Origin of the sequence: Halalkalibacter akibai JCM 9157 (genome assembly GCF_000513135.1) — a bacterium.
Taxonomy (GTDB): domain Bacteria; phylum Bacillota; class Bacilli; order Bacillales; family Bacillaceae_D; genus Halalkalibacter; species Halalkalibacter akibai.
On sequence record NZ_BAUV01000003.1, the window covers coordinates 1 to 57,671 of the forward strand.

53 protein-coding genes and 3 pseudogenes (1 of these 56 running past the window's edge) are annotated in these 57,671 nt (G+C 38.6%); 37 read left to right on the top strand and 19 right to left on the bottom strand.

Features of this window, described 5'->3' with window-relative positions; genetic code table 11:
* Positions 1-261: 261 nt before the first annotated feature.
* From JCM9157_RS02650 to JCM9157_RS02680, 8 genes are all read right to left on the bottom strand, one after another.
* The gene (locus JCM9157_RS02650; protein WP_052012906.1) at positions 262-1,191 is read right to left on the bottom strand and encodes a carbohydrate ABC transporter permease; all 930 of its coding nucleotides are present in this window, start codon (positions 1,189-1,191) and stop codon (positions 262-264) included.
* Positions 1,192-1,203: 12 nt separating this feature from the next.
* Entirely contained in the window at positions 1,204-2,157 is a 954-nt protein-coding gene (locus tag JCM9157_RS02655) for an ABC transporter permease (protein WP_052012924.1), read from the bottom strand.
* Between the two features lie 116 nt (positions 2,158-2,273).
* A complete protein-coding gene (locus tag JCM9157_RS25945; protein ID WP_369384682.1) occupies positions 2,274-3,311 on the bottom strand; it encodes a type 2 periplasmic-binding domain-containing protein in 1,038 nt (345 codons plus the stop codon).
* 152 nt (positions 3,312-3,463) lie between these two features.
* Complete coding sequence (locus tag JCM9157_RS25950; RefSeq protein ID WP_369384683.1) at positions 3,464-3,952, bottom strand: extracellular solute-binding protein; 489 nt, start codon at positions 3,950-3,952, stop codon at positions 3,464-3,466.
* Between the two features lie 471 nt (positions 3,953-4,423).
* Positions 4,424-6,022, bottom strand: a complete 1,599-nt coding sequence (locus tag JCM9157_RS02665; RefSeq protein ID WP_235714777.1) for a sensor histidine kinase — start codon at positions 6,020-6,022, stop codon at positions 4,424-4,426.
* Positions 6,023-6,179: 157 nt separating this feature from the next.
* On the bottom strand, positions 6,180-7,760 hold the full coding sequence (locus JCM9157_RS02670) for a response regulator transcription factor (RefSeq protein ID WP_035661867.1): 1,581 nt from the start codon (positions 7,758-7,760) through the stop codon (positions 6,180-6,182).
* 200 nt (positions 7,761-7,960) lie between these two features.
* Positions 7,961-8,599 (bottom strand): YesL family protein, encoded by a 639-nt coding sequence (locus JCM9157_RS02675; RefSeq protein WP_035661869.1) that lies wholly within the window; start codon positions 8,597-8,599, stop codon positions 7,961-7,963.
* 45 nt (positions 8,600-8,644) lie between these two features.
* Positions 8,645-9,205, bottom strand: a complete 561-nt coding sequence (locus tag JCM9157_RS02680; RefSeq protein ID WP_035661871.1) for a hypothetical protein — start codon at positions 9,203-9,205, stop codon at positions 8,645-8,647.
* Positions 9,206-9,619: 414 nt separating this feature from the next.
* Here JCM9157_RS02680 and JCM9157_RS26185 point away from each other — a divergent pair.
* A pseudogene (locus JCM9157_RS26185) lies at positions 9,620-10,764 on the top strand (family 8 glycosyl hydrolase).
* 172 nt (positions 10,765-10,936) lie between these two features.
* Here JCM9157_RS26185 and JCM9157_RS02690 read toward each other — a convergent pair.
* Positions 10,937-11,188, bottom strand: a complete 252-nt coding sequence (locus JCM9157_RS02690; protein ID WP_035661873.1) for a hypothetical protein — start codon at positions 11,186-11,188, stop codon at positions 10,937-10,939.
* A 463-nt stretch (positions 11,189-11,651) separates the two neighbouring features.
* On the opposite strand from JCM9157_RS02690, the gene JCM9157_RS02695 reads away from it, so the two are divergent.
* The 7 genes and pseudogenes from JCM9157_RS02695 to JCM9157_RS02725 all read left to right on the top strand — a co-directional run bounded on the left by JCM9157_RS02695 (position 11,652) and on the right by JCM9157_RS02725 (position 17,136).
* Entirely contained in the window at positions 11,652-12,365 is a 714-nt protein-coding gene (locus tag JCM9157_RS02695) for a uracil-DNA glycosylase (protein ID WP_035661874.1), read from the top strand.
* Between the two features lie 314 nt (positions 12,366-12,679).
* Positions 12,680-13,945 carry an ammonium transporter gene (locus JCM9157_RS02700; RefSeq protein ID WP_035661875.1) on the top strand — a complete coding sequence of 422 codons (1,266 nt, stop codon included), beginning with the start codon at positions 12,680-12,682 and terminating at the stop codon, positions 13,943-13,945.
* 2 nt (positions 13,946-13,947) lie between these two features.
* Positions 13,948-14,961, top strand: a complete 1,014-nt coding sequence (locus JCM9157_RS02705; RefSeq protein ID WP_035661877.1) for a DUF294 nucleotidyltransferase-like domain-containing protein — start codon at positions 13,948-13,950, stop codon at positions 14,959-14,961.
* Positions 14,958-15,701 (top strand): exonuclease domain-containing protein, encoded by a 744-nt coding sequence (locus JCM9157_RS02710; RefSeq protein ID WP_035661879.1) that lies wholly within the window; start codon positions 14,958-14,960, stop codon positions 15,699-15,701. The genes JCM9157_RS02705 and JCM9157_RS02710 overlap by 4 nt, the downstream gene beginning before the upstream one ends.
* A 26-nt stretch (positions 15,702-15,727) precedes the next feature.
* Positions 15,728-15,976: pseudogene (locus JCM9157_RS02715) on the top strand (MerR family transcriptional regulator); the annotation flags it as partial.
* Between the two features lie 483 nt (positions 15,977-16,459).
* On the top strand, positions 16,460-16,732 hold the full coding sequence (locus JCM9157_RS02720) for a DUF5327 family protein (protein WP_035661882.1): 273 nt from the start codon (positions 16,460-16,462) through the stop codon (positions 16,730-16,732).
* Positions 16,733-16,761: 29 nt separating this feature from the next.
* Entirely contained in the window at positions 16,762-17,136 is a 375-nt protein-coding gene (locus JCM9157_RS02725; RefSeq protein WP_035661884.1) for a DUF423 domain-containing protein, read from the top strand.
* Between the two features lie 54 nt (positions 17,137-17,190).
* Here the strand turns inward: JCM9157_RS02725 and gerQ are convergent, their stop codons facing one another.
* The 4 genes from gerQ to JCM9157_RS02745 all read right to left on the bottom strand — a co-directional run bounded on the left by gerQ (position 17,191) and on the right by JCM9157_RS02745 (position 20,025).
* Entirely contained in the window at positions 17,191-17,736 is a 546-nt protein-coding gene (gene gerQ / locus JCM9157_RS23205; RefSeq protein ID WP_052012908.1) for a spore coat protein GerQ, read from the bottom strand.
* Positions 17,737-17,760: 24 nt separating this feature from the next.
* A complete protein-coding gene (locus JCM9157_RS02735; RefSeq protein ID WP_035661887.1) occupies positions 17,761-18,192 on the bottom strand; it encodes a cell wall hydrolase in 432 nt (143 codons plus the stop codon).
* Positions 18,193-18,453: 261 nt separating this feature from the next.
* A complete protein-coding gene (gene hemQ, locus JCM9157_RS02740; RefSeq protein WP_035661888.1) occupies positions 18,454-19,203 on the bottom strand; it encodes a hydrogen peroxide-dependent heme synthase in 750 nt (249 codons plus the stop codon).
* An 81-nt stretch (positions 19,204-19,284) separates the two neighbouring features.
* Positions 19,285-20,025: an enoyl-CoA hydratase/isomerase family protein gene (locus JCM9157_RS02745; protein WP_035661890.1), complete on the bottom strand. Its 741-nt coding sequence runs from the start codon at positions 20,023-20,025 to the stop codon at positions 19,285-19,287.
* A 456-nt stretch (positions 20,026-20,481) separates the two neighbouring features.
* Between JCM9157_RS02745 and pta the strand changes: the two genes are divergently transcribed.
* Positions 20,482-21,471, top strand: coding sequence for a phosphate acetyltransferase (pta, locus tag JCM9157_RS02750; RefSeq protein WP_035661893.1), 990 nt, complete (start codon positions 20,482-20,484; stop codon positions 21,469-21,471).
* Between the two features lie 62 nt (positions 21,472-21,533).
* Here pta and lipL read toward each other — a convergent pair whose 3' ends face one another.
* Positions 21,534-22,373 (bottom strand): octanoyl-[GcvH]:protein N-octanoyltransferase, encoded by an 840-nt coding sequence (gene lipL, locus JCM9157_RS02755; protein ID WP_035661896.1) that lies wholly within the window; start codon positions 22,371-22,373, stop codon positions 21,534-21,536.
* 130 nt (positions 22,374-22,503) lie between these two features.
* Between lipL and JCM9157_RS02760 the strand changes: the two genes are divergently transcribed.
* The 7 genes from JCM9157_RS02760 (at position 22,504) to JCM9157_RS02790 (ending at position 29,050) form a co-directional block, all read left to right on the top strand.
* The gene (locus tag JCM9157_RS02760; RefSeq protein WP_035661898.1) at positions 22,504-23,427 is read left to right on the top strand and encodes an ABC transporter permease subunit; all 924 of its coding nucleotides are present in this window, start codon (positions 22,504-22,506) and stop codon (positions 23,425-23,427) included.
* On the top strand, positions 23,428-24,321 hold the full coding sequence (locus tag JCM9157_RS02765) for an ABC transporter permease (RefSeq protein ID WP_035661901.1): 894 nt from the start codon (positions 23,428-23,430) through the stop codon (positions 24,319-24,321).
* Positions 24,322-24,453: 132 nt separating this feature from the next.
* Entirely contained in the window at positions 24,454-24,678 is a 225-nt protein-coding gene (locus JCM9157_RS02770; RefSeq protein WP_035661904.1) for a YuzB family protein, read from the top strand.
* 655 nt (positions 24,679-25,333) lie between these two features.
* On the top strand, positions 25,334-26,632 hold the full coding sequence (locus JCM9157_RS02775; protein WP_035661906.1) for an HD domain-containing protein: 1,299 nt from the start codon (positions 25,334-25,336) through the stop codon (positions 26,630-26,632).
* 14 nt (positions 26,633-26,646) lie between these two features.
* Positions 26,647-27,150: a YwgA family protein gene (locus JCM9157_RS02780; protein WP_035661909.1), complete on the top strand. Its 504-nt coding sequence runs from the start codon at positions 26,647-26,649 to the stop codon at positions 27,148-27,150.
* Positions 27,151-27,432: 282 nt separating this feature from the next.
* Entirely contained in the window at positions 27,433-27,957 is a 525-nt protein-coding gene (locus JCM9157_RS02785) for a YwhD family protein (RefSeq protein ID WP_035661912.1), read from the top strand.
* Positions 27,958-28,252: 295 nt separating this feature from the next.
* On the top strand, positions 28,253-29,050 hold the full coding sequence (locus tag JCM9157_RS02790; protein ID WP_052012909.1) for a GNAT family N-acetyltransferase: 798 nt from the start codon (positions 28,253-28,255) through the stop codon (positions 29,048-29,050).
* A 16-nt stretch (positions 29,051-29,066) separates the two neighbouring features.
* Here JCM9157_RS02790 and JCM9157_RS02795 read toward each other — a convergent pair whose 3' ends face one another.
* A complete protein-coding gene (locus tag JCM9157_RS02795; RefSeq protein ID WP_035661915.1) occupies positions 29,067-31,133 on the bottom strand; it encodes a transglycosylase domain-containing protein in 2,067 nt (688 codons plus the stop codon).
* Between the two features lie 204 nt (positions 31,134-31,337).
* On the opposite strand from JCM9157_RS02795, the gene speE reads away from it, so the two are divergent.
* On the top strand, positions 31,338-32,165 hold the full coding sequence (gene speE / locus JCM9157_RS02800) for a polyamine aminopropyltransferase (RefSeq protein ID WP_035661917.1): 828 nt from the start codon (positions 31,338-31,340) through the stop codon (positions 32,163-32,165).
* 281 nt (positions 32,166-32,446) lie between these two features.
* On the opposite strand, the gene JCM9157_RS24525 is transcribed toward speE, so the two are convergent.
* Positions 32,447-32,614 carry a hypothetical protein gene (locus JCM9157_RS24525; protein ID WP_156321467.1) on the bottom strand — a complete coding sequence of 56 codons (168 nt, stop codon included), beginning with the start codon at positions 32,612-32,614 and terminating at the stop codon, positions 32,447-32,449.
* A 124-nt stretch (positions 32,615-32,738) separates the two neighbouring features.
* On the opposite strand from JCM9157_RS24525, the gene JCM9157_RS02805 reads away from it, so the two are divergent.
* From JCM9157_RS02805 to JCM9157_RS02825, 5 genes are all read left to right on the top strand, one after another.
* Entirely contained in the window at positions 32,739-33,182 is a 444-nt protein-coding gene (locus JCM9157_RS02805) for a YwiB family protein (protein WP_035661920.1), read from the top strand.
* Positions 33,179-34,849, top strand: coding sequence for an arginine--tRNA ligase (argS, locus tag JCM9157_RS02810; RefSeq protein ID WP_035661923.1), 1,671 nt, complete (start codon positions 33,179-33,181; stop codon positions 34,847-34,849). The genes JCM9157_RS02805 and argS overlap by 4 nt, the downstream gene beginning before the upstream one ends.
* Positions 34,850-34,964: 115 nt before the next feature.
* Complete coding sequence (locus tag JCM9157_RS02815) at positions 34,965-35,450, top strand: DUF456 domain-containing protein (protein ID WP_035661926.1); 486 nt, start codon at positions 34,965-34,967, stop codon at positions 35,448-35,450.
* Positions 35,451-35,495: 45 nt separating this feature from the next.
* Positions 35,496-35,666, top strand: a complete 171-nt coding sequence (locus JCM9157_RS02820; protein WP_035661929.1) for a XapX domain-containing protein — start codon at positions 35,496-35,498, stop codon at positions 35,664-35,666.
* 21 nt (positions 35,667-35,687) lie between these two features.
* Positions 35,688-36,461, top strand: a complete 774-nt coding sequence (locus tag JCM9157_RS02825) for an alpha/beta fold hydrolase (RefSeq protein ID WP_035661932.1) — start codon at positions 35,688-35,690, stop codon at positions 36,459-36,461.
* A 58-nt stretch (positions 36,462-36,519) separates the two neighbouring features.
* On the opposite strand, the gene cls is transcribed toward JCM9157_RS02825, so the two are convergent.
* The gene (gene cls / locus JCM9157_RS02830) at positions 36,520-37,716 is read right to left on the bottom strand and encodes a cardiolipin synthase (protein ID WP_035661934.1); all 1,197 of its coding nucleotides are present in this window, start codon (positions 37,714-37,716) and stop codon (positions 36,520-36,522) included.
* 264 nt (positions 37,717-37,980) lie between these two features.
* Here cls and JCM9157_RS02835 point away from each other — a divergent pair, with 264 nt between their 5' ends.
* The 10 genes and pseudogenes from JCM9157_RS02835 (at position 37,981) to pyrG (ending at position 52,625) form a co-directional block, all read left to right on the top strand.
* Positions 37,981-40,083, top strand: a complete 2,103-nt coding sequence (locus JCM9157_RS02835) for a (Fe-S)-binding protein (RefSeq protein ID WP_035661936.1) — start codon at positions 37,981-37,983, stop codon at positions 40,081-40,083.
* A gap of 125 nt (positions 40,084-40,208) precedes the next feature.
* Positions 40,209-41,384, top strand: a complete 1,176-nt coding sequence (locus JCM9157_RS02840; RefSeq protein ID WP_035661938.1) for an acetyl-CoA C-acetyltransferase — start codon at positions 40,209-40,211, stop codon at positions 41,382-41,384.
* Between the two features lie 15 nt (positions 41,385-41,399).
* Positions 41,400-42,251 carry a 3-hydroxybutyryl-CoA dehydrogenase gene (locus JCM9157_RS02845; RefSeq protein WP_035661940.1) on the top strand — a complete coding sequence of 284 codons (852 nt, stop codon included), beginning with the start codon at positions 41,400-41,402 and terminating at the stop codon, positions 42,249-42,251.
* 60 nt (positions 42,252-42,311) lie between these two features.
* Positions 42,312-43,453 (top strand): annotated as a pseudogene (locus JCM9157_RS02850) (acyl-CoA dehydrogenase).
* Positions 43,454-43,465: 12 nt separating this feature from the next.
* Positions 43,466-44,608 carry an acyl-CoA dehydrogenase gene (locus tag JCM9157_RS02855; protein WP_035661942.1) on the top strand — a complete coding sequence of 381 codons (1,143 nt, stop codon included), beginning with the start codon at positions 43,466-43,468 and terminating at the stop codon, positions 44,606-44,608.
* A 144-nt stretch (positions 44,609-44,752) separates the two neighbouring features.
* Positions 44,753-45,355, top strand: a complete 603-nt coding sequence (locus tag JCM9157_RS02860) for a TetR/AcrR family transcriptional regulator (protein WP_035662211.1) — start codon at positions 44,753-44,755, stop codon at positions 45,353-45,355.
* Between the two features lie 13 nt (positions 45,356-45,368).
* Positions 45,369-48,629 (top strand): fused isobutyryl-CoA mutase/GTPase IcmF, encoded by a 3,261-nt coding sequence (gene icmF, locus JCM9157_RS02865; RefSeq protein ID WP_035661944.1) that lies wholly within the window; start codon positions 45,369-45,371, stop codon positions 48,627-48,629.
* A gap of 506 nt (positions 48,630-49,135) precedes the next feature.
* Positions 49,136-50,152: an HD-GYP domain-containing protein gene (locus JCM9157_RS02870; RefSeq protein ID WP_052012910.1), complete on the top strand. Its 1,017-nt coding sequence runs from the start codon at positions 49,136-49,138 to the stop codon at positions 50,150-50,152.
* Positions 50,153-50,292: 140 nt separating this feature from the next.
* Positions 50,293-50,811 carry a DNA-directed RNA polymerase subunit delta gene (gene rpoE / locus JCM9157_RS02875; protein WP_035661945.1) on the top strand — a complete coding sequence of 173 codons (519 nt, stop codon included), beginning with the start codon at positions 50,293-50,295 and terminating at the stop codon, positions 50,809-50,811.
* 212 nt (positions 50,812-51,023) lie between these two features.
* The gene (gene pyrG, locus JCM9157_RS02880) at positions 51,024-52,625 is read left to right on the top strand and encodes a CTP synthase (RefSeq protein ID WP_035661947.1); all 1,602 of its coding nucleotides are present in this window, start codon (positions 51,024-51,026) and stop codon (positions 52,623-52,625) included.
* Positions 52,626-52,680: 55 nt separating this feature from the next.
* Here the strand turns inward: pyrG and JCM9157_RS02885 are convergent, their stop codons facing one another.
* The gene (locus JCM9157_RS02885; protein WP_035661948.1) at positions 52,681-53,208 is read right to left on the bottom strand and encodes a DUF2529 family protein; all 528 of its coding nucleotides are present in this window, start codon (positions 53,206-53,208) and stop codon (positions 52,681-52,683) included.
* A 248-nt stretch (positions 53,209-53,456) separates the two neighbouring features.
* On the opposite strand from JCM9157_RS02885, the gene JCM9157_RS02890 reads away from it, so the two are divergent.
* The 4 genes from JCM9157_RS02890 to murA all read left to right on the top strand — a co-directional run bounded on the left by JCM9157_RS02890 (position 53,457) and on the right by murA (position 57,145).
* Positions 53,457-53,819, top strand: coding sequence for a response regulator (locus JCM9157_RS02890; RefSeq protein ID WP_035661950.1), 363 nt, complete (start codon positions 53,457-53,459; stop codon positions 53,817-53,819).
* A 248-nt stretch (positions 53,820-54,067) separates the two neighbouring features.
* The gene (locus tag JCM9157_RS02895) at positions 54,068-54,931 is read left to right on the top strand and encodes a class II fructose-bisphosphate aldolase (RefSeq protein WP_035661952.1); all 864 of its coding nucleotides are present in this window, start codon (positions 54,068-54,070) and stop codon (positions 54,929-54,931) included.
* A gap of 132 nt (positions 54,932-55,063) precedes the next feature.
* Entirely contained in the window at positions 55,064-55,705 is a 642-nt protein-coding gene (gene fsa / locus JCM9157_RS02900) for a fructose-6-phosphate aldolase (RefSeq protein WP_035661953.1), read from the top strand.
* A 156-nt stretch (positions 55,706-55,861) separates the two neighbouring features.
* Positions 55,862-57,145 carry a UDP-N-acetylglucosamine 1-carboxyvinyltransferase gene (gene murA / locus JCM9157_RS02905; protein WP_035661955.1) on the top strand — a complete coding sequence of 428 codons (1,284 nt, stop codon included), beginning with the start codon at positions 55,862-55,864 and terminating at the stop codon, positions 57,143-57,145.
* On the opposite strand, the gene JCM9157_RS02910 is transcribed toward murA, so the two are convergent.
* Positions 57,125-57,481 carry a hypothetical protein gene (locus JCM9157_RS02910; protein ID WP_035661958.1) on the bottom strand — a complete coding sequence of 119 codons (357 nt, stop codon included), beginning with the start codon at positions 57,479-57,481 and terminating at the stop codon, positions 57,125-57,127. The two genes, murA and JCM9157_RS02910, sit on opposite strands and share 21 nt — an antisense overlap.
* Before the next feature lie 108 nt (positions 57,482-57,589).
* On the opposite strand from JCM9157_RS02910, the gene glpX reads away from it, so the two are divergent.
* Positions 57,590-57,671: the 5' portion of a class II fructose-bisphosphatase gene (glpX, locus tag JCM9157_RS02915; RefSeq protein ID WP_035661961.1), read on the top strand. Its footprint extends 884 nt past the window's final position; 82 of the gene's 966 nt are visible here — the first part of the coding sequence; the start codon lies at positions 57,590-57,592; its stop codon lies beyond the right edge, outside the window.

Consider the following 57,671-nt stretch of genomic DNA (forward strand, 5'->3'; position numbering starts at 1 on the left):
TGCCTGAGGGGTCTCGGCCTTACCTCTTAAGCAATGAGCGTAACCGTTGCAATCTTTTAAAGCTTGCTATGAGTGGGTTTCTCATAGCAGGCGCGCAACGTGTGGAGCCATTGCCGCTCCATTTCACTAAGAGGATCACCTATTATGTAACAACAATTTTTGCAAGAACAGCCTACAATGAAAATTTTAGAGTGCACTGAAAGAAGTTAAAATGAACTTTTTCAATGCACTCTATGGGTTTTTTGAAAATTTGTTTAAGTCTTAACCTTTTACTCCACCTAGTGTTAACCCTTTAACAAAGTATTTTTGTAAGAATGGATATACACAAATGATTGGAACAGATACGATAATTGTCATTGCTGCACGAACTGATTGTGGTGTAACTGTTTCAACAACACCACTCTGAGCGTTTGAAAAAGCACTCTGAGCGTTACCACCTGTCATAGAGTTAGAGTTTTGTAAAATTTTCATTAACTCGTATTGAAGCGTACTTAACTCTGGTTTATGAGAGTTATATAGGAAAACGTCAAACCATTGGTTCCACTGACCTACTGCAACGAATAGAGAAACAGTTGCAATTACCGGTAAACACAATGGCAATGCAATTCTAAAGAACTGAGTGAATTCTCCTGCTCCGTCAATACGAGCAGATTCAAAAATAGTATCAGGCAATCCTTCGATAAAGGAACGAACAACGATTAAGTTGAAAACTCCAATTAAACCAGGAATGATATAGATCCAGAACGTACCAATTAAAGAAAGCTCTCTCATTAAAAGGTAAGTTGGAATTAATCCACCGTTTAAATACATCGTTAATACGAACGCAATCGTTACGAATTTCTTAAGAACAAAGTCTTTACGACTAATCGTGTAAGCGACCATTGCCGTACAGAATACAGATATAGCCGTTCCAAGAACAGTTCTTAATACAGAGATGACTCCAGCTTGCATCAATTGTGATTCACCAAAAATATGAGTGTAGTTATACCAAGTGAAAGCTCTTGGTAAAAGGTAAATTCCTCCTCGAACCGTATCTGATGCTTCATTTAACGATACCGCTAATGTGTTTAGCATCGGGTATAACATTACGATACAAAGGAAGATCATAAATGTAACATTTAATGTATCGAAAATCAGATCATCTAAGCCTCGTCGCTTACCTGCCATTTTGGCTAATAGCTTGTTATTCATGATGCCCCTCCTCTAGAATAATCTTGCTTCACCCATTTTCTTAGCAATGGAGTTTGCAGAGAAAAGGAAAATAAAGCTTACTACTGTTTTAAAGATCCCAGCTGCTGTAGCTAAGGAGAAGTTCCCCATATTGATACCATAACGGAGTACAAATATATCTAAGTTTTCCGCATAATCCATATTCATGGAGTTCATTAATAAATATTGTGCTTCAAATCCAGACTCTAAAATATATCCTAAGTTCATAATTAATAAAATGATAATAACTGGCTTCATCCCTGGAAGGGTAATATACCAAATACGTTGTAAGCGCGAAGCCCCGTCAATTTCTGCAGCTTCAAATTGCTCTGTGTCAATCATCGTAATTGCAGCTAAGTAGATAATTGTGTTCCACCCTACGTTTTTCCAGACATCAGCAGCCCCGATAATTCCCCAGAAATACTCTCCAACACCTAACCACATGATGTTTTCTCTTATAATACCTAGGTTGTTTAAGATGATGTTCACAATCCCTGTTTCCACTGATAGAACTGCGGACACGAGACCTGCAGCAACTACCCATGATAGGAAGTGAGGCATATAACTTATTGTTTGTACAACTCGTTTAAAAGCAATGTTACGAAGCTCATTTAAAAGGATTGCTAGTCCAATAGCCGTAACAAAGCCAAGAACTAAGTTAATTAAACTCATAGCTAATGTGTTTCGTAATACCTCGAAAAACCTAGGATCTGTGAATAAGAATACGAAGTGTTTCATTCCTGCCCATTCTTGTTCAAGAAGCGGTCTTGCCGGACGAAAATCTTGGAAAGCGATTGCCCATCCTGCTAATGGCACATATCGAAAAATGATTAGCCAAATGAGAAAAGGAAGGCTCATTAATAGCAATGCTCTTTGTTCTATACATTTGTGTATGAATAATTTTATTCCAATAGGTTTCTTTGCAGGCTCCTTTGGAATTGGGTTGATTGGTGATGTTTGTAAAGACACTTGTTCTCCCTCCCTGTTGTCAAACCTAATAAATCTAAAAAGGGGAGCGAAGACAACTCCAGATATTCGGTTGTCTTCGCTCCTTTTTTAACAAATTACCATTCGCCATTTACACGTTTTTTAACTACGTCTGTAAAGAATTGCTCATATCCTTCTACATCAAGCGCTCTATATGCAGTAGTGAAATCTTCCCACTCTTTTTCAAAGTTAGCAGGATCAGCTAATACAATTCGAGCATAATGTCTTTTAATTATTTCCTCAGAACGCTCTGAGAAGATATGTTGTGGTGAACCTTGCTCAACGTTTGCACTCCATGTAGGATACCAAGGACGCTCTTCGGGAGCAGAGAATAACTCAGCAAATGTGCTAATACCATAAGCGTCTAAATACTCGCGATCACCGTCTCTGTATGTCGCTAGAGCTACTTCTGGCTGTCTACGTGGTTCTACCGCATTCCCATCAGAGAACGAACCATTAATACGAGGCCAGCTCCACTCAAAAGTTGTCATACCAAAGTCTTCTCTAAATTGTTGGTTTTCAACAAGTGCAATTTGCTCATCTGTTTGATAGTAACGTCCATCTTCATTAACTGTATAGTGCTCGCCTTCATTACCCCAGAAAACTAATTTTTGGTTTTCTTCTTTGATCAAGTTATCCCAGTATTGAATGATTCGCTCAGGATTTTTTGCAGATACGGTAATACCAACTCCGCGGTTTCCAGTGAATGTTGGCGGCTCAAGATATTGATCTGTAATAGATTCATCAAAAACAACTGGTAGGGCCATATATTCTTTGTCAGGGTCACCTGCATCTCGTAGTGCATTTGTTGCATTACCAAACTGCCAACCGTAATCGAAGAATCCTAGAACACGTCCAGAAGTTAACTTCGCTAAATATTCATCGTAGTTCATAACAAACATTTCTTGGTCTAAGTTACCTTCAGCATTAAGTGTATTTAATGTTTCTAACCAACGTTTAGCATAGTCAGAATCTGCATAAACTTTAGCTTCGTGAGTATCCATATCAACCATAACGGCACCATCGTTTGGATAACCCGCTAAATGATTTGGAATGTTAGAAAAAGCAAAGAATCTCCAGTCATAAGTTAAACCAGTAAACGGAATTGTTTTCATACCGTCAATTTCAGGATTTTCTGCTGCGTAACGAGTAATTACATCTAAATATTCATCTAATGTTTTAATTTCAGGGAAACCATATTCTTTAAGAACTCCGCGTTGAATCCAGAAAGCACCTTGGTCAATATTTGGATTCGGTTGAAACTCATTTACTGTAGCTCCGAAAGGATGATATAGATGTTGCCATCATCACTTGTAAACATAGGAAGATACTCTTCATAAGCTTTAAGAATGTTTTGTCCATGCTCTTCAAGTAAATCATTTAGAGGAATGAATGCTCCTGCATCTAGTAATGTGTCAATACCAGCATCTGGAACGATAACATCTGGATAGTTACCACCCGCAACCATAACACCGATCTTTTGGTTAAGGTCTCCAACTAAATGTTCAAGTCTGAAATTAACTCCTGTTTCTTCTTCAAACTTTTTACCAAGTGTTGTTTCATTTGTGTTTAAATCTTTTCCTGCTGCACCTGCGTTAAACAAGTGATACGTAACTGGTTCTTTTGATGTTTCTGTTGAATCAGAGTCAGCATCAGGCTTAGACTCAGAGTTAGTCTCACTGTTGTTCGAACATGCTGCAAAAACTAATAGTAATGATAAAACAAGGACTATGAATAAATAACTTTTCTTAAACATTTGACATCCCCTTCCGGATATTTATCTAGCGCTTTCTAAATATGAAAGCACTTTCATTATAGCGTTTACAATGGTTTGCGGTGACCATCTAAACTATAGTTCTAACTTTGAGAAGTATAGTTTTTTCATAATTTTAAATATTTGACTCTGTAAAACTCGTTTATTCTATTAACACGATAGCTACATTTTGTTGATAACCTCAATACTCTAATTTGTGAAGTTGTTTTTAATGGGTAGGAAGGTGGGAGGAGCTAAGTCTCGGCTAAACCCGTGAGTTTTTGTCCTTACCATTAATTCCCGCAGAGGCAGAATGACTTTCGCACCATTTCATATGAGGAATAGCCCTATTCCAAGGCAACGATTTTACTGAAACCAACAGATTGTGCGAACATAACCAATGTAAAAAGTGAAAAAGGTGTTCTAAAAAGGAATGATCCTTTTCAGAACACCTCACGTAAATTCACTAGTTTTTTACCTATCGGCTGGTAGTCTAATTTCTACCTTTGTACCTGTATCTGAATTACTAGTAATTGAAAAATCAAAGTCATTTTTATAATAAAGTTTTAACCTGTAATAAACATTTTTTATTCCAACACTGTCACCCATGGACTCTCCATTTTCTAAACTTTGCATTAGTTTAGTTAGTTGTTCCTTTTCCATTCCAAGTCCATTATCTGTAATGGTAAAATACAGGTTTTTGTTTCTATTTTTAATGCTAATATGAATTTTTCCATTCTCTTTAATAGACTCAACACCATGAATACTAGCATTTTCGACAAAAGGTAGGAAGACCATATTAGGGATAATACAGTCATAAGCCTCATCATCTATTTGAAACTCAAAATCAATTTTATCACCAAACCTATACTTTTGAATTTCAAGGAAACACGTAATCAAAATAAGTTCTTCTCTAACGGTTTGAAAATCTTTACCCCATGTGAGAGAATTCCTAAAGATCTTGGCCATGTTTTGAATAATTTTAGCGGTTTCTTTTTCTCCTTTTATAACACTTCTCATTCTTATGGTTTCAAGAGCATTAAATAAGAAATGAGGATTAATTTGGCTTTGTAATGCGCTAAGTTGAGCTTGTTTTTCCCTTATTTCTAGATCTTTTTTCTCAATATTGGCAATATAAACCTCGTTGATTAGCTTATTAATTGTGCGAGACATATTGTTAAACTCATTCGTTAACTCTCCAATTTCATCTTTATCTCCTGCAAACTCAATCAGTTCAAAGTTCTGTTTCTTCATCTTCTTTATATATCTAAGAACACGTAATAATCTCGCGTGAATAGATTTTGAAATCAAAATAATTAGTAAAGTTGGGAGAATAAAAGTGATGGTTGCTAAAATAACAATAAATTGTCTAGAGTTATAAAGTTCTTCTAGAAGCACGTCCTCTTTAACTGTTCCAACAATTTGCATTCCTTCCGAATAGCTTTGAGGGAGAACTTGATTCTCAACGATAATTGTCCCATCAGGAATTTCCAACTGTTCGAAAGTCAAATTATTGCTTCGCCAATCAATGGAGTTATTGGAGGTGTATTCAATGCTACCATTTCCATTTAATAAGTAAACATCACCTTGAAAAGCAATATTATTGAAAATATGCCTTAACGTTAAGGGATTTAGATCTATTCTGACAATTTTTTGGTATTCACTTCTGTTTTTGTAATAATCAAGTTCCCTAATAATACTAAAAAGCTCACTATTCAAATTTGGATTTGTCCTTATTAAAATCGGATGCTTTACCTCTGTTAATCTTGCATACCAATCATGCTCCATAGTAAATTCATTTATCGGTCTAACTCCTCCAGCAAAAATAATTGAAGGATTATCGGTGTAAAAGGAAACCGATTGTATCGAATAATAGAGTGGGCTATATCTGTTGTATTCAAGTAAATAAAAATCATAAGCCTCTACATAATCAATTGCTGAATCATATTCTGTATCAAAGAAATCGTAAATTCTTGTATCTGTATAGAAGCTTGAAGATATACCTACTGCCTGGTCAACTACATTAACAAATTCATTGGATATTTGGTCTAAAAGTAGCTGCACATCATGCATTTTTTTGTTTTTTTATGTTGTTTGATGTGACTTGGTAAAACACAATATTTGTAAAAATGATAGGTATAAACACACAAAATATATATAAGATGAGCAACTTATTTCTAAGCTTTATATTATTCAATTTGAAAGGAAGCATAATCTATTCCTACTTTTATCATTTTTTTAGTAATTGATTTCGATATTCTGTTGGAGTCATTTTACTTACCTTCTCAAACTGTGTTACGAAATAATCAGTGCTACCAAAACCAACCTTTTCCGCTATTTCATAAACTCGAAGATCCGTCTTTCGAAGAAGGTTTTTCGCTTCATCTATACGGAGCGTTAGTAAATACTCTTTAAAGTATACCCCAAATGTCTTTTTAAATAATTGACCTAAGTAAACAGGGTTCATATAAAATTTACTGGCAATGCTTTTAAGACTAATATTTTCATGATAGTTTTTCTCAACGTATGCCTTTAATTTATAAATGTCACCCTTCATGTTTTCCTTTCGGAGTTCTTGGATGACAACTGCACCTTCGAGGAGGTAATTAGTGAATAGTCTTTTTAATTCATCCAATGTTAAATTATATTTCTCCCAATTTGTCATTGCAGGAAGAGATATAATTCTTTTTTCTTCGCCATCCATGTCATTTATCGTTTGAATCACTTTATGAACACAGCGATTAATAGACGTTTTGATTGCGCTAGGATCAAAACTATGGGTTTCGAATTCCGAGAAGATCTTATTGATAACATGATGAATCTCGGAAGGATTGTTTTCTTCTAATTGTTCCATAAGTGAGATATACAATTTGTTATTTAGCTCAGTATAGCTTGTTTTCAAATCCTTCACTTCATCATAGATAATGACGTTTGTATTTTTCAAAACATATTTGTAGTTTCTAATACTATTAGCTGTATCATATGATTCTTTAACGTCTGATAAATCAGAGACTTTAGTGCCGATGTAGATCATAACAGGTGTGTTAAGAGTGAGTTCGATTTCAGTTCTTATTTTTTCTGCTAATTGATCTATCGTTCCTTTAAACTTTAGAAGGTGGTTGCTTGTAATTAGAAAACCAGTTGATTCATCGGGTTGTTCATAAATTGCTAAATAACTAGGATCTTTACATAGTTTTTCTACTGCTTCACTAAGAATATCTTTTATTAAACTATTTTTCCCCTGTATAGCATCTTGTTCTGTTTGGGTTAAATTATTTAATTCTACATTTACATAATAATAATTTCCACCCTTGTAGAAATCTCCCAACAATGACGCCAATAAATCAACCTTTTTCTTATCCACTTCTGCCCAAGTATGGGTAAATATTTGATTAAGAAGCAACTTCTCTTTCTCTGTATGATTTGCTTTTTCAGCTTCTAATTTATCTCTAAGCTTTAACAATGTAGCTTGTAGATCTTCTTGATCAATAGGTTTTAAGACAAAATCAATAACTCCCCATCTAACAGCCTTTTGTGCATAGGAGAAGTCATTATAGCCACTAACAATAATAAACTTGGAATTGACCTTTAACTTTTCTTTTGTTTGTTCTATTAACTCTAGTCCATTGAGAACAGGCATTCTAATATCTGTAATAACTAAGTCTGGTTTTATATCTTTAATAATTTTTAGGGCATCTTCGCCATTTGCCGCTTCGGCTACAACTTCAAACCCGCATTCTTCCCAATCAATTAAACTTTTTAAACCTTGTCTTACGAAAACCTCATCATCGACCAAAACAGTTCTAAACATTTATTCAACTCCCTTGTAAATCGTGTTGAGTTCTAATTTTAAAAATTGATGTAATCTCGACACCTTTCTACAATAATTATTTTTATTATAAGCCATCACACTTCAATTTGAAAACGCTATCACTTATAACAAAAAAGCCAGTATACACTTTATGATCTGGTTGCATACTGGCTATGATTATTTAATTATAATCTCATTTTTTACTGGGCTGTAGCAAGTCTTTCCTTTTTCATTTCAATTCTGTTAAACGAAAGGTGAGCACTCCACATAATAATGAATCCGATTAAACTCACACCAAAAAACGGAATAAGTCCAGGTACTAAGTAGAATAGATAGGCTAATAATCCAAAACTAATCAATAGGGTAACAAATGCTAGCGGATTTACAATGCCGATAATAAGAGCTACTTTTAAATATTGAAACAACTTCATATCGTAATGTATATATGCAGGTATCACATAGCATAAAGTAATAAAATAGAAGAGGATAGATGCATACCATCCTAGTGCTAAAATCGTGTGCATGAAACCATTAACTGTACCTAAATACAAATAATTAAAATAAATTAAATAAGCACCAGCTAAGAAGGCTATTCCTAATATGTTTATCTTAATAAACTCTTTTTTATAGGTCATTACAAACGGAACAAAAATATCAGCGTCACCATTTCCCATCAGCCATTTCCTCATGATGGTAAACATTGCTACAGTTGCAGGTAAAAAACCAAATATACCTAAACCTAAAATGGTAAAAACGATCCACAGTAAGTTAATATAAGCTAATTTCCAAATCCAGTTACAGATACGATAAAAACCGCTAGACATCCAACTAGGTTCCATCAGTTTCTCCCCCTAACTATTGGTTGTTTCTAAGGTGAACTAAATCTATTCTATCTCATATAACGCCTTAAGGATATGAGTAGCTTTTTCCTTATGAGGACTGCCCTTTGTGACTACTCCTATTAAGGGTGACTGAAGGGTTAAACCCAAATCTCTTAATAGTCTTGAATCGTTAGTTAATGATACGCCAAAGAGGCTTGTTTTTCCTGTTTCTTCATCTTCAAAATACAAGTCAGGATTAGCCTTAAGCTCTGGTGATGAAACTAAGATAGAATCTAATTCAAGAAGGCCAAAAGGATCCATTAATATCAATTTAAGTGACTCATCGACAATGAAGACATCTACTTGTTTTGCTAAAATTTCAATGGTCAACTTGTCATGAGAGGGAGGATAAAGTTGAACGTTAATTTCTAAATCCTCAACTTCGAAGCCACCTTCGACCAGAATGTCTCTTAAATAAGAATCAAATTTCCAATTTATATTCGACGGAATGTTCGAGAGAAACATCACATCTAAAGTGCTTTTGTTCATTTCTTCGTTCTTACCACAAGAGCTAACTGTAAGAAGCAGAAGAAACATAACTGCCACTATACCAAGCTTTCTCATGTCGTTTCCTCTTTTCACTATTTTAGTGATGTTATATTTAAGCGCTTTCACACTTCTTGAAATAAAAAAAACAAAATAGATTGACTCGTATATAATACGATAGTTACATGTATTTTGATAGGGAATAAACTATAGAATATGTTTAAATTAGTTAATATCTTTGTTTTAACAAGCTTGCATTCTAGTAGTAAGATGGAGTGCATTGGAACGAAAAAATGAAGAAAGACATTCTTACTATTTCAAGCAGAATCATTAAAGGAAGGTTCTGTTTTCCCCTTTATAACTATATTTTTTAAAGTAAGTTCTTTATTTCCCCTAATCCTACTAAATGGTTGATTTGATATAATTTTAACAGAAACGTTAGCTTCATTGTTGTAAGCGCTTTATTTGATGACATTAGGAGGGATGATGTAAATGAATAGTGGAGCTTTTTATACAGGAACATATCGTAATTTATTTAAAGAATATGGCTATTCGGAAACAGTGATTGATGCAAGAATACAAGAGACGTGGAATACGATGTTTTTCGGTGATGAAGATGAGCGTATTTATTTTGAAGTAGATGATAGTCTAGGCTATATGTTAGACACTGGTAATATAGATGTACGTACAGAAGGAATGTCGTACGGAATGATGATGGCAGTACAGATGAATAATCAAGATGTATTTAATCGACTTTGGAACTGGACAATGAAATATATGTTTTTAACAGAGGGAGAAAACGCTGGGTATTTCGCGTGGTCCTGCAGTCCTGATGGAACAAAAAATTCTTACGGTCCAGCTCCTGATGGAGAGGAGTATTTTGCCTTAGCCTTGTTCTTTGCATCCCACCGCTGGGAGATGGAGAAGGAATTCTCAACTACAGTGAACAAGCAAGAAACCTACTACATACATGTATACATAAAGGAGAAGATGGAGTTGGCCACCCGATGTGGAATCCGGAAAATAAGCTAATTAAGTTTATTCCTAACTGTGAGTATTCCGACCCGTCCTACCATTTACCGCATTTCTATGAGTTATTTAGTCTTTGGGCAAATGAAGAAGACCGCTCATTTTGGAAAGAAGCGGCAGAAGCAAGTCGAGAGTATCTAACTCTTGCTTGTCATCCAGAAACGGGGCTTGCTCCGGAGTATGCTCATTATGACGGAACTCCAAATAACGAGCGTGGCTTCGGTCATTTTTATAGTGATTCTTACCGGGTTGCTGCAAATGTGGGTCTTGATACTGAATGGTTCGGGGGCAATGAGTGGGAGACAGAACAAGCTAATAAGATCCAAGCCTTTTTCGCTGACAAGGATCCAGTAGACTACCGCCGTTATACGATTAGTGGAGAAGCATTTGAGGAAAAATCACTTCATCCTGTCGGCTTAGTTGCAACAAATGCTATGGCATCTTTAGCAACCGTTGAAGGTCCTTATGCTAAGTCTAGTGTCGATTTATTTTGGAATACAAAGCTTCGTTCTGGCGAAAGACGATATTACGATAATTGCTTGTTCTTATTTGCCTTGTTGGCGCTGAGCGGCAACTTTAAAATATGGTTACCTAAGCAAGAGGGGTAACTACATGAGAATGGGCTATTCTACACACAGTAGAATAGCCCATTATTTTATTAAATAAATTTTGAATACATAATATTTAAGTTTTAGGTATTCACGTTACTTTCGTTTTTTCCCACTTAGTGAAATGGAGCAGAATGGAACGAATCTGGCCTTTCCTCTAGACTGGATTCTTTTACGCAAAGAAAGGAACAACATACCAGAAAATAAGAGTAAGGAAAATAATTATGGCAATAATTAATGCAGCATTGGCCTGTGTTTTTTTATGCTTGCTTGATAGATGTTTATATCGATTCAATAAGACACCAAAAATCGTGCTACCTAATAAGAAATGAATAATCGACCGTTCTTCTTCAAATATATACAAACGTAAAACGATAACCCAAAAAATAATAAAAAGAATCATTAATCCTCGATTTTGGTACATTTCCAGCTTCCTTTCTATGATGTCTATATGTCTCCTAAACAACACTTGCGAATTTAAAAAATAAGAACCTGCAGTGTTGTCTCAAATTATACTAGACTCTTCGTGTTGTTTCATTAGTAGAACTATAGGTGAACCTGAAAAAAATAAAGAATTCTACTGTAAGAAGTATACAATCTATTTAAAAAAATCAAGAGCTTTGATTCATAGGAATATAAGCTTGATGTGCGAAAAGACAACATAACTCACATTAAGACTAAATGGGTAGGTACTAATAAAACTATTTGTAGGTTATTATTATACATGGTCGTTTTTATAAGGCAGTTTTCCTAAAGATGTTGCAATAGATTTTCCTCGAAGTGAATTCGAGTGATTTAGAGCAATAGAACGAACATCTGAAGAACGGTAACCAAAAAACGATAAGTCATACAAAAACAGCTTTAAATCAAGTGCATAAGGAGATAATATGTTTATTCATAATAATGTACATTCATCTTGGGAAGATTTTCTAACTACAGAAATTATAGAGGAGATAGACTTAATAGAAAGTAAAGTGGGCAAGGAATTAAACCCTACAAAACCTGAAATGGTATTAAGGTTTTTAAGTGTCGATTTAAACAAAATTAAAATCATTTGGCTTGGACAAGATGTGTATCCATCAAAAGGAGTTGCAACTGGAAGAGCCTTTGAAGTAGGGGATCTTGCTAGTTGGAATGAACCTTTTAGACAAAGCTCATTAAAAAACATTGTTAGACTTATACATAAAGAATACAACAACATAAATGAATACCGGGACATTAAAAAGTACTCTGAAATAAAGGAAGAAATTGTTAGGGGTACTTTTAAAATGAAGTCTCCAGCAAATTGGTTTCAATCCCTTGAAGATCAAGGTGTTTTATTCTTAAATACTTCATTCACTTGTAAGATAGGAGAGCCGAATTCACACAAAGATTTATGGGAACCTTTTTCGAAAAAAGTATTGGAATTTATATCGTCTAAGAAACCAGATGCGATCTGGTTCTTGTGGGGTAAAGAAGCAAAGTCTAACAAGGTGCATTTAACTAACGGCTCCATTTATGAAAGTAGGCATCCTTCTAGAGTAAGTGAAAGTTATCAAGATGATTTCTTGAGGTTTGAAGGCTTTAGAAAAACGATGGATGAAGTAAACTGGTTGGGGTGAATTCAAATCAAATATTAATTATTCACTGATTTCATAGCTATTATGTAATTAATGTTAGGAAGCTTTATCTGTTTCGATCTGAAAGTGAGATTTGAAACTGAATATAAAGCTTCTTTTTGTTTTTCTTATAAAGGTGAATTGCATCAGGGGCAACATAGTAAGCCTTTTCACTAAAATAGGATGTTCAAAAAGCGTGTAAGGATATCTGACAACAGAGTAGATTCAGAATATTTTGTACGTATAATTAGAACTAACAAGAGATGTTAGCTTCTCTAACGCTAGCATGTTCACAATCTGAGAGGAGAGGTTAAGAAATGACTGAATTAGCTCTTATGGATAACTTATGGGTCATGATTTGTGCGGTATTAGTTTTATTTATGCAAGGTGGATTTATTCTTTTAGAAGCAGGTTCAACAAGAATGAAGAATGCAGGACATATCGCTGGTAAAACAATCTTCACAGTCGGTATTGCATCCCTTGTTTATTGGGCAGTAGGTTGGGGTTTTGCATACGGTGAAGGAAATGCATTTATTGGAATGTCAGATTTCTTCTTTGGAGACTTTTCAACAGCTGACGAAGGGTTAGTTGGTTCGGTTGATTTCTTCTTCCAAGTAATGTTCGCAGCAATCGCCTTAACGATTGCATTTGGTGGATTTGCAGAACGTGCGAAATTATCAGCTTATATCGTGTTTGCCGTTTTGTTCTCAGCTTTCGTTTATCCGATCGTAGCACACTGGATTTGGGGTGGCGGTTGGTTAGCAGACTTAGGAAAACAAGATTTTGCAGGTTCTACAGTAGTTCACTTAACTGGTGCAATGGCAGCTCTTGCAGCTACGATTTTATTAAAACCACGTCTTGGTAAATATAATAAAGATGGTTCATCTAATGATCTAGCGGGCCACAACCAAGTTTATACGGCTTTAGGAGTATTAATTCTTTGGGTAGGTTGGTTCGGTTTCAATGCAGGTAGTACTTTGGGAGTAGCTGACGCATTTTTTGGATATGTTGCTTTAAATACTCAACTTGCAGCAGCAGCTGGTGCGGTAGCAGCGTTATTCATAGCTTGGGCAATGACTGGAAAATCAGATGTACCTACAATGTTAAATGGTGCTTTAGCAGGTCTTGTAGCCATTACAGCTTCTTGTGCATTCGTAGCACCTTGGGCAGCAGTTGTGATTGGTATCATTGGTGGTTTAATTGTATTCTTCAGTATGAAATTCTTTGACAAAGCTCGTATTGATGATCCGATCTTCGCTTTATCTGTTCATGGTGTTGCAGGGGTTTGGGGTACAGTATCAACTGGTTTCTTTGCAACTCCTGAACTTGCAGCAATGAATGGTGGTAATGCTGGATTATTCTATGGTGGTGGTTTGTCACAGCTTGGTGTTCAAGTACTATCAGTAGTAGCGTGTGGTGCTTTCGCTTTCATCGCATCTTACATTCTATTATTAGTAACCAAAGCAGTTTGTGGTGGTTTACGTGTAACTGAAGAAGAAGAAATTGTTGGTCTTGACCTTAGTGAGCATGGAAGCTACGGTTATCCTGAAAGTATGCCTGGTAACGAAAGAACTGGTGCATAAGGATGACAGAGGCGAAGGTTTATCCTGAATATGAAGGACAGGAATGGGATAAACATTATCAATTCTTGTATGAGGACCGACTTAAAACGATTCATAAACAAGAACATACTTCAGCCTCACTTCAAGAATGTCATGAAGCTATCATACAGAAAGCGCTTTGTCTCGCTATAAAAAAGACAGAAAGTGAGTGGGGTCAGCCTCCTACTCACTTTGCTTTCTTTTTGATGGGAAGCGGTGGCAGAAGGGAACAGTCATTTTGGAGTGATCAGGATCATGGTCTTGTTTTTGATAGTGATGAAGAACAAGATGAACATTATTTTCTTCAATTAGGCAAAGAAATAGTCTTTGCTTTAGATAAGGTAGGTTACAAGCTTTGTGAAGGAAAGGTTATGGCTTCAAGCCCCAAATGGTGTAAGTCGCTTCAGGATTGGAAGCAACAAATTAACAAATGGTTAAAAGACGATACGTGGGAATCTCTAAGATTTACGTTAACTTTTGTTGATTCCCGTTCTGTTTATGGGAAAGAAGAATTGTTAGATGATCTTAAAAAAACCTTTTTTCAAGCTGTGGAAGCGAATCCGTCCTTATTGGGACGACTCACCGAAAATACAGGTCGGTTGAAAAAGGGAATTGGCTTGTTTAATCAACTGCTTGTTGAAACAAAAGGGAAGCATAAAGGCCAATTTGATTTCAAACAAATTGTTCTTTTTCCTTATGTGAATGCTTTAAGATTGCTGGCGATTGAGCAACAAATATATGAATCTTCAACACTTAGCAGGTTTCAATTATTACCTGAGAAATACAATGAAGTGAAAAGAGTCCAAAGGTTATTTGAGGAAATGTTAGAAATGCGACTCATTTGGCATCGTAACACAAAAAATTACGAGGATATTCATCACTTGAACGTAAAGGAACTAAGCCAACTTGAACGAAGGCAAATTAAGCAATGGGTTAGAGAAGGCCATAAGCTATATCAACTTATTGAAGGCAATTTGAAAAAGGGTGGATCAGCATGATTAATAATATGGTGCAGCTCGTAAAACAGCTATCGAATAGATTAAGCCCGAACGTCTATACATCAGTTCAACAGCAATCTGATGCGGCAAGACTGTCGCATTTACGTCAGATTCAGCGTGAATTGAAACAAGAAGACGTTCTTGATCGCCCTCTTTCTGAGCTTTCGTTCATCATCTTTGACTTAGAAACTAGTGGTTTTTATCCAGATAAAGGAGATCAAATTCTTTCTATCGGTGCTATAAAGATGAAAGGTTTTGATATTCTTGATGAAGAGATTTTTTACTCCACGGTTAAGTGTGACAAAAAGCCATCTGATGAGATTTTAACGCTGACAGGTTTAACAACAGCTGAACTTATGGATGCACCTGTATTAGTAGATGTGCTGTCTGACTTTTACAAGTTTATAGGTCATTCCACCTTAGTAGCTCACCATGCACATCATGAAAAAAAGTTTATGTCACATGCTACTTGGCAAACGTTACGAACAACGTTTCAACATCGCATCCTAGACACTTCATTTCTTACTAAAATTGTAACCCCAACAAAAAATTTAGTGACGTTAGATGAATGTTGCGCTTATTACGATATACCTGTCCAAATGCGTCATCATGCTTTGGAAGATGCCAGAGTGACAGCACAGTTGTGGCAAAAAAACATTCGTCTTGCGAAGGAAAAAGGCTTCGAAACATTAAGAGACGTATATGCTTACTTAGCAAAAGGTCGAACCGCTCATTCTTAGATTGATAACGAGGGAGGAGGGAGCGAGTGAAGTCAAATATTCCTAGAAGGCAAGCATGTTTTCCAATTCGGGTTGTAATGGAAATGACGAGCTTGACTGCCCGGCAAATTCGTTATTATGAAGAGCAAGGGCTTATCAAGCCATCCAGAAACGATGGCAACCAAAGAATGTTCTCCTTAGATGATATTGAACGTTTCATTGAAATAAAAACACTGATTCAGCAAGGTGTAAACATAGCCGGTGTAAAAGCCATTTTTGCATCTAGATCAAAAGGTGAAGGGACTAACCATAATGGTTAGTCTTTTTTTATGTGATTATTGGACGATTAAATTCGCTGGTGTCCGGGTACAAGTGCACGAGTCAGGGTGGAGGTGGTGTTGAGGACAGAGAGGCTTTTATATGCCGGAAAACTCATTAATTTGGGGAGTGAGGGGACAGGAGGTTCGCTATTTACTCAAAAGGTAGCGATTTTATGAGTGATATTAGTGGATAAGGAACCTGCTGTCCTTTTAGAGCTGAAAAACAGTGATTATTAATTGAATAAGGTCGCTGGTGTCCGGGTACAAGTGCACGAGTCAGGGTGGGGGTGGTGTGAGGACAGAGGGGCTCTTATATCCCTCGAAATTTATCAATCCGTAGAGTGAAAATGAAGAAATAGCCTTTTGTCATAACAATTAGATGGAGTAACAATATATGACTAAGTAGGATGATGGTTTGGAATATGCTAAAATAGAATGGATGAAAGTGAGGGATACATAATGGAAATACCAGCAAAAAAGATCTGCGATCAGCTAGAGTTACAAGTGAAAAAGTTACAAAATGCGGTTCAAGGTCAAGACCAGCAATCTATGATCGAAAGTGTAGCTGCGATTGAAGCTTATTGTCAGTTGCTAAAATCTCCAACAGTTGCCTCAAGGCCATCTATGCCTACGTATACAGAAGTTACTCAAAAAGAGTATTCCATGCCAACAACTCAGACCATAACATCTGCTGAACCAGAGGTTAAAGGTAGAAACATTCTTGAATTTTAATTATTGTTGATTAGAAAGAGGTAGTTAAATTGGCTAAGTTATTCATTTTTATTGGAAGTATTGTCATGGCATTATCGGTTGTTATTGGTGCGTTTGGTGCACATGGGTTAGAACCAAAGTTAACTGAAAGAATGATGAAGAATTATCAAACTGGAGTTCAGTACCACATGATTCATGGACTCGCCATTTTGGCTGTTGGGATTATTGCTTTAAAAATTCCTATTTCAGGGCTATTAAATGGAGCAGGCTGGACGTTTCTTATTGGAATCATACTGTTTTCAGGTAGTTTATATGCAATGGCTTTAACGGGTGTAACGAAACTAGGAGCAATTACGCCTATCGGTGGATTAGCGTTTATCGTTGGGTGGGTGCTATTAGGTTTAGCGGTATTAAGAGGACTTTAATAAAAAAGGGCTGTTTCCGAAGGGCAAAACCTTTGGAAACAGCCTCTTATCTTATTATGAGTTATTATTAGGTCTTGGCGAGTAAGTAGCTAAAGGCGTCGGGGCTGCAGTTGGAGCTGCTGCACCGTATGGATAATCGTATTCAATCGGCTCATCAAACTCTACATAATCTAAGTTAACCATTAAGAGTAAGTAATGTGTTTGGTCTTCAAAATCACCTACAATAATATGATCACGTCCTGCTTCTTCAACAATTCCTCTGAAAACTCTGGCATTCCATTCAGGATTATTTTCAAAAGTCATGTAGAATGTGGCAGCTTTTCCGCGGTTTAATCTAAGAATGTTTTCAATATAAGACTGCTCAAGTGGGAGCATGCCTTGTTGCTGTGCCCATGCCTGTTGAGGTGTCATTCCTCCTGGGAATGGTTGTTGTTGCTGAGTGAACCCAGGTGCATGTGTGTACTGGTAGCCTTGTGATGACACATAAGGCATTTGTCCAGGTGCTTGTTGAGTGGTTGGTTGTTGTTGTGGAAAGCCTTGTTGTTGCTGTCCATATCCTGCTCCGCCTTGTGATTGTGGATACCATGGTTGTTGATACAAATTGATCGCCCCTTTGATGTAAATTTAATATGTGCTATAAACTTCAGAACAATCTGCTTGAGTTGGAGAGAAGAAACAGTGTAGCTTATATCGTCCTGTATTCCACTGTCCCCACCATTGAGCCGGACAAGCGCCCTCAGGCCGGAAAAACCATAATGAATTTTCAGCCGGATGGAACCTTTCACCATTCACCACACGTTGTGCTAGGCGTCTGTCTTTCTCTCTTGCTCGTTGATAAAAGTAACTTTTTTGAACGGCTTCGAATCCACCTGGTGATTGAAATGCCATATGAGGAATCGTATTTACGTTACCAAAATCCAAACAACGGACTCGAGTTCGATTAACCATTACGTTTCCTGCCATGAGCATACCAAGTTCACCCTCGCCCTCTGCCTCCGCTCTCATAAGACGTGCCAGCATATCTAAGTCATTTGAATTTACTTTAATAACTGCCATTCTTTCACCTCCAATCTAAGTTGAGCTTTCTAAGATGTTTAGAAATGAAACAATCCTGCCTCCATCCAGTCCTTAATAGATGGAAGATATCACGTAGGCGGTGCAGTTACTTCACTATATGAGTCATAAAACGACGGTATGCATTCTTTTTCTTTAACAAAAAAACAATAAAAAGGGGCGATCCCAAGAATACAACCGAACGTAGTGAACTGCACAACGCTCTGTAGTGTATGCTGGGTATCGCCCATATGATCTTATTTTTTAAACATGAAAGTAACGAGAAAGCTGGTCTGGATTAAGGATATTTCCTACATAAAACGATCCAAACTCACCAAAGCGTGCTGAAACTTCATCAAAACGCATTTCATAAACTAATTTTTTAAATTGAAGAACATCATCGGAAAATAGAGTTACTCCCCATTCCCAGTCGTCAAAACCAACTGAGCCAGTGATGATTTGTTTTACTTTACCTGCATAGCCGCGTCCGATCATGCCGTGACTGCGCATCATTGAACGGCGATCTTCCATCGAAAGCATATACCAGTTATCTTCACCTTGTCTACGCTTGTCCATAGGATAGAAACACACATGACTAGCCTTTGGTAAAGTAGGGTAAAGGCGTGAGCGAACGTGAGGATTTTGGTAAGGATCTTCGTCACTTTCACCAGCCATATAGTTGCTTAACTCTACAACAGATACGTAGGAATATGTAGGAATCGTGAACTCAGCTAAACGAGATTTATTAAATGCATTTTCAATCTCATTTAACTCTTCCATCGTTGGACGAAGTAACATAAGCATAAAATCAGCCTTCTGTCCGACAATCGAATAAATAGCGTGACTCCCTTTTTCTTCAGCTTCTGTTTGATTCCATTTATTAATCATTGAGTGGAATTCAGCTAATATTTGTTCGCGCTCCTCAGAAGAAATTGTTTTCCAAGCAGGCCAATTAATTGTTCGGAAATCATGCAAGCAATACCAACCATCTAATGTAATTGCAGCTTCACTCATGTTTGAACAACTCCTTTATTTTTCATTCATCGTTCAAACTATACCACAATTATCCTTAGATCAAAAACATAGACAATGACATTACCGTGACAGAAAATGTTGAATCGCCATTTTATGTTCTTTAGTCTGCCCTGCTTGGCGCTGTGCCTCTACTTCCAGATTGAGAACTTGCTCGAGATTAGATTCAAAACTAGCGCGAAAATTAGCTTTCATCAATCCGAACGCTTTACGTGGCATTTTGACTAGTTGCTGTAACAAATCATCTAAATTGCCAATTCCATTAATTAAATTAATGCGATATGCTTCCTCGGCAGAGATCATGCCACCTAATGCAAGTTCGTTCGCTTTCCCTAAGCCGACTAAGCGAGGGAGAAAATAGGAGGCACCAGCATCGGGAACAAGACCAATTTTTAAAAAGCCAAGCCCCATCTGAACATCGGCATTGGCTACGCGATAATCACACGCAAGTGCAATACTTAAACCAGCGCCAACAGCAATTCCGTTCATATTAGCAACAATTGGTTTTTCAATTGAAACCATTTGACGAATTAATCGATTATATGTTTCATCTAAATACGTTCCATAATCAAAAGAGTTCATTTCCTCTACAGGGATACTTTTCAAATCAGCACCGGCACAAAAGGCATTTGCTGATCCCTGTAAAACAATCACACCCACTTCTGGATCAAGCTTTGCTTGCTCAAAAGCTTGGTAAAGTTCATCATGAAGTGCCTTATTTAAAGCGTTTTTCACTTGCGGACGGTTAAGAGTAATAGTAGCAATCCGGTTCTCAACAGCATACAAAATAATCGAGTTTGTCATGTCTAACACTTCCTTTTCTAAAATGAATAGTCATTCACTTTAAAGTATTCGACACATAAGCGCTAAATCCTTTGGTCATCCTAAATGTAAGAAGTGTTATTTAAAAAGTCTTTTCTCCAACAGTGTTAATGAACTGCGATAACTAAAGTGAAATGGAGCGAAAGGTACTTGACTCCTGCGGGAAAAGAGGAAAAGGCAAGACCTCACAGACGAAGTCGTGAGGGCTTGGCTTACTCCCCGCGGAAAGCAAGTACCTGTAGCGCAATGGAACGGATCCAGAACAGAAAAACAAAAAATGACTTATAAATAAGAAAGAGTCCGTATGGAAGCGCAAACAGAAAGATTCTTTCAAAAATTAACATTTTAATGAACTTGACAAATATGGTTCCTTTTTGCATGCAAGAGGAGTATTCTTGACATATGATAAATAGAATGAGGTATTGAGGAGGAATGTAAGTGAGTAATCTTTTTGAGGAAATCAAAAATCAGGTAGCGAGACATAATCCAACAATTGTCTTACCAGAAGGTACTGATGAAAGGATCCTAGAAGCAGCCGCAAACTTAGCAAAAGACAAAGTGGTAACACCCATTTTAATTGGAAATAAAGATGAGGTTCAAGCGAAAGCAAAACAAAATAACGTTGATCTTGGGAATATTACTATTTTAGATCCACATCAATACGAAGGTATGGATGAGATGGTTGCTTCTTTTGTTGAGCGTCGTAAAGGCAAAGAAACAGAAGAAACAGCGCGTGAAAAATTAGTAGACGTTAACTACTTCGGCACGATGCTCGTACACATGGGGAAAGCAGACGGGTTAGTGAGTGGCGCTGCGCATTCGACAGGAGATACAGTTAGACCAGCTCTACAAATTATCAAAACACAGCCAGGTATTAAGCGTACGTCCGGTGTTTTCGTTATGGTAAAAGAAGAACAAAAATTTGTATTTGGCGATTGTGCTATTAATATTGCTCCCAATAGTGAAGAATTAGCAGAAATTGCGATTGCAACAGCAGAAACAGCAAAAGTGTTTGGACTAGACCCTAAAGTAGCGATGCTAAGTTTTTCAACAAAAGGATCAGCTTCATCAATTGAAACAAAAAAAGTGTCAGAGGCAACGAAACTCGCTCAAGAAACAAGACCAGATTTAGTTATTGATGGAGAGTTCCAGTTTGATGCAGCATTCGTACCAGCAGTAGCTCAAAAGAAAGCACCAGATTCACCACTTCAAGGGCAAGCAAATGTATTTATCTTCCCAAGTCTTGAATCAGGAAATCTTGGCTATAAAATTGCACAACGTTTAGGTGGATACGATGCAATTGGACCAATCTTACAAGGGTTAAATAAACCTGTAAATGATTTATCACGTGGTTGTAATGCAGCAGATGTTTATAAACTTTCATTAATTACAGCGATGCAGTCAATCAATCAAAAGGTAACGTCTTAATTGAAAAAAACAGCTGGGGAAACCCTAGCTGTTTTTCAGAAGTCTAAATGAAATCGCTTTATTTAAGACAAACTTAATGCTTTATCATTTCGTGCGACAATACGCACATAGTTATCGGAATATAAAGCTTGTTCCTCATTGCTAAAGGGCTGTACAGTCAACTGCACGCCTTCTTTTTGACTCGTTTTTAAAAGGAGCAACATAACATCTTGAATGGAAAGTGTAACTCCTAGTAGTTCACTTAAGGAAGCCATCGTGTGCGGCTGTACAGTCGGATACACAAATTTCGTTTGGCTTCCTTGTACCGCCTCATCGTAAAATCCACGAATTAACTTAGCTCGCTCACTGCCACTGCCAGTTACGCAAAGGTAAATTTGTACCGCAATGCCTCCACGAATTCGCCGCTGGGAAATACCTGCAAATTTTTGCCCATTTATACTTAAATCAAAACTGCCAGGACAATAGGAACCAACCACTTCAAACGCCTGTATGTCCACTGGAAAAGAAGCAAACATTTTTCTAATCAGAGTTAACATCAAATTATAACCATGATCAATAGAAAAACCTTTTTCCTCTTTTATAACTAAGGAAATATTGAGTACTCCCTCATCTAACACAACAGCTAGTCCCCCAGAATTCCGAACAATCACTCTGTAATCGTGCTCTCCAAGAAAAGCCCGACCTGATTCGATAAAAGGAAGACGACTGTCTTGAATTCCTAAAACGACAGTTTGATGATGAACCCAAGCTCGAATAGTAGGTAAGCCTTCATGCTGTCCGATAAACTGACAAAGCGTATCATCATAAGCAAATGATTGTAGAGCATCAAACTGTGGACCGAAAGTTGAATGATCAAGAAAACGCCAATGTTTAGAGAGTGTGGATAGGTCAAAATTTAACATAGTTCTACTCCTAATAATCCTATTTGCTTCATTATAGCATGTCTACGTAATTCGTAGAAAATGGTAGAAAAGTTGAAAGGTTAGAAGAATTAGGTAATACTTGAATTAGTGATTTAAGAAGGAGGTAAGGATGCTGTCATTGAAAAGAAAGTTGGTACGTTGGGTTGGAATTTACTTTGTTATTTCCGTTGTTCTTTTTTTAGTCGTGACGTTTCCTCGTCAAATATACGTGGAGCAACTTGGAGGTGTCATGCACTTAAGTGATGGGTTTAGCATGGCGCTTTATTATGAGCAAATTATAGGTTATCTTTCCTATATCATTGAGAATAAAACACTCGGTTACACGCGAAGTGGAACGACAATTGAGCAATCGGCTTTTTATCTTTTTACCTATAGTCTACCTGTCGTGATTTTAGCGTTGCTTTTAACGTATACGTTTGGCTGTTTAAAAGGAATTGTGGATTATCAATTACAGCAGTCAAGCTGGAATGTGTTTGGAAGAAAATTGACGAACGCTCTGGAATCCATTCCCGATTTTTTTCTGATCATATGTACTCAATATTTGTTAATTCGTTTTCTGCCATTTATACCAATCTTCGAAAATCAGGAGTGGTATCGCTTTATCCTGCCAGCGCTGATTGTATCTGTCTACCCAAGCGTTTATTTTGCCAAAGTAACTAGAGGTTTACTATCTAATGAAGAAGGCAGTCCATATTTACAAGTGGCGGCAGCCAAAGGGTTCAATCGGACGTATATCATATACAAGCACATGGTTCGAAAAATATCAGGATCGTTACTTGATCAAATACCAACAATCACGATGATCGTTTTATCCAATTTATTAATTGTAGAATTTATCTTTTCTTATAACGGTGCTGCCCTTAGAATGTTCCGCGCGATGGATGTTAGCGCAGCTGTTTCAGCTGGAAGGGGTAATGAGTTTGAACCTGGAATGATTTTAGCGCTTGGACTAGGATTTATGTTAATTGTCTTTGTTGTCCAAGTCATTGCTGAAGCGATCAAAAGCTTTGCTGATCCAAGGAGGTTTGAATAGATGAACAACAAATCTTTATGGATTGCCGTTGTGTTATTGTTATTTTTTCTGTTTTTATCCTTCGTTGAATTTATCCCTGGAGTCGACCTTGAAATAAACGAACAAACGATTATTATCGATGGTCGAGAAATTGAGCGAGCTCCCTTTGCTCCATCCTCTTCTTACTGGTTTGGATCCGATAGAGAAGGAAGAGATTTATTTACGATGATTATTAAGGGAACAAGGGATACGATTTTAATTATTTTAGCGATTACCACTTTAAGGTATGTGATCGCAATCCCACTAGCGTTTTTAGCGGTGAAAAAAACGGGCTTTTTTCATGGTCTCTTACATAGTTGGAACTTGTTATTTTCAGCTTTGCCAACGATCTTTTCTGCAATCTTACTGATGACTTTCCCTTTTGTGACACTAGCCGATCAACGCTGGCTAGCTGTTATTGTGATCTTGGCCTGTGTGGAAGTAGGACGGGTAGGCTATTTCTTTCAACAACAAGCGTTTGATCTAGGACAGGAATTGTTTGTTCAAGCTGGAAGGTCAATCGGTCATAAACCTATAGGAATGCTCATTCATTATTATCTTCCAAATCTTTTTCCAACGATTGTGACTCAGTTTTTCTTAGATATGGGAAGGACAGCATTGTTAATTGGCCAACTAGGGATCTTTAGTGTTTTTATTACGCATTCATGGATTCAGCTAAGCAGTGGATACGGGGAATTTGTTAATACGAGTTTCAATTGGCCTTCTTTACTTGGCACAGTGCGTGAAGATTTTCGTCATCATTTTTGGATCCCTTTCTTTCCCGCGCTTGCGCTAACCATTTTGATGATCACTTTTCAGCTTTTTAGTGAAGGACTAAGAAAGCATTTTGCTAGTAAGTATAATCAAGCATCATAGTTATAAAGATGGGGAAAATAAATGGACTGGCATTTGTTTTCAAAACAAGCTCTATGCTATAATGTTGGTTGGCAAAAATGAAAATAATGATGATAATCATAGATGATCAGAATGTGAAAGGAAAAGATACGAATGGCGAATGAATTTCGAATTTGTGATGAGTGTCAAGCGACGAATATTAAAACGCTCATTCCTAAATTGCAAAAAGTAGATGCAACAGCCGAGATAGATATCCGCTGTCAATCTTACTGCGGTCCAGGAAGAAAAAAGTCGTTTTGCTTTGTAAACAATCGTCCCATTGCAGCACCCGATGAAGACCAGTTAATTGAAAAAGTGATGAATAAGTTAAAACTATAAAACCTAGCTGCGATGCAGTTGGGTTTTTTTGATGGGGTTTTGTGGGTGGAGTAGAGGTTGAGAATAGTGAAGGCAGAAATGAGGGTTGAGTGGATGGGGAAATGTCTTCATGGGGTTGATGAAGACCGGAATAAAGCTTGAGTGAGAGGGTAAATGTCTTCATGAGGTTGATGAAGACCGGAATGAAGCTTGAGTGAGAGGAAAAAGGTATTCATGAGGTTGATGAAGACCAGAATGACGCTTAAGTGAGAAGAAAAAGGTATTCATGAGGTTGATGAAGACCGAAATGAAGCTAGAGTGAGAGAGAAAAGGTCTTCATAGGAGTGATGATGACCGGAATGAGGTTAGCTTAAGAGAAAAAAGGTTTTCATAGAGGTTTTAATCTGGCTTGGGTGTTGTTGGTGAAAGAAAAGTGCGTCTGCGCTATATAAGACAAGGAAGAATTAAGGGCGCTTCTTCCTTGTCTTATATACGGGTGAAAGAGGGAGGAGTTTGGGTTGCTAGAAAAACTAAGCCGTCTGCCGGAGTTACCATCTCCGATTTGTGAGAGAGAATAAACTGAATATGAGAAATTTGTAATTCCTCTGGCAGACAGCAAGTTTTTCTAGGTATAATATCCATAGTAGAGAAACCGAGAGAAACGAGAGGAACGGTTATGATAAAACCTTATTACGGTCAGTTGGAAGAAGAGAAGGTATTTAAGGATCCGGTTCATCGCTATATTCATGTGCGTGATGAGTTGATTTGGGAATTGATTGGTACGAAGGAGTTTCAACGTTTGCGTCGGGTTCGGCAGCTGGGTACGACTTATGTGACTTTTCATGGGGCTGAGCATACTCGTTTTAATCACTCGCTTGGGGTGTACGAGATTACAAGAAGGATTTTAGAAGTGTTTAAAGGTAGGCCGCATTGGGACGAGGATGAGCGTTTGTTGGCGTTGTCTGCTGCGCTTTTGCATGATGTCGGACATGGTCCTTTTTCGCATTCATTTGAAAAAGTATTTGATACCGATCATGAAGAGTGGACAAGAGAAATCATTTTAGGTGATACGGAAATCAATCAAGTTCTATCCAATGTTAGTCCTGACTTTCCGCAGTCTGTAGCTGATGTGATTGAAAAAACGTACTCTAAAAAATTAGTAACTAGCATTATCTCGAGCCAGATAGATGCTGATCGGATGGATTATTTACAGCGTGATGCGTATTATACCGGAGTTAGTTATGGCCATTTTGATATGGAACGGATTTTACGTGTGATGCGGCCGATGGAAGATCAAGTAGCGATTAAACAAAGTGGGATGCATGCGGTCGAGGACTATATTATGAGTCGTTACCAAATGTACTGGCAAGTGTATTTTCATCCAGTTACGAGAAGTGCGGAAGTCATTTTAAGTAAAATTTTCAAGCGGGCTAAAGAGCTTCATGAGGCGGGATATGAATTCAAGCATAAGCCTCACCATTTTTATTCGTTTTTTAATGGAAAAGGGAGCTTGGACGATTATTTGCGGTTAGATGAAGCGATAACCATGTATTATTTTCAAATTTGGCAGGAAGAAGAGGATGGCATTTTAAGAGATCTTTGTGTAAGATTCTTAAATAGAAAATTGTTTAAGTATGTTGAATTTAATCCTAATCTTCAAATGAATGATTGGCTTGTTTTACAAGATTTGTTCAAACAGGCTGACTTAAACCCAGATTATTATTTGGTTGTTGATTCTTCGTCTGATCTTCCTTATGACTTTTATCGTCCTGGTGAAGAAGAAGAGCGTCTGCCGATCCATCTTATTATGCCAAATGGTAAATTGCGTGAGTTATCGCGTGAATCAGATGTCGTAGAGGCGATCTCTGGGAAAAAACGTACGGATCATAAGTTATATTTTCCGCTCGATTACCTAGAGGATGAGCGTGAACATAAAGACATTAAAAATAAAATTCGAGCTTTATTAAACGTATAAGGGGGAACTTTGTTTTGCTGAAGGATCATGCAAATGTTATGGCGCTTTTTTTGCAAGCTGGCGATATTGTTGGACGGAAGAAGCTGCAAAAAATAATTTATATTTCTAAAAAAATGAATGTGCCTTTTTCTGAGCGCTTCAAATTTCATATGTTTGGGCCCTACTCTGAGGAACTGAGTCTTCGAATGGAAGAGCTTTGTAACTTAGGGTTTGTTGATGAGAAGAAAGAAGACAAAGGAAACTACTATCAGTATCGTTATGGTCTTTCTGAGGAAGGGCGCAAGTTTCTTGATTTATATCAATTTGATTTACCAGAGAATCAAAAATTAATGACAAGCTTAAACGAGCAAAGTTCACGTTTTTTGGAACTTGTATCGACGCTTCTTTATTTCGAAGAATTAAGCCGAGATGAAGTAAAGGAAAAAGTATTTACATTAAAGAAAAAATCAAACTACACTGAAGACGATATTGAACAAGCTTATACGTTTATTGAGTCTCTACGTGTATTAGCTCAATAAAAAGACAAGCTCATTTCCCCTGCAGGAACTGAGCTTGTTTTTTAGAGACTGTTTTTTAATAGGCTAATGCTTTGGAACGGTTTTTTCAGTTCCAATGTGCACCTCTCTGCGGTAAGCGAGTGACTGGAGTGCGATGAAACGAACATGTCACGTAAGCTCCCAAAAACAAAGTGTGCGAAATCAGCTTTTGAAAAAAATAAAAGTTTAGACGCTTGAAACTAGCATAAAGTGGTTGAAGTTGTGTAGAATTTTAAACAAAGAGAGAAGAGGAAGGGTGTTTATATGGATCTGTTAAATAACGATAATCTCAAGAAAAAAACGAGTGGCTTTAATATTTTAAGTAATGACTCAACCGATGGTCACGGTGGGTACGGAGCTGGTACGTTGAATTTAGATAATGTCTCTCCTGTGTTTGTTGATCCAACTGAAGGCGAAGCATTTGTTGATATGGGTGCTTTGCATGCGCGCTCTGCGGTTGAAAAAAGAATTAAATTTCTAAAAAATAAAGAAGAGGTCCCTAATGGCAAGCTCTACTGGCTAGTCTGGGTGACTGTTCAACATAAAGATGGAAAACCTTATTATGCAGGTGTGGCTGGATGTGAAATGACGGTCGATATTAGCATTCGTCGTGGCTACAAAAGTTTGCCTGAGCATGTGAATAAAATGGACAAATCACTTAAAGGCCATATCCTTGTCGATGATATGGATGATAAGTCAAAGGCGATCTTAGCCAAATTTTTAAAAGAGCATAATGAGCAAATATGGGAAAACTCAACAAAAGAGTTACACGAAGCATTAACGGTTTAATAGAACAGCATTTTTGCGGTTAAAAGTAAATACCAAATATCAAATAACTTTGAAAGATTTTTGAACACTGATGTCGACCCTTGAGGTTTTGACAAAAGACGAGTAAACTGAAGAAAGTATAAACGCACATTTATACTAGGACACGAAAAAGCACAAAGGAGATTCTCCTTTGTGCTTTTTCAACTTTACAAAGGGATTTTCCAAGGCGTATGGTATACATAATACTTGCCAGGGGGAGGTTCTCATTTGCTGACTAAAAAGGAACTTAAAGATATTCGCCAGTTGCAATTGTTTTGTGAAAAAAATTGACCAAACGGAACTAAAGTTAAACTGGGATCTACTTGAAACTAGGTCTGATGGGGAAAAGAACGATTTCTTATACTATGAACAAAATAGGTTAATCGGTTTTCTTGGGTTATATGGGTTTGGAAATAAAGTGGAGATTTGCGGGATGGTTCACCCTGATCATAGAAGAAAAGGGATTTTCAGCGTACTTTTAAAGGAAGGGTTAGCGCAGCTGTCTAAAAGGAATGTTCCAACCATTTTGTTAAACATTCCTGCTTCTTCTGAAACGGGAAAGGCCTTTGTTTTAAATCAACCATTTACTTATTCCTTTTCTGAGCATCAGATGGTTTGGGAACCGACTTCTTTGATGAAAGATCCGGTAACGTCTGTCTCGCTCCGCCAGGCAAGAAAAGAAGAGTTGCCTTTTGTCGTTAAACTGGATGCCGATTGCTTTGATATGGAACTAGAGGAAGCAGCAAGTATGTACAAGCGGGCCCAGGATATCACAAGCAATTTCATCATTGAACATAATAGAAATCCTGTAGGGAAGCTTCGTTGGCATAAAGAAGGTAAGGAAAGCTGGATGTATGGATTTGCTGTAATGCCTGAATGGCAGGGAAAAGGAATAGGACGACAAGCCTTAATTCAAGCCGTACAGAAAGAGGCAGAAAAAGGCCAAAGTGTATACTTAGAGGTTGTTCCAGAAAATAACCAAGCCCTTACACTCTATCAATCTTGCGGATTTAAGTCATTTGCGACTCAGGATTACTATCTGTTAATTAAAGAAAAGGTGGTCTCTATTTTTTGAGACCACCTTTTCTAGCTTAATGTCCAAACAACTTGAAGAATCGGTCGAGGAAACGTTCTTTTTCATGTGTTGTCTCGTCAATAACTTCCACTTCCTCACCATTCTCAGCTGGTGGAGGGCATTCTGTTGTTGGCTCTGTTCCTTCTATGAAATAACTGACTCTATGAGTCGGGCAATGTTCATTGGCGAGTAAGCCATTCTGTGGATTAATTTTTACACCGACAACTCCATCAGGCTTTTCAAATGGCAATACAGGTTGCCCTTTTAATGATTGTTCTGTGAAGTTAGCCCAGATTTTTTTAGCAATCTGTCCATAGGCTGAGTGGTTCAACGTTCCTTCATTAAAACCTACCCAAACACTTGTAACGAGTTGAGGCGTATATCCAACCATCCAACTGTCGGTGGAAGTGGATCCGGATTTTCCAGCTGCAGGCCTGTTAATTAAATGAGCGACTGAACGCCCTGTAACGGAGGCGTGAGCATTTAAATAAGGGTCAAACATCCCTGTCATAATATCCGTAATGATAAAGGACAGTTTTGGATCAAGTACTTGAGTTAGTGTTGGTTCTGATTCAAATAAAACTTCGCCTTCAGCATCCACGACTTTACGAATGAACCGTGGTTCAACACGACTGCCTCCGTTTGCAAAAGCACTATATCCTCTAGCCATCTCAAGAACAGTCACATCTTCTGTTCCCAAGGCTAGCGAAGCATGGTCGTAAAGCGGACTTTCTATTCCTACACGTCTTGCTAATTCCACTGCTTTATCGGTTCCTAAATATAGGTGGGTTTTAACAGCGTAAATGTTATCTGAAAATGCCATAGCTTGTAACAGTGTAATAAAATCATTGGCATAATTATCATTAAAGTTTCGTGGTGACCATGTTTTGCGGCCATCATCAATGTTAAAGGTAGTCGGTTCGCTTAATAATGTTGATGCCGTTGTATAGCCGTTTTCTAATGCTGCATAATACAAATATGGTTTAAAGGCAGAACCAGGGCTCCTAGAAGCTTGAACAGCTCTGTTATAAGGACTTTCTACATAATCGGTCCCTCCGACCATCGCTTTTACATCACCAGTACGAGGATCCATCGCGACAAGAGCGGTTTGAAGGTCATTATCTGGCATTTCCCTTTCAACCCAATATTCAGCTTGTTTTTGCATATTAGGATCAAGTGTCGTGTAAACTTTTAAACCACCAGCTTCGATTAATGCTGGGTCTACCCCTATTTCTTCTATTAATTGTCGTTCAACAACATCTTGAAAGTAAGGTCCGACAGTAGAAGGTCGGTCCAGTTCTTTTTGAACAAATTCAAGGGGTTCTAGATGAGCTTCGTCTGCTTCAACTTGATTAAGAACTCCGTGGGCTACCATGGACTGTAAAACAACGGCTTGGCGCTTTTTCGCCCGTTCTAAATCGAATAAAGGTGAATAATAGCTTGGCCCTTTTGGAATACCGGATAACATACTGGCCTCAGCTAATGAAAGACGGTTAGCTGATTTTCCGAAATAATGCTGAGCTGCAGCCTCAATTCCGTATGCTCCGTGTCCATAATAAACAGTATTTAAATACCCTTCTAAAATTTTATCTTTATCATAATTCATTTCAAGGCGCAGTGAATAAAGCAACTCATTCCACTTTCGTTTCCATGTTTTATCATGACTTAAATATAGATTTCGCGCGTATTGCTGAGTAAGTGTGCTGGCACCTTGTGCTCTTGATCCTGAGCGAATGTTAGCTAAAATAGCTCCTCCTATTCGGTTCACATCAAAGCCCCAGTGCCGATAAAACCTACGATCTTCTATTGCGATAGTGGCATCGACAACATCGGGGTCAATCGATGATAGAGCGACCCAGTGACGATTCTCGCCTTGATGATGCTCGCCAATCGGTGAATTGTCAGCTCCGTAATAAACGGTTGTTTGTGCTACATTTAAAGGCGGAGGGCCTTGCATTTTCGTATAAGAAAGAAGACCAACAGCAGACGCCGCAACTAGTACAAGAGATAATAGCATTAATCTAAAAAATAAACGAACTAATCGCCTTCTTCGGCGCACTCGTCGGTTAATGACGACTTCCATATTACGTCACCCCAGTCATAGTATGCTTTCTATCTATTCAGCATAGGTAAAAAAATCATATTTTAAACATAGGGCTAGTGTGTCTGGTTAAATTTAACTTGCTTTTTTTTACCTTTGCTTTATACTTTCATTGTTAATACATTAGATCGAAAAAATAGCAAACCCTATAGATGATGAAGTTGCAAACTATATGAGGTGAGACTAATGGAATTGTGGTATACCGAAAAACAAACGGAGCGGTTTGGAATAACGGCTAAAATTAAACAAACGCTTCATACCGAGCAAACGGAATTTCAAAAACTTGATATGATAGAAACAGAAGAATTCGGCAAAATGCTTGTATTAGATGGAATGGTTATGACGACAGAGGTTGACGAGTTCGTTTATCACGAGATGGTTGCGCACGTTCCACTTTTCACACACCCGAATCCCAAGAATGTTTTAGTTGTTGGAGGAGGGGATGGGGGCGTTATCCGTGAAGTGTTAAAACACCCATCAGTGGAAAAAGCAACACTAGTTGAAATTGACGGCAAGGTCATTGAATACTCAAAAAAATACCTTCCAACAATTGCGGGTGCTCTCGATGATGCGCGCGTAGATGTTCAAGTTGACGATGGCTTTATGCATATTGCAAAAGCAGAAAATCAATATGATGTGATCATGGTCGATTCAACTGAGCCTGTTGGACCTGCCGCAAAATTATTTGAAAAAGGCTTCTATGAAGGAATTTCAAAGGCATTAAAAGACGACGGAATATTCGTCGCGCAAACGGACAATCCTTGGTTTCACAAGGAATTAATTAGTAAAGTTTACAGCGATGTAAAAGAAATCTTTCCAATTACACGTTTGTATACAGCTAATATTCCAACATATCCAAGTGGTTTATGGACATTCACGATCGGTTCAAAGAAACATGATCCTCTAGCGGTAGAAGAAAGTCGTTTCCACGAAATCGAATCAAAATACTACACAAAAGAACTTCACAAAGCCTGCTTCGCCCTACCAAAATTCGTCGCAGATTTAGTGAAATAACAAAAACCGAAATGAGCACCGCAACCGGCGCTCATTTTTTATAGAGATTTTAAAAGGGGCGAATTTCCCCTTTTAAAATCTCTAAGCATTGAGCGAAGCCGCTGCAAGGTTTTAAGCGCGCTTTGAGCGGTTTTCTCAAAGAGAGAGCGCAGCGTGCGAAGCCAATGCTCCAACCCGTGGTGGTTAGTGAATTAGGGAGGAAGGGGCGAATTTCCCCTTTTAAAATCTCTAAGCATTGAGCGAAGCCGCTGCAATAGCGGTAGATCATGTTTATTAGTGATTTAAAAATGTAACAGCAAACAGAACTCAATTAATAGTCGGCGCGCAATAGGTAATAAATCACTCTTATTAGCGACCTGAGAATACAGACCAACAAACCAGAACATCGCACACAACACAAGCAATCCAAAACGAATTTGATAGCCTTTACCAACATACATACTAACCATTAATATTTCACAATCTCGCTACATTTATCGAATTCAATTCAAAAAAAACGGGAACGCAGAATAGTCACCTTGCAACTCGTGGATAAACTCGCTAAACTTGATGGATAGAGAGGTGTTCGTACGCATGAAAAAAGCGATTAAGCGATCTGTTAAAATGAGATTTCAAACGAAAATTTTTAATGGGGATCATAGTGATTCTTATGAGTTTACAACGCGTGGGGAGTTATTCCATAAAGGTAATCAAGATTATTTGCGTTTTGAAGAGGCGTTTTCAGAAAATGAGTCTGTTCAGACGACGATGAAGTGGGATGGTCGGGAGTTGATGCTGATCAGGCAGGGTTCCATTTTAATGCGCCAAGGTTTCATCGTTGGCGAAGAAACTCGTGGGCGCTATGTGACCCCGGATGCATCTTGGGAAACAAAGGCGCTTACTGATAAATTATTAGTACAATGGCCATCAGGTAAAACTCGTGGGAAAATCAAATTAATTTATAAATTTAAATTGCAAGATCAGGAAACAGGAACTCATGAAGTTCGGTTGACCTTAGAGGAGGATACAGAAACATGAATAGTGTAGAACAAATTAAGCAACAGCTGAAGGAAGAAATCATTGCTGCCATCGTTGAAGCAGGTTTAGCTGAGCGCTCAGAGGTTCCAGAAGTTATATTAGAAACGCCAAAGGAAAAAGCACATGGTGATTATGCAACCAATATGGCAATGCAACTTGCTCGAATTGCAAAAAAAGCACCTAGAGCGATTGCGGAGGATCTTGTTGCTCATTTAAATAAAGAGCGTGCATCTGTTGAGAAAGTAGAGATTGCGGGTCCTGGTTTTATTAACTTTTTTATGGACAACAGTTATTTACGTGAAGTAGTGCCAGCGGTATTACAAGCAGGAGATGGTTATGGTTCAACAAATGTTGGTGGCGGTAAAAGAATTCAAGTCGAGTTTGTTTCAGCTAATCCAACAGGAACTCTTCATTTAGGTCATGCTCGTGGGGCTGCAGTTGGTGATGCGCTTTGCAATATTTTAGCTAAAGCCGGTTATGATGTTGAACGTGAATACTATATTAATGATGCGGGTAATCAAATTAACAACCTTACATATTCGTTAGAAGCACGTTATTTTCAAGCGCTAGGTCTAGAGAAGGAAATTCCTGAGGATGGCTATCATGGCGCTGATATTATTGGATTTGGACAAGCGTTAGCAGATGAGCATGGTGATAAGTTTGTTCATGTGACCGAAGAAGAGCGTCATGCTTTTTTGCGTCAGTACGGACTTGAGAAAGAGCTTGAAAAAATTAAGGCAGACTTAAAGGAATACCGTGTGTCCTTTGATGAGTGGTATTCAGAAACGTCTTTATACGAAACAGGTAAAGTGATTGAAACATTAAATGTGTTAAAAGAAAAAGGTGAAACGTATGAAGAAGACGGAGCAACGTGGTTCCGCTCGACTACGTATGGTGATGATAAGGATCGTGTTTTAATAAAAAATGATGGAAGTTATACGTATTTAACACCGGATATTGCGTATCACCAAGATAAGATGAACCGTGGCTTTGAAAAGTTGATAAACATTTGGGGAGCGGACCACCATGGTTACATTCCTAGAATGAGAGCGGCAATTCAGGCACTTGGCTATCAACCTGAGCAGTTGGATGTGCAAATTATTCAAATGGTTAGCTTGTTCCAGGGCGGCGAGAAAGTGAAAATGAGTAAACGTACAGGTAAGGCGGTTACGCTTCGTGATTTAATGGAGGAAGTAGGTATTGATGCAACGCGTTATTTCTTTGCGATGCGTAGTACGGACTCGCAACTTGATTTTGATATGGATTTAGCAGTATCGAAATCAAATGAAAATCCAGTTTACTATGTGCAGTATGCTCATGCACGTGTATGCAGTATGTTACGCCAAGGTGAAGAGCAAGGATTCACGTTTGATGAAGCAACTGATTTAACAGCTCTTTCTTCGGTAAAGGCGTATGACTTGTTAAAGGCCATTGGAGACTTCCCTGAGGTTGTTGCAGAGGCAGCTCAGAAGCAAATGCCACACCGTATTACTAATTATGTTCACGATTTGGCGTCAACGCTCCACAGCTTCTACAATGCAGAACGAGTGATTGACCCTGAGCAAAAAGAAGCTTCTAGTGCAAGGTTAGCTTTAATGAAAGCAACCCAAACAACGATAAAAAATGCTCTAGCATTAGTTGGAGTGGAAGCACCAGAAAAAATGTAGTGAGTGAGCCTGCAGTTTGTTTGCAGGCTTATTTCCACTCCTTGAAAAGAATTACAGGTCTTAACTAATCGTTTTTCACGTATTCTAAAACTGTGTTGAATAAGGAGGAAATCTGATGACTGTTTTGATATGGATTCTGATTGTGGCGCTTTTTATTTTAAGTTTTGTTGGACTAATCTTTCCAATCATTCCTTCTGTAGCAGCTCTTTGGGGTGGCTTTTTACTTTATGTTTTTTTCATTGGAGGAAATTTATCTATATGGTTTTGGATTGGAATTGTGCTTTTAACACTAGTGATTCTCGGCTCTGACTTGATCGCTAGTCAGTTTTTTGTAAAAAAATATAAAGGCTCCAAATGGGGAGAGAGAATGGCTGCGATTGGAGTCATTTTAGGTTCTTTTATTTACCCGCCTTTTGGGTTAATTGTCGTGCCGTTTCTTTTAGTGTTCACGGCAGAAATGGTGACAAGTAAAAATGCTAACCATGCACTTAAGGTAGCAGTTGCTTCGTTGCTTGCTTTTTTAAGCAGTACTTTTGCCAAAGGTCTTCTTCAATTTATCATGATTACATGGTTCCTTATTGAAGTACTCTGGTTCGGATAAAATATCATTTTTCACACATAGTAAGAATAGAAAGAAGGGATATACATGCAAGAGGTTATACTTGCGCTTATTGCAGGTCTTGTTGTTGGTTTTTTCTTTGCACTCATTAAATTACCTATACCGGCGCCACCTGCTTTAGCTGGTGTAATGGGAATTGTTGGGGTGTATTTGGGTTATAAGCTTTATCACTGGATTTTACCGTTTATCCAATCATAAATACGAATAAGGAGCCTCGAGTTGCCTTATCTAAAAAATCAAAAGCTTCATTTGTATTATGAGATCATCGGAACAGGAACACCGATTGTGTTCATTCATCCTCCAGTTATGGGGTCTGAAACATTTCGTTATCAAAAACAATTAGCTGAAAATTATCAACTGATTTTTATCGACCTAATTGATAGTGGTCGAAGTTCCAAGCGGGTTGAGGAAACGAGTGTCCCTGATCAAGCAAAAATGATTCATGCTTTAGTAAGTGAATTAAAGTTACCGCCTGTTATATTATGTGGGTACTCCAATGGCAGTTCAACTGCACAAGAGTTTGCTCTATCGTATCCTGAGATGACAAAAGGATTAATTTTAATTGGTGGCTTCTCAGAAGTATCAACGTTCTTGTTAAATCAAGAATTCAATCTCGGTATTTTAGCCGCAAAAAATAAGATGATGAATCTTCTTTCGTTTGGGTTGCCGGTAGCGCATTTCCGTTCTAAGGATCATCAACGCGAAATGGCTCATTTTATTAAGCAGTCAGATGGACCGACGTTGCAAAGAATCTACGAAGATGGAAAAAGATACAAATCAACAGGTCGACTTAAACAGATTCAAGTGCCTGTTTTACTCATCTATGGAAAGCGCGATATCATTACGAAACCTTATGCGATGAAATTTTTTAAAGAATTAAAAGATGTGGACGTCATTTTAGTTGATGGGGTAGCACATCAAGTGCCTACGAAAAGACCAGATCAGTGCAATACGATTATAGATGAATGGATAAAACGAAAGAAGATCAACTAACGAAGGGCCAATACCAGAGAGAATGGTATTGGCCCTTTTGCTAGTTGAGTTAGGGTCACTATAATAACCCCGAAACAAGCTTAGCCACTTTTTCTTTTCCTTTTTGTGAAAGCGGACGATTTTGATAAGCCTCAATGGTCAGTCGCTCGGAAATGGATATATCATGCTCGAGCTCAGAAATGACTCCATGAATGAATTCACTATCATAAATAAGACAGTTGATTTCATGGTTAATATGAAAGCTTCGTTGATCGAAATTGGCTGTACCGATATCGGCTACTTGGTCGTCAACAATAACGACTTTCGCATGAAAGAAGCCGCGGTAGTATTGGTAGACGCTCACACCTGCTAATAATAAGTCTTCAAAATAAAGGAAAGAACCAGCCTTTACGAGTGGTTGGTCTCCTTTTTTAGGGACAAGTAGCTTTACATCTACGCCTCGCTTTGAAGCAGCAATTAACTCCTTTTGTAAGAGCTTTCCGGGAACAAAATAAGGTGTTCCGATCACTAATTTTCTTTTTGCTTGTTTAGCAAGATCAATAAACGTCTCTTCCAAATAAGTTCCGTCTGTTGGAAGAACTCGTAACGGAATAGGTCCCTGTTTCAAAGGCGGGTAATGAGATTCTTTCACCGTACACCTTTGCTTAGCGGTTTGCCAATCTTGTAGAAACTGTCCTTGTAAATCTTGAACCCCATCGCCGTCAAGACGAAGATGGAAATCTCGCCATGGTCCAAATTTCGGGTCTCTCCCTAAATACTCATCCCCAACGTTATAACCGCCGATATAGCCAACTCGTCCGTCAATGATAACGAGCTTTCGATGATTTCTTCTATTATAGGTGAAGAATATATAAGGAAATGAAGGTGGGTGAGAGTAGGCGAATCTAAAGCCAAGCTTTCGCATTTCTTTGATTTTCTTTTTTGGAATTTTGCAACCAACTCGGTCAACGAGTAAGCGTACCATAACGCCTTCTTTAACCTTATCTTCAAGTGCATTAATCACTTTTGAACCAATATGATCATCTCTAAATATATAAAATAAAAGATGAATGTGGTCGTTGGCCTGTTTTATATCTGCCAATAGCCTATTGTAAAAGTCTTCTCCAGTAGGAAGGAGGTCCACTTCCGAGTATCTAGTTTTTTGAATATGTCTTGTTGCCTCTTTTCGTTGCCTGCGTAAACCGAGTTTGAAATCAATTCGAAGCCAAATTAAAACCGCAACGACAGCGAAAAGAGTAATAATCCAACCATTCATAGCATAACCTTCTTTCTACAAGAGTGCTGTTTTAGATTGTTCAAAAAGCGCACTTATATCCTTTTTGAACAATCTGCAATGAGTTTTATTGTGATGATCATTGCTTTTTAATTAGCATGTACCATTTAAGTTAAGATCATGAGCAATTTTTTCTAAAAAAAATGAATGAAGATTCATTCAAGATGTGCTATAATAATTTTAACTTAAAAAATGAACTTAAAAACGGGCTTCACTAGCTCGGTCGGGACGAAAGGAGTCATACTTATGGAAGCGTTAACATGGGTGAATTGGCTTGTGTTCTTGTTGGTCACTGGTTATGCAGTGTATTTATTTCTTACGTTAGTGAAAACAAGATACGAGTATATTAAGTTGGGGAAAAAAGCAGAATTCGATCATTCATTAAAAGAACGCTTTGATGCGGTTTGGGTCAACGTGTTTGCACAGAAGAAACTAATGAAAGACAAAAAAAGCGGTATTATTCATATTATGTTTTTCTATGGGTTTTTAATGGTTCAGCTTGGGGCTATTGATTTGATTTGGAAAGGGTTAGCTGTTGGGACTCATTTGCCACTAGGCCCAATCTATCCTTTCTTTACATTCTTCCAAGAACTTGTTGTTGTCATGATTTTAATCGCTGTAGTGTGGGCGTTTCATCGTCGTTACATTGAGAAGTTAGTACGTCTTAAGCGTGGATGGAAATCAGGTCTTGTGCTTGTCTTCATCGGGGGCTTAATGACATCGAAGTTACTTTCGAAAGGGATGGAAATCATCTGGTTGGACAAATCTCTAACAGGATTTGAACCTATTGCATCAGGACTTGCAGTCGTATTTGGTTTTGTATCACCAGCTGTTGCGGGAGGATTATTCTTTGTGTTCTGGTGGATGCATTTGTTATTTTTACTAACGTTCCTTGTCTATGTACCACAATCGAAGCACGCTCATTTAATTGCTGGTCCAGTAAATGTGTTTCTTGGACGTACGCACAAAGTTGGGCAACTTTCTTCTATTAATTTTGAAGATGAGAGCCAAGAGGTATTTGGTGTTAATAAAATTGAAGACTTTAACCAAAAGCAATTACTTGATTTATATGCCTGTGTTGAATGTGGACGCTGTACAAATATGTGTCCAGCAACAGGAACAGGAAAAATGCTTTCGCCAATGGATTTAATCGTAAAAATGCGAGACCACTTGACTGAAAAAGGAGCTGCAGTCACGTCTAAATCGGCATGGCTTCCGGAATTTGCTTTCTCGAATACAAAAGCAAATCAATTAGCTTTACAAGGAGCTGGTGGTGAAGAAGCTGCAGCTGGTTATGATGTTAGTTTGATTGGTGATGTTATTACAGAAGAAGAAATTTGGGCCTGTACAACGTGTCGTAACTGTGAGGATCAATGCCCAGTTATGAATGAACATGTTGATAAAATTATTGATTTACGTAGGTATCTTGTTTTAACAGAAGGTAAGATGGATGCCGATGCACAGCGTGCGATGACAAACATCGAACGTCAAGGTAACCCGTGGGGCATTAGCCGTAAAGAGCGTGAAAACTGGCGTGAAGGTCGTGAGGACATTCATGTACCAACAGTGAAAGAAATGGAGAAAAAAGGAGAAGAGTTTGAGTATTTATTCTTCGCAGGTTCGATGGGATCTTATGACAAGCGAAGTCAAAAGATCGCTCAATCGTTTGCTAAAGTGATGAACGAAGCTGGCGTGACGTTTGCAATCATTGGAAATAAGGAAAAGAATTCTGGTGATACACCAAGACGTTTAGGGAATGAATTCTTATTCCAAGAGCTTGCAACAGCAAATATTGAACTGTTCCAAAAGCATAACATCAAGAAGATCGTTACGATTGATCCGCATGCTTACAATACATTTAAAAATGAGTATCCTGAGTTTGGACTTGAAGGCGTAGAAGTGTACCACCATACAGAGCTTCTTGCTAAGCTTCTTGAGGAAGGACGAATCAAGCCGAAATACGAAGTGAATGAGACGATTGTGTATCATGATTCTTGTTATTTGGGCCGTTACAATGAAGTGTATGAACCACCTCGTGAGATTTTACGAGCGATCCCAGGGGTACAAATCGTAGAAATGGATCGTAATCGTGAAAAAGGAATGTGCTGCGGTGCAGGTGGTGGCTTAATGTGGATGGAAGAAGACAAAGGTCAACGCGTCAATGTAGCTCGAACAGAGCAAGCGCTTGAAGTGAAGCCATCTGTTATCGGTAGTGGTTGTCCGTATTGCTTAACGATGTTAAGTGATGGAACGAAGGCGAAGGAAGTAGAAGAGGATGTTCAAACGCTTGACTTAGTAGAGATTTTAGAAAAATCTTTAATAAAGCAGGAAAACGAACTAGTCCACTAGAATAAAAAAGAAAAGGCTTTCATAAATTGATATCAAGCCCACTTCTAATAAGAAGAAGGGCTTGATGTTTGTTATAAATCTGAGCGAGCGTTCAGTCGGGTGATAAATAGAAGGAGGTAATGAGAATGAGAACGGTGATCGTAAGTGGGGCTAGAACGCCTTTTGCCAAATTTGGTGGGGTATTAAAAAGTGTAAGTGCACAAGAGCTAGGTGGCTTTGCAATAAAGGAAACATTAAAGCGAGCTAATTGGCCGGTGGAAAAAGTGGATGAAGTAATTTTAGGAAATGTGCTACAAGCTGGGCAAGGGCAAATTCCTTCACGACAAGCGGCTCATTCTGCTAACCTTCCTTGGGAAATAAAAACGGAGACGATTAATAAAGTATGTGCTTCTGGAATGCGGAGTGTGACGCTTGCTGATCAAGCAATTAGACTGCAAGAAGCTGATGTAATTATTGCTGGTGGAATGGAATCAATGAGTAATGCTCCTTATTATTTGCCAAATGCAAGATGGGGCGAGCGAATGGGCAATGGAAAGATGATTGATGGTCTTGTTCATGATGGGTTAACATGTTCGTTTCGCGGTGTTCACATGGGAACTTACGGCAGTGATGTCGCTCGTGAATTAGAGATTTCAAGAGAGCAACAAGATCAGTGGGCATTTGAAAGTCATCAAAAAGCAATCGCAGCGATTGAATCTGGCAAACTAGCAGAGGAAATTGTGTCAGTACCTGTACAGCAGCGAAAAGGTGATCCAATCATCGTTAGCGCAGACGAAGCACCTCGTAAGGATACGTCGCTTGAATCGTTAGCGAAACTCAAGCCTGTGTTCTCAAAAGATGGGACGATCACAGCGGGGAATGCACCGGGTGTGAATGATGGTGCCGCTACTTTATTACTGATGTCAGAAGAGAAAGCGAAAGAAGCAGGTATTGCTCCATTAGCGACAATTGTTGCTCATACCGCTTTAGCGACGAAGCCTGAAGATTTTCCGAAAACACCGGGACTTGTCATCAATCAACTTTTAGAAAAAACAGGGTTAACAGTAGGTGAGGTTGATTTATTTGAAATCAATGAAGCCTTTGCAGCTGTTGCTTTAGCGAGTCAGCAACTAGCTGGGCTTTCACCGGAGAAGATCAATGTAAATGGAGGAGCGGTTGCATTAGGTCATCCGATTGGGGCTAGTGGTGCGAGGATTATTTTAACGCTTGCTTATGAATTGAAACGTAGAGGCGGCGGTTTAGGCATTGCAGCGATTTGCAGTGGTGGCGGTCAAGGAGACGCAGTGTTAATAGAAGTGTAGAAGGGAGAGTTAAAGATGGAAATTAAAAAAGTGATGGTCATTGGAGCGGGACAAATGGGATCTGGCATTGCTCAAGTTCATGCAATGGCTGGAATGAAAGTGATCCTGCATGATTTAAAAGAAGAAGTAGTGGAGAGAGGTCTCGCTCAAATAACGAAAAATTTAACGAGACAAGTTGAAAAAAATCGGATGACAGAAGAAGAAAAGCAAACAGCCTTAAGCCAGATTGAGCTTTCAACAGATTTACAAAATGCAAGTGAGGTTGACATTGTCATTGAAGCAGCCATTGAAAATATGAAAATAAAATCTCAACTTTTTACTGAGTTGGATCAGATCGCGCCTGCTCATACCATTTTAGCAACGAATACATCCTCTCTTCCAATTACGGAAATTGCGGCAGCAACGACACGTCCTGAAAAAGTAATTGGCATGCATTTTATGAATCCAGTGCCTGTGATGAAACTGGTTGAAGTGATACGAGGCTTGGCGACAGCGGATGAGGTATATGAAGTTGTGCGAGCGTTATCAATGAAATTAGGCAAAACACCTGTTGAAGTAAATGATTTTCCGGGTTTTGTTTCGAATCGCATTCTAATGCCAATGATTAACGAGGCTATCTTCACTGTATACGAAGGAGTAGCGACACCAGAGGCGGTTGATGAGGTGATGAAGCTTGGAATGAATCATCCGATGGGTCCTTTAACTTTAGCTGATTTTATCGGACTTGATACATGTCTTTATATTATGGAAACGTTGCATGAAGGATTCGGAGATGACAAGTACCGCCCGTGCCCACTGTTACGTAAATATGTGAAAGCAGGTTGGTTAGGAAAGAAAACGGGACGCGGTTTTTATCAATATGAGTAGCTAGTATAGCATCAAAGAAAACATAAAAAACGCTTTTCTCATGTTGAGGAGGTGCAAGTGATGAACTTGCGATTTACAGATGAACAAGAAATGATGAGGAAAATGGTTCGTGAATTTGCAGTAAAAGAAATAACGCCTTTTATTCCAAAAATGGAGGAGCAAGAAACGTTTCCAAGGCCCATCATTCAGAAAATGAGTGAGCTAGGGTTAATGGGTATTCCGATTCCGGAAAAGTACGGCGGATCGGAGATGGACTTTACTTCTTACATTATTGCGATTCATGAATTATCAAAAGTGAGTGCAACAGTTGGAGTGATTTTATCTGTTCATACATCAGTCGGGACGAACCCTATTCTCTACTTTGGCACAGAAGAACAAAAGCAAAAATATGTGACAAAGCTGGCAGTTGGATCTTTTTTAGGTGCGTTTGGTTTAACGGAGCCAGGAGCAGGGTCTGATGCGGCAGGATTAAAAACGACAGCTGTAAAAGAAGGTGCAAGCTACAGAATAAACGGATCAAAAGTATTTATTACAAACGGTGGTGAAGCGGATACGTATATTGTTTTTGCTTCGACTACTCCAGGCATTGGTGCGAAGGGAATCTCTGCATTTATTGTCGAGAAAGACGCTCCGGGCTTTTCAATTGGCAAACAAGAGAAAAAAATGGGCTTGCATGGATCTAACACGACAGAACTTATTTTTGAAGACGCACGTGTACCAGTTGAAAATTTACTTGGGCAAGAAGGAGAAGGCTTTAAAATTGCGATGTCCAACCTTGATTATGGTCGAATTGGGATTGCGGCACAGTCACTAGGTATTGCTGAAGCTGCTTTTGAAGCATCTGTTGCGTATGCCAAAGAGCGCAAACAATTTGGCAAATCAATAGGGGTACAACAAGGAATTGCCTTTAAACTCGCTGAAATGGCAACGAAAATTGAGGCAGCAAGTTATTAACATACCGTGCTGCTAACTTAAAAGATAATGGGATTCGCTGCGGACAAGAGGCTTCCATGGCAAAATTGTGGGCGTCAAGAACAGCAGTTGAAGTTGCGATTGAAGCCGTTCAAGTGTTTGGCGGCTATGGATACACCAAAGAATATCCAGTTGAACGGTTTTTCCGTGATGCGAAAGTATGTGAGATCTACGAAGGAACAAGTGAAATTCAAAGAATGGTGATTAGCAAACAGTTATTGTCAGATTAAGGGGGATGTACAATGAATTTCTTATTAACAGAAGAACAAGAAATGATCAGAAAAATGGTGAGGGATTTTGCGAAAAAGGAAGTAGCTCCTACGGCTGCAGAGCGTGATGAAGAAGAACGCTTTGACAGAGAGATTTTTGACAAAATGGCGGAACTCGGTTTAACGGGCATTCCTTGGCCGGAAGAGTACGGCGGAATTGGGGCCGATTATATGAGCTATGTTATTGCGGTTGAAGAATTGTCACGTGTTTGTGCGTCAACAGGTGTTACTCTTTCTGCTCATACGTCACTTGCGGGTTGGCCGATTTTTAAATTTGGTACAGAAGAACAGAAGCAAGTGTATTTACGTGCCTTAGCGGAAGGGACAAAGATTGGGGCATACGGCCTTACTGAGCCCGGTTCAGGATCTGATGCTGCAGCTATGAAAACAACAGCAGTTCTCGATGGAGATCATTACGTATTAAATGGCTCAAAAATCTTCATTACAAACGGTGGAATTGCTGATATTTATGTTGTTTTTGCTGTAACCGATCCGGCTGCTCGTCATAAAGGGGTAACTGCCTTTATTGTTGATGCGGACACACCTGGATTTTCAGTTGGGAAAAAAGAACATAAGCTAGGGATTCGCTCCTCTCCGACTACAACGATTTTGTTTGAAGAGTGCCGCGTCCCTGTAGCGAATCGTCTTGGTGCAGAGGGAGAGGGCTTTAAAATTGCAATGATGACACTTGATGGCGGCCGTAACGGAATTGCTGCACAAGCAGTAGGAATTGCTCAAGGCGCCCTTGATGCTTCAATTGACTATGTAAAAGAAAGAAAGCAATTTGGAAAGTCGATTGGGCAAATGCAAGGGATTGCGTTTAAACTTGCAGACATGGCTACGAAGATTGAAGCAAGTCGTTTACTAACGTATCAAGCGGCATGGAGAGAAAGCGAAGCACTTTCTTACGGCAAAGAATCAGCGATGTCCAAACTATTAGCTGGAGACACTGCAATGGAAGTGACTGTTGAAGCGGTTCAAGTATTTGGTGGATATGGTTACACGAAGGAATATCCAGTTGAACGTTATATGCGTGACGCAAAAATTACGCAAATTTATGAAGGTACGAACGAAATTCAACGCATTGTTATTTCGAAAATGTTATTAGCGGAATAACTTTTTCCCGTAAAACTAGTATTCTAGTAAGATCTACTCTCGAATAATTGAGAAAGTATAGAACATTCTCAAAAGTTCTAGTATGCTTATAGCAAACGAAAAAGAGGAAGTAGGTTGGCTTAAGTGAAGAAATCTGTCCCATCAATGGTCAAAGATCAAAAGCTCATAAAAAAACGGCGTGAACAAATGATCAAGGGTGCCGTTCGGTTATTTAAGCAAAAAGGATTTCACAAAACAACAACAAGAGAGATTGCGAAAGAATCCGGTTTTAGCATCGGCACTCTCTATGAATATATTGGTTCCAAAGAAGATGTGCTCTATTTAGTTTGTGACGCGATCTATGACGAGGTTAAAGACCGACTTGTCACTCAGCTCGATTCTAGTAGCAAAGGGATGACCAAATTAAAACGGGCCATTACAGCTTATTTTCAAGTCATACATGACATGCAGGATGAAGTATTAGTCATGTATCAAGAAGTAAAATCACTACCTAAAGAAGCTTTGTCCTATGTTTTGCAAAAGGAAATAGAAATGACTGAAATGATTGAGCATATTTTAAAAGACTCTCTAGCAGAAGAAGGAATTCTTCTCCCTGATAGTCAAGCAAAGTTAATCGCTCATAATATATTAGTTCAAGCACATATGTGGACGTTTAGAAGATGGTCGATTCAAAAGCTCTATGGGCTAAAAGAATATACCGAATTACAAATTGAGCAGCTGCTTCATGGAGTTTATCGTCCTAATTAAAAGGAGGAGTTAGATGGAAACAGCAAAATATCAGCCGGAACATCCGATTCGTTATGTGACGGCTTCTAGTTTGTTTGATGGTCACGATGCGTCTATTAATATAATGCGAAGAATTTTACAAGCGAGCGGTGCCGAGGTTATTCATCTTGGCCATAACCGTTCCGTGGACGAGATTGTAAGCGTTGCCATTCAAGAGGATGTTCAAGGTATTGCGATCTCCTCTTATCAAGGCGGTCATGTAGAATTTTTCAAGTATTGCTATGATCTATTACAAGAAAAAGGAGCAGGTCATATTCGCATTTACGGTGGAGGTGGAGGTGTGATTACCCCTCCTGAGATAGATGAGCTTCACCAATACGGAATCGCTCGAATCTTTTCTCCAGAAGATGGCCGTAAGCACGGTTTGCAAGGCATGATTGACCAAATGCTAAAGGAATGTGATTTCCCAACTGTTGAGCAAGTTGAAAATGAAATTTCGGAATTGAAAAATCAAAATAAACGTGCGATCGCAAGGTGTATTACACTTGCCGAACAATATACTGACCAGAAAAAAGAGACAACATCTAATCTTTCGCAAGCTTTAAATGAAATTAAACAGCTTGCAGCGGATGTACCTGTTCTAGGGATAACTGGTACGGGTGGTGCAGGAAAAAGTTCACTAACTGATGAGTTAGTAAGACGGTTTCTGAATGAATTTCAAGAAAAAACGATTGCAATTCTATCAATTGATCCAACGAAACAAAAAACAGGTGGAGCATTGCTTGGTGACCGAATTCGTATGAACTCGATTCATGATCCAAGAGTGTTTATGCGCAGCTTAGCAACAAGGGGATCTCGCACGGAAATTTCAGCAAGTATTTATGAGGCAGTTTCTGTCGTTAAGGCAGCAGGGTATGATTTAATCATTATTGAGACGAGTGGAATTGGGCAAGGAGATGCAGAAATTGCCGAGATTGCTGATGTTTCATTATATGTGATGACGAGTGAATACGGAGCTCCTTCGCAGTTAGAGAAAATTGATATGATTGATTTTGCAGATGTGATTGCGATTAATAAGTTTGATCGAAAAGGTTCAGAAGATGCCCTGCGCCATGTGCGGAAGCAGTATCAGCGTAGTCGTAACCAGTTTGAAGAGCCGCTTGAAAACATGCCTGTTTATGGGACAATTGCCAGTCAGTTTAATGATATAGGTACAAATACGCTTTTCGCTGCGCTTATTAACGTAATTGCAACCAAGTGTCAAAGAGACTGGAAAACGACGATTGCGACAAGTGCCGATGTGATTAAACAAAATGTGATCATTCCACCTGAACAAACTCAATATTTACGAGACATTGTTCATACAGTTAGAAGCTATAAGAGGCAAACGAAGGAACAAGAGGAAATAGCGAGAAAACTGTTTCAAATAACCGGAACGATTGAAGCGGTAACGGAGCATGGGCAAGCAACTGAGGAAATGATTAAGATGCTTGATAATACGAAAGCATTTTACGAACAACAGCTTCATCCAAGCTGTAAAGCCATTCTTGAAAATTGGAAAACACTAAAAGAAACGTACAGCAAAGATCAACTTGTGACGAAAATTCGAGATAAAGAAATGGTTACAGAACTGACGACAGAAAGTTTATCAGGCCTTCGCATCCCGAAAGTAGCTCTACCGAAATTTGAGGACTGGGGAGAGATCGTGAAATGGTCGATGGAGGAGAATGTACCAGGGGCTTTTCCGTTCACGGCTGGAGTGTTTCCGTTTAAGCGTAAAGGTGAGGACCCGAAACGGCAGTTTGCAGGGGAAGGAACACCGGAGCGAACGAATCGCCGTTTTCATTACCTTTCAAAGGATGATGAAGCGAAGCGCTTAAGTACAGCTTTTGACTCCGTGACGTTATACGGTGAAGATCCAGATTATCGTCCTGATATCTACGGAAAAGTCGGGGAAAGTGGCGTTAGTATTTGTACGCTCGAAGATATGAAGAAGCTTTACGCGGGCTTTGACTTAACGGCGCCATCCACATCAGTTTCAATGACTATTAACGGTCCTGCACCGATTTTGCTTGCGATGTTCATGAATACAGCGATTGACCAGCAAATGGAGCTCTTCAAAAGTGAGCACGGCCGAACTCCTTCTGAGCAAGAAGAAGCCGAGATTAAAGCGACAACGTTGAAAACCGTTAGAGGAACAGTTCAGGCTGATATTTTAAAAGAAGATCAAGGACAAAACACTTGCATTTTCTCAACGGAATTTGCGCTTAGAATGATGGGGGATATTCAGCAATATTTTATTGATCATGACGTGAGAAACTACTATTCCGTTTCTATTTCTGGTTATCACATTGCTGAAGCTGGTGCGAACCCGATTTCGCAATTGGCGTTTACCCTTGCTAACGGGTTTACGTATATTGAATACTACTTAAGCCGAGGAATGGATATTAATAAGTTTGCTCCAAATCTGTCCTTTTTCTTTAGCAATGGACTTGATCCTGAATACACCGTCATCGGTCGAGTGGCGAGAAGAATTTGGTCTACGGTCATGAAAAATAAATATAAAGGCAATGAACGAAGTCAAAAACTTAAATATCATATTCAAACATCGGGGCGTTCACTGCACGCACAGGAAATTGACTTCAATGATATCCGGACGACGCTACAGGCGTTAATGGCAATCTACGATAATTGTAATTCGCTTCACACAAACGCTTATGATGAAGCCATTACAACACCTACTGAAAACTCAGTAAGAAGAGCGATGGCGATTCAAATGATTATTTCAAAAGAGTTAGGGTTAGCGAAAAATGAAAATTCGTTGCAAGGTTCTTTTATTATCGAAGAGCTAACGAACCTTGTTGAAGAAGCTGTCCTTGAAGAATTAGAAAGAATTAATGATCGTGGTGGCGTATTAGGAGCGATGGAAACCCAGTATCAACGAAGTAAAATTCAAGAAGAATCAATGTTTTATGAGATGAAAAAGCATACAGGCGAACTCCCAATTATCGGTGTGAATACTTACTTAAATCCGAACCAAGACGAGGAAGAAGACTTTGATCTAGAGTTAGCAAGAGCAACAAAAGAAGAAAAAGAACAACAAATCCAACACCTAAGAGCATTCCAACAAACACACCAACAACAAACAACAAAAGCGCTAAAACAACTCCAACAAGTAGCGATTCAAGGAGGAAATATCTTTGAAGAACTAATGGACACCGTAAAAGTAGCTAGCTTAGGCCAAATAACAGGAGCCTTGTACGAAGTCGGAGGAAAATATCGCCGGAATATGTAGGAGAACAGAGGTAGGGCAAAGGGTTTTATAATGATAATTCGCATAAAAGAGGCCACTGAGTATAGGTGTAAACATACCTTTTTCAGTGGTCTTGCTTTTGGCCTGGAAGAAGATTACGTATTTTACTCTGTAATGTTGTTTAATTAAAAAGTATTTTAAGTAAAGATTGTAGCTCTATAAGAGTTTTTTCTCCTAGTGAAATGAAGCGGAAGTCACTCGACTCCTGCGGGATCAAGAGGTAAAGGCGAGACCCCACAGGCGTAGCCGAGGAGGCTCGGCACCTCCCCGCGGAAAGCGAGTGACTGCAGCGCAATGGAACGAACATGTCAAGACAGTAAGCACCCCATAAATACGCATCTACTCCAACTTGCAAATCAATTCAACCTTCAGTATTAAGGAGATTTTATTGAAAATTGAACTTTTCCTATGGTACAGCTCTTTTCATTCTAGCCATTTTTTGTATAATGATAGGTAACAAGTAGTAGGTAGGTAGGTGCGGTCAGTTGATGAACAGAGAGCTTTACAAGCGCTATATGAATCAAGAAATTAAACGAGATTTGCTTGATAGTGACGGGATCCTACTGTTGAAAAAAGGATCGATCCTAACAGAATCCATGCTCTCAAAACTAAATGTAGGAATTGACAGAATTGAATATGTAACGCAGTCGAGCGAAACTAGGCAAGGCTACAATCGACTCTTAACAGGAACGGTAAAGGAAGTAAGAGAAATCTTTCGAAAAGTAAAATCGAACAAAAAAGAAATCAACCGAATTGAACTAACAATATTACCAACTGTAGAAGAATTAGCTCAGGAACAAAGATTGTCGCTTCTATTAGAAGGGATTTTAGGGAAAGATGATTATACGTATCGCCATAATATTGGAGTGGCGATTTTATCGTCGATGTTAGCGCGTTGGCTTCATTTTTCAGAAAGTGATATTCAGCTTGTTACCCTTGGAGGGTTGCTACATGATATTGGTAAAATTCAGGTTGATGATTATATCTTAACTAAACCAGGGCGTTTGACGAAAGAAGAATACGAAGCCATTCAACAGCATCCTAGTTACGGGTATCAAATATTAAAAGAGCATTCGACCTACAGTGAAGTGATTCGGTTAATGGCGCTTGAACATCATGAACGTGAAGATGGATCAGGCTATCCACATCAAAAAATGGCAGATGACATTCATCCATTTTCTAAAATAATTGCAGTCGCAGATGTTTTTCATGCGATGACTTCTGATCGTGTATATAGGAGAGGCCATGCGTTATATGATGTTTTAAAACAGATGAAGGAAGATGCTTTTGGGAAACTAGAGCCTTCGTATGTTTATACGTTTATTCAAAAGTTAATGGAGCTGTCGATTGGCAATCAAGCCATTTTGAGTAATGGACAAATTGTCGAAGTGGTTTTTATCTATCCTGATGAACCATTTAATCCGTTAGTTCGCTGTAACGAGCAGTTAATAGATTTAAGATCGAGTGAGTTGAAAATGAAACAACTGTTAACGGTAGAAGGCTAAAGATAAGAATTTAATAATCTTCTAATTGTTTTATATGGAGGAACTAGCATAATCATTGAAAATGTGTTTATAATGAAAAGTATGCTAATTGTCATGTGAGAGTTAATACATAGAAGATTGATTGAAAGGACGTGCAGCCCGTGAGCTTAAAAGCAATGGATAAAGAAGAATTGCTAGAAATGTCTATGGTTGAAATTGCGTTTGAAATTATGAAAGAATCAAAAAAGCCATTTGATTATTATGAACTTTTTAGACAAGTTGGCCAAATGAAAGAGATGTCAGAAGAACAACTAAATGAACGTATCTCTTTTCTATATACAGATATGAATATAGACGGCAGATTCCATTCACTAGGAGATAACAGATGGGGTTTAAAGAGCTGGTATGCACTTGAGCAAGCAGAAGAAGAAATTACTACTCCTGTTAAGCCTCGTAAAAAAGCAAAAGCAGATCTGGATGATATCGACACAATGGATGACGATTTCGAAGATTATGAAGATGAATATGAAGATCTTGAAGATGAACTTGACGAAATCGCTGACGAAGAAGATGTTGATGCTGATGAGTTTGATGATACCGACACTGAAAAATTAGATGCGATTGATTCAGACGACGATGAGGAAGATTTAGAAGAAGATTTTGAAGACGAAGAGATTTAACGTAAACTATGATTTCCTTCATATCGCTCTTGACTTCTAGTTCTAATCTAGGTAGAATCATTTAGGGCTTAAGAAAATCTATACGTTAATGAGACATAAAAACAAAAGTGCGCCCCCTTCTAAAAGGGAGAGCTGTCACTTTTGTTTTTTTTATTTTATATAGTACACCCTAAGAAGAGAATTTTTCATATACAAGCAAGGGAGACGAAAAAATGGCGACAACTAAGTATATTTTTGTAACCGGTGGCGTTGTGTCATCACTTGGAAAAGGAATTACAGCGGCTTCGTTAGGACGCTTATTAAAAAATCGTGGGCTTAAAGTAACGATTCAAAAATTTGATCCTTATATTAACGTGGATCCTGGAACAATGAGTCCTTATCAACATGGTGAAGTATTCGTAACTGATGATGGTGCGGAAACAGACTTAGATCTAGGTCATTATGAGCGTTTCATTGATATTAATTTAAGTCAAAATAGTAACGTTACAACAGGACGAGTGTATTCAACGGTGTTAAAGAAAGAACGTCGTGGAGATTATCTAGGTGGAACAGTTCAAGTAATTCCACATGTGACGAACGAAATTAAAGAGCGTGTTTTTAGAGCTGGGCGTGAAACTGCAGCAGATGTTGTTATTACAGAAATCGGTGGAACCGTTGGGGACATCGAAAGTTTGCCTTTTCTTGAAGCAATTCGCCAAATTAAAAGCGATGTAGGATTTGACAACGTTATGTACGTACACTGTACACTGATTCCTTATTTAAAAGCAGCTGGTGAGATGAAATCAAAACCAACTCAACACAGTGTAAAAGAGCTTCGCAGTCTTGGAATTCAACCAAATGTCATTGTTGTTCGTACAGAAATGCCTGTTCCACAAGACATGAAAGAAAAAATTGCGTTATTCTGTGATATTGACAAAAATGCAGTAATTGAAGCACGTGATGCCGATACTCTTTATCAAGTACCACTAGATCTGCAAGCACAGAAGTTTGACCAAATTGTTTGTAAACATTTAAAACTTGAGTGCAAAACAGCTGATATGACGGAGTGGACGGCGTTAGTTGAAAAAGTTCAAAATTTATCTCAAAAAGTGACGATTGCCCTTGTTGGTAAATACGTTTCCTTGCAAGATGCTTATTTGTCTGTTGCCGAATCATTACGCCACGCCGGTTATGCATATGATGCTGATATTGAGATTCAATGGATTGATGCTGAAAAAGTAACCGATGAGAATGTTGCTGAATTAGTTGGATCTGCAGATGGAATTTTAGTTCCTGGTGGCTTCGGTGATCGAGGCGTAGAAGGGAAAATTTCAGCGATTCGCTATGCTCGCGAAAACAAAGTTCCTTTCCTAGGAATTTGTCTTGGAATGCAATTAGCGTCGATTGAATATGCACGTAACGTCCTTGGTTTAACAGGAGCGCATTCAGCTGAGTTAAATCCAGATACGCCATATCCAATTATTGATTTGCTTCCTGAGCAAAAAGACATTGAAGATATGGGTGGAACACTTCGTCTAGGTTTATTCCCTTGTAAGCTGACAGAAGGATCTGTTGCCTATGCAACATATAACGAGGAAATTGTGTACGAGCGTCATCGTCACCGTTATGAGTTCAACAATGAATACCGTGAGCAAATGGAAAAAGCAGGTTTCATTTTCTCTGGGACAAGTCCAGATGGAAGACTTGTGGAAATTATTGAAATTGAGGATCATCCTTATTTCATCGCTTCACAGTTCCATCCTGAATTTAAATCAAGACCAACTCGTCCTCAACCACTATTCAGAGAGTTTATTGGAGCATCTTTGAAGAAGTAATCATAAAAAAACTGCTGAGCACTCAGGCTCAGCAGTTTTCTTTCATACATAACCGTTATTTATACTCACTTAGAAACTCGACGATTAATAAGTGAAGGCAGAAATAAGTGTAGAGCGCCAGGATAGAAGCTGGAAAACCAATACGGTCTCCGTCATCTGTTGGAACAAGACCTCCGCTAAGTTGCAGGTCCAAGTGGATATCGACCCAATCTGTCCAAAGTTTCTTGCTTGAATCTTTCTTCTCAGCTGTTAAGCCGACAATTAAGACTCCTTTTTCAGATACTCGTTCCACAAGACTTACCATTTCAGGGTCATGTGCTTCTCTAGAAAGTAAAAACACGCGATCTGCAGAATCAAGCTCTGCCATATTTCCTTTTTCAAATAAAGGCAATACGTTGCTTAGATGCTCTTTGCCATAAAGCGCTTCAGCTGCGATTGCGACCATTTCATCTTTTCCAAATATATAAACGTTTCCATCACCTATTAGAGCTTGGCTGAGTAAACGTGCAGCGTCTTCAAGGATAAGTTCATCAATGGAATTTTTCATTAAACCAATTAATTGTGTGGTAAATATTTTCTGCAAAAAAAACCCTCCTTCTAACAAAACTAAGTAAAAGCATTATAACGTACTACCGAGAGGATAAAAAGGATATCAATCGACAGTGTTAGACAACCTTGTCGGACGATTCCTGTCAGGGACAGAAAAAGAATGCAGGATTTAAAGGGGAAAATGACGAATATATACTACTTGTCAGAAAGTGTGTGAATGTTTAGCTTAAGATAAAATGATAGAACAAATACACACAAAATTTGAAAGGAGAGTGAACTAATATGAAAAAAATATTAGTGGTAGATGACCAATACGGAATTCGCGTATTGCTTTGTGAAATTTTACAAAAAGATGGATATGAATTATTTGATGCAGCAAATGGGGTGCAAGCTCTAAAGATAGTTGACAAGGAAAAACCAGACCTTGTATTGCTTGATATGAAAATTCCGGGCATGGATGGACTTGAAATCTTAAAACGAATTAAAGAAGACAATCCACAAGTTGACGTAATTATGATGACAGCTTACGGAGAATTAAATCTAATCAATGAAGCGATGAGTCTTGGTGCAATTACTCACTTTGCAAAACCATTTGATATTGATGATATTCGTGAAGTAATTAAGAATAGCTTAGCTGTTTCATAAAATCTTCCAGAATAAAACGCTTACTTAAGAAAAGTTTCAGAAACCTTTCAGAAACACGTGTATTTTAAATGGATTATGCTATAATGAACTCGTTCAATAATAGAGCATTGCATAGATGAATCTTGATTTTAACAAGGCTTTTCATACATAGAAAATGGGATAATTGCTTAGGCAATCGGGTACCTTGTTAATAGATGTGCGACGTTGTCGTAATCTATAATGGCTCTAAAAATGGAGGAGGAAGTAGAATGCCTTTAGTTTCAATGAAAGACATGCTTAACAAAGCAAAGGCAGAAGGTTATGCAGTTGGTCAATTCAACTTAAATAACCTTGAGTTTACACAAGCAATTTTACAAGCAGCTGAGGAAGAGAAATCTCCTGTAATCTGTGGTGTATCTGAAGGTGCAGCACGTTACATGGGTGGTTTTAAAACAGTTGTTGCTATGGTTAAAGCGCTAATGGAAGATTACAACGTAACGGTTCCTGTTGCGATTCACTTAGACCATGGTTCAAGCTTTGAGAAATGTGTAGAAGCAATTCACGCTGGTTTTACTTCAGTAATGATTGATGGTTCTCATCATCCATTAGAAGAAAACATCGCAATCACAAAGCAAGTTGTAGCTGTTGCTCATACTCTTGGAGTATCTGTTGAAGCTGAGCTTGGCCGTATTGGTGGACAAGAAGACGATTTAATCGTTGACGATGCTGATGCTGCTTATGCAATTCCTGCTGAGTGTAAAGAATTAGTAGAAGCAACAGGAGTAGATTGTTTTGCTCCAGCTCTTGGTTCAGTTCATGGTCCTTACAAAGGTGAGCCAAATCTTGGTTTTGACCGCATGAAAGAAATTGACGAACTTGTTGGTATTCCTCTTGTTCTACATGGTGGTACAGGTATCCCGACTGCTGACATTAAAAAAGCAATTGAGTTTGGACATGCTAAAATCAACGTAAATACTGAAAGCCAAATTTCTTCTGCAGCTGCAGTTCGTGAAACTCTTGCTGCTAAGCCAAACGAATATGATCCTCGTAAATACTTAGGACCTGCTCGTGACGCAATTAAAGAAACGGTTAAAGGTAAAATGCGTGAGTTTGGATCTTCAAACAAAGCTTAATATAGAAAAAAAGTTAAAAGCAGTTCAACATGAGCTGCTTTTAACTTACATTTGAAATAACTTAATTTTCAAAATTAAAAATTTGTAAACGCTTCGATTAAAATCGACAAAATTCGAACGGGGGAAATAACCATGAAATTTTTTATTGATACGGCAAATGTAGAGGAAATTAAAGAAGCAAAGTCTTTAGGAATCTTAGCAGGTGTTACAACAAATCCATCTCTTGTGGCAAAAGAGGGCGTTGATTTTCATGACCGTTTAAGAGAAATCACAAGCATTGTTACAGAAGAATCTGTAAGTGCAGAAGTGATTGCACTTGACGCGGAAGGCATGATTGCAGAAGGAAAGGAATTAGCTGCTATTGCGCCTAATATTACAGTGAAAGTACCAATGACAACAGAAGGCTTAAAAGCGGTCCACGCTTTTTCTGAGCTTGGTATCACAACAAACGTAACATTAGTATTCTCAGGTGTTCAAGCTTTGTTAGCTGCAAGAGCTGGCGCTACTTATGTTTCTCCTTTCCTAGGAAGACTTGATGACATTGGTCAAAATGGTCTTGAACTTATTACAGAAATCGTTGATATCTTTGAAACTCATAAAATCCCAACACAAATCATTGCAGCTTCAGTCAGACACCCCATCCATGTAACCGAATCAGCACGTTTAGGCGCACATATTGCTACAATTCCATTTAAAGTCATTCAACAACTTAGTAAGCACCCATTAACAGACCAAGGAATTGAGAAATTTTTAGCTGATTGGCAAGCCCGCTAAAGACAAGCCATAACCGCACCCACTGGAAATCTTTCCTTTTTTCCGTTACAATCATACACAGAATAACACGTTACATTTTCATGGATATGGTTATAATGGAAGTAGAGAAAGATTACTATTGTGTCTTGAAGAAGCACCAATGGAAGGGATGCGGTTATGGATAAATTAATGATTGAAGGCGGATATCCTTTAGAAGGTACAGTACAAATTAGTGGAGCGAAAAATAGCGCGGTCGCTTTAATTCCAGCTGCGATACTAGCTGATTCACTTGTTACCATTGACAACCTACCCGAAATTTCTGATGTTCAGTTACTAGCAGAGCTATTAAGAGAAATTGGTGGAGAAGTAGAGTTAGGCAAACATGAAATTACAGTTAATCCTGAAAATATGATTGCCATGCCTCTGCCAAACGGAAAAGTGAAGAAGCTAAGAGCTTCTTATTACTTAATGGGAGCTATGCTCGGTAAATTTAAAAAAGCAGTGATCGGATTGCCAGGTGGTTGTAATCTTGGACCAAGACCGATTGACCAACATATAAAAGGCTTTGAGGCACTAGGGGCTCGTGTAACGAATGAACAAGGCGCTATCTATTTAAGAGCTGATGAACTTCGCGGCGCACGAATTTATCTAGATGTCGTTAGTGTAGGGGCAACAATCAATATTATGCTTGCCGCTGTTCGAGCAAAAGGTCAAACAATTATTGAAAATGCAGCAAAAGAACCAGAAATCATTGATGTAGCTACTTTGTTAACTAGCATGGGAGCAAAAATCAAAGGTGCTGGGACGAACGTAATCCGAATTGATGGAGTAGATTCACTATCTGGCTGCAGACACTCAATTATCCCTGATCGAATAGAAGCTGGTACGTATATGATTCTAGCTGCTGCTATGGGTCAAAAAGTGATGATCGACAATATTATTCCATACCATGTGGAATCACTCATTGCTAAATTGAGAGAAATGGGCGTCACGATTGAAGAAAAGGACGATCAATTGTTAATACATAACAGCAGGGAGAAAAAAGGTGTCGACATTAAGACATTAGTCTACCCAGGTTTTCCGACTGATCTTCAACAGCCATTTACAAGTTTACTAACACAAGCAGAAGGAACAAGCATTGTTACAGACACAATTTACAACGCGCGTTTTAAACATATAGATGAACTGAGAAGAATGGGAGCCAACGTAAAAGTTGAAGGCCGATCAGCCATCATTAACGGTAAAACCAAGCTACAAGGCGCAAAAGTACGAGCAAGTGACCTCCGCGCAGGAGCTGCACTCATCGTTGCTGGCCTATTAGCCGAAGGAGTAACCGAAATCTCAGGACTTGAACACATCGACCGCGGCTACGCCAACCTAGAAGAAAAACTACTAGGTCTAGGCGCAAAAATCTGGCGCGAAAAAATGACCGAGGAAGAACTAGAACAGGTTAAAAGCTAAAAGCAAATTTAAAAAGGGTGAACTTCCCTTTTTTAATTTGCTGAAGCGCTGAGCTGAACCGCTGCAAGGTTTTAAGCCTTTCTGAGCGAACTTCTCAGAAAGGCGCGCAGCGAGAGAAGCCAGCGCCAGTGCTGAATGATCGCACATAGCAAGGCAGAGGGAGCGAACTTCCCTTTTTTTGTTAGCTGAAGCGATGAGCTGAACCGCTGCAACGATCTTAAGCCTACTTTGAGCGATCTTCTCAAAGAAGGCGCGCAGCGAGAGAAGCCAGCGCCAGTGCTGAATGATCGCACATAGCAGGGCAGAGGGGCGAACAACCTTTTTACAAACTGACACCAAGAGATTCCTAAACTTCATCTTTCTTAAAAAGATTCAAAAAGAATGCTCATATATAAAACAAAGCTCTTTAGAATACAACTGATCTGATCACAGGGGGAAATCGGTATGGAAAGAAGTTTATCAATGGAACTGGTGCGCGTCACAGAAGCCGCAGCACTAGCATCTGGACGTTGGATGGGACGAGGTA

What these genes read in the sequence shown, in the direction of transcription:
- lipL (WP_035661896.1), bottom strand. Translation starts at nt 22,373, where the DNA reads ATGTTAAATTTTGACCTATCCACACTCTCTAAACATTGGCGTTTTCTT.
- JCM9157_RS02760 (WP_035661898.1), top strand. Translation starts at nt 22,504, where the DNA reads ATGCTGTCATTGAAAAGAAAGTTGGTACGTTGGGTTGGAATTTACTTT.
- JCM9157_RS02860 (WP_035662211.1), top strand. Translation starts at nt 44,753, where the DNA reads ATGGTCAAAGATCAAAAGCTCATAAAAAAACGGCGTGAACAAATGATC.
- JCM9157_RS02805 (WP_035661920.1), top strand. Translation starts at nt 32,739, where the DNA reads ATGAAAAAAGCGATTAAGCGATCTGTTAAAATGAGATTTCAAACGAAA.
- JCM9157_RS02670 (WP_035661867.1), bottom strand. Translation starts at nt 7,760, where the DNA reads ATGTTTAGAACTGTTTTGGTCGATGATGAGGTTTTCGTAAGACAAGGT.
- JCM9157_RS02765 (WP_035661901.1), top strand. Translation starts at nt 23,428, where the DNA reads ATGAACAACAAATCTTTATGGATTGCCGTTGTGTTATTGTTATTTTTT.
- JCM9157_RS02845 (WP_035661940.1), top strand. Translation starts at nt 41,400, where the DNA reads ATGGAAATTAAAAAAGTGATGGTCATTGGAGCGGGACAAATGGGATCT.
- JCM9157_RS02840 (WP_035661938.1), top strand. Translation starts at nt 40,209, where the DNA reads ATGAGAACGGTGATCGTAAGTGGGGCTAGAACGCCTTTTGCCAAATTT.
- hemQ (WP_035661888.1), bottom strand. Translation starts at nt 19,203, where the DNA reads ATGAGTGAAGCTGCAATTACATTAGATGGTTGGTATTGCTTGCATGAT.
- JCM9157_RS02710 (WP_035661879.1), top strand. Translation starts at nt 14,958, where the DNA reads ATGATTAATAATATGGTGCAGCTCGTAAAACAGCTATCGAATAGATTA.
- JCM9157_RS02795 (WP_035661915.1), bottom strand. Translation starts at nt 31,133, where the DNA reads ATGGAAGTCGTCATTAACCGACGAGTGCGCCGAAGAAGGCGATTAGTT.
- icmF (WP_035661944.1), top strand. Translation starts at nt 45,369, where the DNA reads ATGGAAACAGCAAAATATCAGCCGGAACATCCGATTCGTTATGTGACG.
- JCM9157_RS02785 (WP_035661912.1), top strand. Translation starts at nt 27,433, where the DNA reads ATGGATCTGTTAAATAACGATAATCTCAAGAAAAAAACGAGTGGCTTT.
- JCM9157_RS02870 (WP_052012910.1), top strand. Translation starts at nt 49,136, where the DNA reads ATGAACAGAGAGCTTTACAAGCGCTATATGAATCAAGAAATTAAACGA.
- JCM9157_RS02720 (WP_035661882.1), top strand. Translation starts at nt 16,460, where the DNA reads ATGGAAATACCAGCAAAAAAGATCTGCGATCAGCTAGAGTTACAAGTG.
- fsa (WP_035661953.1), top strand. Translation starts at nt 55,064, where the DNA reads ATGAAATTTTTTATTGATACGGCAAATGTAGAGGAAATTAAAGAAGCA.
- JCM9157_RS02775 (WP_035661906.1), top strand. Translation starts at nt 25,334, where the DNA reads ATGATAAAACCTTATTACGGTCAGTTGGAAGAAGAGAAGGTATTTAAG.
- JCM9157_RS02835 (WP_035661936.1), top strand. Translation starts at nt 37,981, where the DNA reads ATGGAAGCGTTAACATGGGTGAATTGGCTTGTGTTCTTGTTGGTCACT.
- JCM9157_RS25950 (WP_369384683.1), bottom strand. Translation starts at nt 3,952, where the DNA reads ATGTTTAAGAAAAGTTATTTATTCATAGTCCTTGTTTTATCATTACTA.
- JCM9157_RS25945 (WP_369384682.1), bottom strand. Translation starts at nt 3,311, where the DNA reads ATGAAAACAATTCCGTTTACTGGTTTAACTTATGACTGGAGATTCTTT.
- pyrG (WP_035661947.1), top strand. Translation starts at nt 51,024, where the DNA reads ATGGCGACAACTAAGTATATTTTTGTAACCGGTGGCGTTGTGTCATCA.
- murA (WP_035661955.1), top strand. Translation starts at nt 55,862, where the DNA reads ATGGATAAATTAATGATTGAAGGCGGATATCCTTTAGAAGGTACAGTA.
- JCM9157_RS02770 (WP_035661904.1), top strand. Translation starts at nt 24,454, where the DNA reads ATGGCGAATGAATTTCGAATTTGTGATGAGTGTCAAGCGACGAATATT.
- cls (WP_035661934.1), bottom strand. Translation starts at nt 37,716, where the DNA reads ATGAATGGTTGGATTATTACTCTTTTCGCTGTCGTTGCGGTTTTAATT.
- JCM9157_RS02735 (WP_035661887.1), bottom strand. Translation starts at nt 18,192, where the DNA reads ATGGCAGTTATTAAAGTAAATTCAAATGACTTAGATATGCTGGCACGT.
- argS (WP_035661923.1), top strand. Translation starts at nt 33,179, where the DNA reads ATGAATAGTGTAGAACAAATTAAGCAACAGCTGAAGGAAGAAATCATT.
- JCM9157_RS02705 (WP_035661877.1), top strand. Translation starts at nt 13,948, where the DNA reads ATGACAGAGGCGAAGGTTTATCCTGAATATGAAGGACAGGAATGGGAT.
- JCM9157_RS02895 (WP_035661952.1), top strand. Translation starts at nt 54,068, where the DNA reads ATGCCTTTAGTTTCAATGAAAGACATGCTTAACAAAGCAAAGGCAGAA.
- JCM9157_RS02695 (WP_035661874.1), top strand. Translation starts at nt 11,652, where the DNA reads ATGTTTATTCATAATAATGTACATTCATCTTGGGAAGATTTTCTAACT.
- JCM9157_RS02820 (WP_035661929.1), top strand. Translation starts at nt 35,496, where the DNA reads ATGCAAGAGGTTATACTTGCGCTTATTGCAGGTCTTGTTGTTGGTTTT.
- JCM9157_RS02690 (WP_035661873.1), bottom strand. Translation starts at nt 11,188, where the DNA reads ATGTACCAAAATCGAGGATTAATGATTCTTTTTATTATTTTTTGGGTT.
- JCM9157_RS02665 (WP_235714777.1), bottom strand. Translation starts at nt 6,022, where the DNA reads ATGCATGATGTGCAGCTACTTTTAGACCAAATATCCAATGAATTTGTT.
- JCM9157_RS02680 (WP_035661871.1), bottom strand. Translation starts at nt 9,205, where the DNA reads ATGAGAAAGCTTGGTATAGTGGCAGTTATGTTTCTTCTGCTTCTTACA.
- JCM9157_RS02890 (WP_035661950.1), top strand. Translation starts at nt 53,457, where the DNA reads ATGAAAAAAATATTAGTGGTAGATGACCAATACGGAATTCGCGTATTG.
- speE (WP_035661917.1), top strand. Translation starts at nt 31,338, where the DNA reads ATGGAATTGTGGTATACCGAAAAACAAACGGAGCGGTTTGGAATAACG.
- JCM9157_RS02745 (WP_035661890.1), bottom strand. Translation starts at nt 20,025, where the DNA reads ATGACAAACTCGATTATTTTGTATGCTGTTGAGAACCGGATTGCTACT.
- JCM9157_RS02815 (WP_035661926.1), top strand. Translation starts at nt 34,965, where the DNA reads ATGACTGTTTTGATATGGATTCTGATTGTGGCGCTTTTTATTTTAAGT.
- JCM9157_RS02700 (WP_035661875.1), top strand. Translation starts at nt 12,680, where the DNA reads ATGACTGAATTAGCTCTTATGGATAACTTATGGGTCATGATTTGTGCG.
- JCM9157_RS24525 (WP_156321467.1), bottom strand. Translation starts at nt 32,614, where the DNA reads ATGGTTAGTATGTATGTTGGTAAAGGCTATCAAATTCGTTTTGGATTG.
- JCM9157_RS02650 (WP_052012906.1), bottom strand. Translation starts at nt 1,191, where the DNA reads ATGAATAACAAGCTATTAGCCAAAATGGCAGGTAAGCGACGAGGCTTA.
- JCM9157_RS02855 (WP_035661942.1), top strand. Translation starts at nt 43,466, where the DNA reads ATGAATTTCTTATTAACAGAAGAACAAGAAATGATCAGAAAAATGGTG.
- JCM9157_RS02675 (WP_035661869.1), bottom strand. Translation starts at nt 8,599, where the DNA reads ATGGAACCTAGTTGGATGTCTAGCGGTTTTTATCGTATCTGTAACTGG.